General features: G+C 67.0%; 45 protein-coding genes and 2 pseudogenes. 7 read left to right on the top strand and 40 right to left on the bottom strand.

Annotated features, from left to right (window positions below):
• Nucleotides 1–76 precede the first annotated feature (76 nt).
• The 6 genes from KDJ86_RS00335 to KDJ86_RS00310 all read right to left on the bottom strand — a co-directional run bounded on the left by KDJ86_RS00335 (nucleotide 77) and on the right by KDJ86_RS00310 (nucleotide 6677).
• Nucleotides 77–1081: an ABC transporter ATP-binding protein gene (locus KDJ86_RS00335; protein WP_291741352.1), complete on the bottom strand. Its 1005-nt coding sequence runs from the start codon at nucleotides 1079–1081 to the stop codon at nucleotides 77–79.
• Nucleotides 1082–1123: 42 nt separating this feature from the next.
• Nucleotides 1124–2446, bottom strand: a complete 1323-nt coding sequence (locus tag KDJ86_RS00330) for a glycoside hydrolase family 32 protein (RefSeq protein ID WP_291741349.1) — start codon at nucleotides 2444–2446, stop codon at nucleotides 1124–1126.
• Between the two features lie 4 nt (nucleotides 2447–2450).
• Nucleotides 2451–3299 carry a carbohydrate ABC transporter permease gene (locus KDJ86_RS00325; protein WP_291741347.1) on the bottom strand — a complete coding sequence of 283 codons (849 nt, stop codon included), beginning with the start codon at nucleotides 3297–3299 and terminating at the stop codon, nucleotides 2451–2453.
• Nucleotides 3300–3301: 2 nt separating this feature from the next.
• A complete protein-coding gene (locus KDJ86_RS00320) occupies nucleotides 3302–4189 on the bottom strand; it encodes a carbohydrate ABC transporter permease (RefSeq protein WP_291741344.1) in 888 nt (295 codons plus the stop codon).
• A 78-nt stretch (nucleotides 4190–4267) separates the two neighbouring features.
• A complete protein-coding gene (locus KDJ86_RS00315; protein ID WP_291741342.1) occupies nucleotides 4268–5539 on the bottom strand; it encodes an ABC transporter substrate-binding protein in 1272 nt (423 codons plus the stop codon).
• A gap of 148 nt (nucleotides 5540–5687) precedes the next feature.
• Nucleotides 5688–6677 carry a LacI family DNA-binding transcriptional regulator gene (locus KDJ86_RS00310; RefSeq protein ID WP_291741340.1) on the bottom strand — a complete coding sequence of 330 codons (990 nt, stop codon included), beginning with the start codon at nucleotides 6675–6677 and terminating at the stop codon, nucleotides 5688–5690.
• A 174-nt stretch (nucleotides 6678–6851) separates the two neighbouring features.
• On the opposite strand from KDJ86_RS00310, the gene KDJ86_RS00305 reads away from it, so the two are divergent.
• On the top strand, nucleotides 6852–7700 hold the full coding sequence (locus KDJ86_RS00305) for a hydroxypyruvate isomerase family protein (protein WP_367116728.1): 849 nt from the start codon (nucleotides 6852–6854) through the stop codon (nucleotides 7698–7700).
• Nucleotides 7701–7704: 4 nt separating this feature from the next.
• Here KDJ86_RS00305 and KDJ86_RS00300 read toward each other — a convergent pair whose 3' ends face one another.
• Entirely contained in the window at nucleotides 7705–9873 is a 2169-nt protein-coding gene (locus KDJ86_RS00300; RefSeq protein ID WP_291741338.1) for a putative bifunctional diguanylate cyclase/phosphodiesterase, read from the bottom strand.
• Between the two features lie 83 nt (nucleotides 9874–9956).
• Entirely contained in the window at nucleotides 9957–12149 is a 2193-nt protein-coding gene (locus KDJ86_RS00295) for a putative bifunctional diguanylate cyclase/phosphodiesterase (protein WP_291741335.1), read from the bottom strand.
• A gap of 592 nt (nucleotides 12150–12741) precedes the next feature.
• On the opposite strand from KDJ86_RS00295, the gene KDJ86_RS00290 reads away from it, so the two are divergent.
• Nucleotides 12742–13155, top strand: coding sequence for an SET domain-containing protein (locus KDJ86_RS00290; RefSeq protein WP_291741332.1), 414 nt, complete (start codon nucleotides 12742–12744; stop codon nucleotides 13153–13155).
• A gap of 112 nt (nucleotides 13156–13267) precedes the next feature.
• Here KDJ86_RS00290 and KDJ86_RS00285 read toward each other — a convergent pair whose 3' ends face one another.
• Nucleotides 13268–13672: an SET domain-containing protein gene (locus tag KDJ86_RS00285; RefSeq protein WP_291741329.1), complete on the bottom strand. Its 405-nt coding sequence runs from the start codon at nucleotides 13670–13672 to the stop codon at nucleotides 13268–13270.
• A gap of 110 nt (nucleotides 13673–13782) precedes the next feature.
• On the opposite strand from KDJ86_RS00285, the pseudogene KDJ86_RS00280 reads away from it, so the two are divergent.
• Nucleotides 13783–14925, top strand: a pseudogene (locus KDJ86_RS00280) (MFS transporter); the annotation flags it as partial.
• A gap of 174 nt (nucleotides 14926–15099) precedes the next feature.
• Here the strand turns inward: KDJ86_RS00280 and ade are convergent.
• Nucleotides 15100–16815, bottom strand: a complete 1716-nt coding sequence (ade, locus tag KDJ86_RS00275; RefSeq protein WP_521085240.1) for an adenine deaminase — start codon at nucleotides 16813–16815, stop codon at nucleotides 15100–15102.
• A gap of 105 nt (nucleotides 16816–16920) precedes the next feature.
• On the bottom strand, nucleotides 16921–19614 hold the full coding sequence (locus KDJ86_RS00270) for a hypothetical protein (RefSeq protein ID WP_291741326.1): 2694 nt from the start codon (nucleotides 19612–19614) through the stop codon (nucleotides 16921–16923).
• A 156-nt stretch (nucleotides 19615–19770) separates the two neighbouring features.
• Here KDJ86_RS00270 and KDJ86_RS00265 point away from each other — a divergent pair, with 156 nt between their 5' ends.
• Both KDJ86_RS00265 and KDJ86_RS00260 read left to right on the top strand, forming a co-directional pair.
• Nucleotides 19771–20244 carry a hypothetical protein gene (locus KDJ86_RS00265; RefSeq protein WP_291741324.1) on the top strand — a complete coding sequence of 158 codons (474 nt, stop codon included), beginning with the start codon at nucleotides 19771–19773 and terminating at the stop codon, nucleotides 20242–20244.
• Nucleotides 20245–20295: 51 nt separating this feature from the next.
• Complete coding sequence (locus tag KDJ86_RS00260) at nucleotides 20296–20772, top strand: GFA family protein (protein ID WP_291741322.1); 477 nt, start codon at nucleotides 20296–20298, stop codon at nucleotides 20770–20772.
• Here KDJ86_RS00260 and KDJ86_RS00255 read toward each other — a convergent pair.
• From KDJ86_RS00255 to KDJ86_RS00235, 5 genes are all read right to left on the bottom strand, one after another.
• Entirely contained in the window at nucleotides 20769–21938 is a 1170-nt protein-coding gene (locus KDJ86_RS00255; protein ID WP_291741320.1) for a Gfo/Idh/MocA family protein, read from the bottom strand. The two genes, KDJ86_RS00260 and KDJ86_RS00255, sit on opposite strands and share 4 nt — an antisense overlap.
• A gap of 202 nt (nucleotides 21939–22140) precedes the next feature.
• Entirely contained in the window at nucleotides 22141–23193 is a 1053-nt protein-coding gene (locus tag KDJ86_RS00250; RefSeq protein WP_291741317.1) for a sugar phosphate isomerase/epimerase family protein, read from the bottom strand.
• Nucleotides 23194–23224: 31 nt separating this feature from the next.
• Nucleotides 23225–24535 carry a xylose isomerase gene (xylA, locus tag KDJ86_RS00245; protein WP_291741315.1) on the bottom strand — a complete coding sequence of 437 codons (1311 nt, stop codon included), beginning with the start codon at nucleotides 24533–24535 and terminating at the stop codon, nucleotides 23225–23227.
• Nucleotides 24532–25983 (bottom strand): xylulokinase, encoded by a 1452-nt coding sequence (gene xylB, locus KDJ86_RS00240; RefSeq protein ID WP_291741313.1) that lies wholly within the window; start codon nucleotides 25981–25983, stop codon nucleotides 24532–24534. The genes xylA and xylB overlap by 4 nt, the downstream gene beginning before the upstream one ends.
• Nucleotides 25984–26013: 30 nt before the next feature.
• The gene (locus tag KDJ86_RS00235; protein WP_291741311.1) at nucleotides 26014–27039 is read right to left on the bottom strand and encodes a LacI family DNA-binding transcriptional regulator; all 1026 of its coding nucleotides are present in this window, start codon (nucleotides 27037–27039) and stop codon (nucleotides 26014–26016) included.
• 217 nt (nucleotides 27040–27256) lie between these two features.
• Between KDJ86_RS00235 and pepN the strand changes: the two genes are divergently transcribed.
• Together pepN and KDJ86_RS00225 are read left to right on the top strand one after the other, a co-directional pair.
• A complete protein-coding gene (gene pepN, locus KDJ86_RS00230; RefSeq protein WP_291741309.1) occupies nucleotides 27257–29887 on the top strand; it encodes an aminopeptidase N in 2631 nt (876 codons plus the stop codon).
• Between the two features lie 185 nt (nucleotides 29888–30072).
• Nucleotides 30073–32418: a PAS domain-containing sensor histidine kinase gene (locus KDJ86_RS00225; protein WP_291741307.1), complete on the top strand. Its 2346-nt coding sequence runs from the start codon at nucleotides 30073–30075 to the stop codon at nucleotides 32416–32418.
• Between the two features lie 3 nt (nucleotides 32419–32421).
• Here the strand turns inward: KDJ86_RS00225 and KDJ86_RS00220 are convergent, their stop codons facing one another.
• The 24 genes and pseudogenes from KDJ86_RS00220 to KDJ86_RS00105 form a co-directional block, all read right to left on the bottom strand.
• Complete coding sequence (locus tag KDJ86_RS00220; protein WP_291741305.1) at nucleotides 32422–32967, bottom strand: hypothetical protein; 546 nt, start codon at nucleotides 32965–32967, stop codon at nucleotides 32422–32424.
• Between the two features lie 38 nt (nucleotides 32968–33005).
• Nucleotides 33006–36002 carry a bifunctional [glutamine synthetase] adenylyltransferase/[glutamine synthetase]-adenylyl-L-tyrosine phosphorylase gene (locus tag KDJ86_RS00215; protein WP_291741303.1) on the bottom strand — a complete coding sequence of 999 codons (2997 nt, stop codon included), beginning with the start codon at nucleotides 36000–36002 and terminating at the stop codon, nucleotides 33006–33008.
• A gap of 1 nt (nucleotide 36003) precedes the next feature.
• Nucleotides 36004–37395, bottom strand: coding sequence for a sensor histidine kinase (locus tag KDJ86_RS00210; RefSeq protein WP_291741300.1), 1392 nt, complete (start codon nucleotides 37393–37395; stop codon nucleotides 36004–36006).
• On the bottom strand, nucleotides 37379–38059 hold the full coding sequence (locus KDJ86_RS00205; protein WP_291741297.1) for a response regulator transcription factor: 681 nt from the start codon (nucleotides 38057–38059) through the stop codon (nucleotides 37379–37381). The genes KDJ86_RS00210 and KDJ86_RS00205 overlap by 17 nt, the downstream gene beginning before the upstream one ends.
• Before the next feature lie 142 nt (nucleotides 38060–38201).
• Nucleotides 38202–39656 (bottom strand): Do family serine endopeptidase, encoded by a 1455-nt coding sequence (locus tag KDJ86_RS00200; RefSeq protein WP_521085241.1) that lies wholly within the window; start codon nucleotides 39654–39656, stop codon nucleotides 38202–38204.
• Nucleotides 39657–39933: 277 nt separating this feature from the next.
• The gene (locus tag KDJ86_RS00195) at nucleotides 39934–40419 is read right to left on the bottom strand and encodes a cytochrome c-type biogenesis protein (RefSeq protein ID WP_291741291.1); all 486 of its coding nucleotides are present in this window, start codon (nucleotides 40417–40419) and stop codon (nucleotides 39934–39936) included.
• Nucleotides 40420–40423: 4 nt separating this feature from the next.
• Complete coding sequence (locus KDJ86_RS00190; RefSeq protein ID WP_291741289.1) at nucleotides 40424–42403, bottom strand: heme lyase CcmF/NrfE family subunit; 1980 nt, start codon at nucleotides 42401–42403, stop codon at nucleotides 40424–40426.
• A 154-nt stretch (nucleotides 42404–42557) separates the two neighbouring features.
• Entirely contained in the window at nucleotides 42558–43025 is a 468-nt protein-coding gene (ccmE, locus tag KDJ86_RS00185) for a cytochrome c maturation protein CcmE (protein ID WP_291741286.1), read from the bottom strand.
• Nucleotides 43026–43046: 21 nt separating this feature from the next.
• On the bottom strand, nucleotides 43047–44177 hold the full coding sequence (ccmI, locus tag KDJ86_RS00180; protein ID WP_291741284.1) for a c-type cytochrome biogenesis protein CcmI: 1131 nt from the start codon (nucleotides 44175–44177) through the stop codon (nucleotides 43047–43049).
• A 127-nt stretch (nucleotides 44178–44304) separates the two neighbouring features.
• Complete coding sequence (locus KDJ86_RS00175) at nucleotides 44305–44721, bottom strand: RT0821/Lpp0805 family surface protein (RefSeq protein ID WP_291741282.1); 417 nt, start codon at nucleotides 44719–44721, stop codon at nucleotides 44305–44307.
• A gap of 89 nt (nucleotides 44722–44810) precedes the next feature.
• Nucleotides 44811–46172 (bottom strand): ATP-binding protein, encoded by a 1362-nt coding sequence (locus tag KDJ86_RS00170; RefSeq protein ID WP_291741281.1) that lies wholly within the window; start codon nucleotides 46170–46172, stop codon nucleotides 44811–44813.
• Nucleotides 46162–46833, bottom strand: a complete 672-nt coding sequence (locus KDJ86_RS00165; protein WP_291741279.1) for a response regulator transcription factor — start codon at nucleotides 46831–46833, stop codon at nucleotides 46162–46164. Before KDJ86_RS00165 ends, KDJ86_RS00170 begins: the two co-directional genes overlap by 11 nt.
• 26 nt (nucleotides 46834–46859) lie before the next feature.
• The gene (locus tag KDJ86_RS00160; RefSeq protein WP_291741276.1) at nucleotides 46860–47180 is read right to left on the bottom strand and encodes a PepSY domain-containing protein; all 321 of its coding nucleotides are present in this window, start codon (nucleotides 47178–47180) and stop codon (nucleotides 46860–46862) included.
• Between the two features lie 76 nt (nucleotides 47181–47256).
• Nucleotides 47257–47466 (bottom strand): hypothetical protein, encoded by a 210-nt coding sequence (locus tag KDJ86_RS00155; protein ID WP_291741273.1) that lies wholly within the window; start codon nucleotides 47464–47466, stop codon nucleotides 47257–47259.
• 2 nt (nucleotides 47467–47468) lie between these two features.
• Nucleotides 47469–48332 carry a glycoside hydrolase family protein gene (locus tag KDJ86_RS00150; protein ID WP_291741271.1) on the bottom strand — a complete coding sequence of 288 codons (864 nt, stop codon included), beginning with the start codon at nucleotides 48330–48332 and terminating at the stop codon, nucleotides 47469–47471.
• Nucleotides 48333–48545: 213 nt separating this feature from the next.
• Nucleotides 48546–48965, bottom strand: coding sequence for a hypothetical protein (locus tag KDJ86_RS00145; protein WP_291741269.1), 420 nt, complete (start codon nucleotides 48963–48965; stop codon nucleotides 48546–48548).
• Between the two features lie 17 nt (nucleotides 48966–48982).
• Nucleotides 48983–50374: a DUF2793 domain-containing protein gene (locus tag KDJ86_RS00140; protein ID WP_291741268.1), complete on the bottom strand. Its 1392-nt coding sequence runs from the start codon at nucleotides 50372–50374 to the stop codon at nucleotides 48983–48985.
• Complete coding sequence (locus KDJ86_RS00135) at nucleotides 50367–54266, bottom strand: baseplate multidomain protein megatron (protein WP_291741266.1); 3900 nt, start codon at nucleotides 54264–54266, stop codon at nucleotides 50367–50369. The genes KDJ86_RS00140 and KDJ86_RS00135 overlap by 8 nt, the downstream gene beginning before the upstream one ends.
• Nucleotides 54267–54433: 167 nt before the next feature.
• Nucleotides 54434–54865, bottom strand: a pseudogene (locus tag KDJ86_RS00130) (DUF6950 family protein); the annotation flags it as partial.
• Nucleotides 54865–55755: a phage/gene transfer agent baseplate hub protein gene (locus KDJ86_RS00125; RefSeq protein ID WP_291741263.1), complete on the bottom strand. Its 891-nt coding sequence runs from the start codon at nucleotides 55753–55755 to the stop codon at nucleotides 54865–54867. The pseudogene KDJ86_RS00130 and the gene KDJ86_RS00125, both read right to left, overlap by 1 nt.
• 1 nt (nucleotide 55756) lies before the next feature.
• A complete protein-coding gene (locus KDJ86_RS00120; RefSeq protein ID WP_291741261.1) occupies nucleotides 55757–56407 on the bottom strand; it encodes a DUF2460 domain-containing protein in 651 nt (216 codons plus the stop codon).
• A gap of 1 nt (nucleotide 56408) precedes the next feature.
• Nucleotides 56409–56987, bottom strand: coding sequence for a phage tail tape measure protein (locus KDJ86_RS00115; protein WP_291741259.1), 579 nt, complete (start codon nucleotides 56985–56987; stop codon nucleotides 56409–56411).
• The gene (locus KDJ86_RS00110) at nucleotides 56971–57195 is read right to left on the bottom strand and encodes a rcc01693 family protein (RefSeq protein WP_291741258.1); all 225 of its coding nucleotides are present in this window, start codon (nucleotides 57193–57195) and stop codon (nucleotides 56971–56973) included. The genes KDJ86_RS00115 and KDJ86_RS00110 overlap by 17 nt, the downstream gene beginning before the upstream one ends.
• An 89-nt stretch (nucleotides 57196–57284) precedes the next feature.
• Nucleotides 57285–57653: a gene transfer agent family protein gene (locus tag KDJ86_RS00105; protein WP_291741450.1), complete on the bottom strand. Its 369-nt coding sequence runs from the start codon at nucleotides 57651–57653 to the stop codon at nucleotides 57285–57287.
• Nucleotides 57654–57671 lie beyond the last annotated feature (18 nt).

Below are 57671 nucleotides of genomic sequence, written 5' to 3'. Positions count from 1 at the left end.
CACGAATATGCCGAACAACCGCCGGAGGATCGCTTCCGGCGCCTGCGCGACACCGTCCGCAAGTGCCAAGACCGGGCTAGGTTGCCAAACGTTCACCAGCCGAGAAGCGATGCTCGGCACCATCGCGTATCGCGAGTGAGACTTCGGTCCCCGGCGTGTGGCGCACGGCGCCTTCGCTCCTGACGACAACGGTGCCCAGCCCGGCGACCTCGACGTGGGAAATCGTTTCTGCCCCGAGCAGTTCCGAGTGCCGGATCTTGCCGCGCCACCTGCCGTCATCGCCCGTCGTTATGTCGATATGTTCCGGCCTGACGCCGAACGTGTCGATTCCGGGTTCGCCGACTGCCTCGCCGCTGAAGAGGTTCATCTTGGGCGAGCCGATGAAGCCAGCCACGAACGGCGTTCGAGGCGTCTCGTAGAGGCTCATCGGAGAGCCGACCTGCTCGATGATCCCCTTCGACAGGGTAACGATCTGATCGGCCATGGTCATTGCTTCGACCTGGTCGTGCGTGACGTAGACCATCGTGGCGCCAAGCCGATCATGCAATTCCGAGAGCTCGACACGCATCTGGCCCCGGAGCGCGGCGTCGAGGTTGGACAGAGGCTCGTCGAACAGGAACACCTTGGGCTTCCGGACGATCGCGCGGCCGATGGCGACGCGCTGCCGCTGGCCGCCTGAAAGCTGCTTGGGCTTCCGGTCGAGAAGCTGCGTCAGTTGCAGGATGTCCGCCGCTTCGCGAACCCGCTGTTCGCGCTCATCCTGCGGCATCTTGGCGAGCTTCAGCCCGAAGCCGATGTTGTCGGCGACCGTCATATGCGGATAGAGCGCGTAGGACTGGAACACCATCGCGATACCGCGCTCCGACGGTTCGGCGCCGGTCACGTCCTGGCCGCCGATCAGGATCTGGCCGTCGGAGACCTCTTCGAGGCCCGCGATCATCCGCAGGAGCGTTGACTTGCCGCAACCGGATGGTCCGACGAGCACGGTGAACGACCCGTCGGGGATCGTGAGATTGATATTGGGAATGACCTCGACCGCGCTGTAGGCTTTGCGGACGTTTTTCAGGATGACTTCGGACATCTTATCCTCCCAGACAGGGTTTCTTGCCGGCCGTGCAAGGCATCAGGCTGCCTCCTGCGGGGACCAGCGGCAGACTTCCGGCGCCACGGTCAGGGCGTCAGGGTAATGCACTTCAGTGATCCAGGTCGCTCCGTCGTCGAGTGCAATCTCGACGATGCCGTGATCGACGTAGACCTCACCCCTGAGCGGTCCGTCGGAGATGGGCAGCTGATAGCTGCCGGCGAAGGCGGGTGCCGCGGTCTCGGCCCAGGCACCGTAGCGGGTGACCATCAGGGAGCGACCATCTTCCGAGCGGCGAAGCTGCGGAGTGTCTTCGCCGAAGAGCCGGAGGACTTCGCCGGGGGCGAGCGTGAACTCTTCGCGGTAGGCGGCAACGCCGCCGGGCCCTGCTTCGGAGGCCAGAGGCAGCGACCTCCGGACGGTCTCGGGAAGGCGCTGGATCAGCCTCAGGCCGCCTGGCGTTTGCCTCAGGGAAAGCTCCCGCGGGTGCGTCAGTGCTCCGCGAAACGCCACGGTTGGCGTTTGGCGCGCGTAGCGCCAGTTCGACGCCCAGGCGAGCCAGACGGGCGTGCCGCCGTCCGAGCGGAAGAAACTCTGGGCGGCGTAGAAGTCGCGACCCCAATCGGCCCAGAGGACCTGGTCGGGCGCGTTTCGATTGATGAACCTCCGGCCATCGAAATCGCCGACGAAATACTGTGTCCCGGTCCCCCCTCCCGGCACGCCGCCGGCAACACCGACGGAAAGGACCCAGGCGGTTTCACCCTCCGGGGTCGCGAGTTCGAAAAGATCGGGGCACTCCCAGGGCGCGTCGGTGTGAAACCCGTCATTCGCACCGAATACGCTTTCGAACTCCCAGGCGACGAGATCCTGGGACGAATAGAACGCGATCTCCTGCCCGGTGGTTATCAGCATGATCCAGCGCCCCGAGCTTTCGTGCCGAATGACCTTCGGATCCCGGAACACGCCCGCCCCGTGGCTGGTCAAGACAGGGTTGGCCGGGTCGCGGCGGAACGTTCCGGCGTCGAGGTCGGCGTGCACCAGGGACTGGCGCTGGCACTCCCCTCCGGACGGAAGCGGCTTGTGCTCGGTAAAGAGGAGCTTCACGCCGTCATCCGTGGCGACGGCCGAGCCGGAATAACACATCCACTCGCCCTCGGGAGCAAGCGCGTCGGGATGGTGGACCCAGCTCACAAAGTCGCGCGTCGAGGCGCGGCCCCAGTGCATCCGGTCGTGGAGCGTGCTGCCCGGGTCGTGCTGGTAGAAGACATGCCAGATGTCACCGATCTTGATCAGCCCGTTGGGGTCGTTCATCCAACCCTTTGGCGGGGTCAGATGAAGACTGGGTCGGAACGGCTCGTCGGTCATCATCTCACCCCTTGACGCCGGAGCTGACGACGCTGGCAATGAACTGTTTCTGCAGGAGCAGGAAGAACAGGATCACCGGTATCGCCATCGACACGGCGAAGGCCATGATGTTGCCCCAGGCGGCCTGGTTGGTGCCGAAGTAAGCGGACATGGCAACCGAGAGCGGCCGGACCTCGGGGCCACGGGTAACCATGACCGGCCAGAGATAGCTGTTCCAGATTTCCAGGAATTGCAGGACCGCGATGGCCGAGACGACGGGCTTCGACAGCGGCATCGCGATGTGGCGATAGATCTGGAAGAAGCTGAACCCGTCCACCCGCGCCGCCTCGATCAGGTCGCGCGGCAGGCGCGAGAAGAACTGGTAGAACAGGAAGATCGCCATGGCATTCGCGACGCCGGGCAGGATCTGCACTTCGTAGCTGTCGATGATTCCGGCCCGTGATGCCATTATGAGCTGCGGCAGGACGAGACTTTCCGCCGGGACGACGAGCGTGGCCAGGATGATCGCGATCAGGAGCTTGCGTCCTCCGACCGTGCCCTGCGCCAGCACGAAGGCCGCCATCGAGTTGATCAGGATCGACAGGATCAGCGTGGTCAGCGTTATGAAGGTCGTGTTGAACAGGTACCGCAGGAACGGATGGACCGGGTCGGTCCAGACCTCGACGTAGTTCTGGCCGGAGATCACGGTTGGGATGAACGCGCGCCAGGTGCCCATGTCGACGAGGATGCGCTGTTCGTCGGGGTTCAGGCTGATGGTGATCGCCATCATCAGCGGCGCCACGACGCCGACGAAGAGGATACCGGCCGAAAGCATCGTGAAGCGCGACGGACGGGTCGATGACAGGGTCGCCATACTCAGGTCTCCTCTTCGTTCTTGAAGATCTTCCGCTGCAGCAGCGCGATGGCGGTGACGGCAAGGAAGAACATCACTGCGACCGCCGAGGCGAACCCGACCTTCTGCGTCTGATACCCCTCCTTGAAGAGGTAGTAGATGATCGTCGTGGTCGATCCATTGGGACCGCCGCGCGTCAGGATCGCGATCTGGGTGAAGAGCTTGAGCGCACCGATGGTGGTGATGATCAGAAGGAAGATGTTGACGTTGCGAAGGCCCGGCCAGGTGACGTTCCAGAACTGCTGCCAGCGCGTGGCGCCGTCGATCCGAGCTGCCTCGTAGAGCTCCTCGGCGATGTCCTGAAGGCCGGCGAGGTAGATCAGCATCTGGTACGGGAAGGTCGCCCAGGCGGACAGGACCACGATGGCGACCATCGCCGTCGAGGACGAGCCGAGCCAATCGACGTAGTTCCCGCTGCCCGCGAAAAGCTGGAAGACCGCGTTGAAGGGACCGTTGGGGATACGGTACAGCACCGCCCAGATCGCGACGATCACCGTCATTGGAAGCAGCAACGGCAAGATGGCGACGGTTCGGAGCGCGGCCCGGAGGCGCAGCTTCGAGTTGAGGATCATCGCCGCGCCCAGCGAAATCGCCAGCTGGAACGGCACGACGAGGACGGCGAAGAGCACGGTGTTCCCGACCGCCTGCCAGAATTCATCATCCGTGAGGATGCGTTCGTAGTTCCGGAAGCCAACGACCTGAGTCGGGATCGGACGGGGGACAAGCCGCTGGTCGGTGAAGGAAAACCAGATTGACAGGAAGAAGGGCAGGATGACGATCAGGGACAGGCCGAGGATTGCGGGGCTCAGCATGAGCCATTGCTGACGGCGCGATTTGGATTTGAGGCTCATGTGCGCTCTCCTGCGTGACGGTTCGTGATCTGAAAGGATCCCCGGCAGCGGACGGGCCGCTACCGGGGACAGGGAGGATCACTGGTCGAAGGGCGGATAGCCTGCGTTGTCCTCGATATCCTCGTCGATGGTCTCGGCGGCCTTGTCGAGCTCCGCCTTCACGTCAGCCGTACCGGTCATGATGTTGTCGATCGCCCCGGCGAAAGCGGCCGTGATCACCGGATAGGCCGGGTGAACTGGACGCACGATGGCGCAGCAGGCGGCCTGCTTGGCGAACAGCTCACCCTCGCCGCCCTCGCCATACCGCGCCGAAAGCGGTACGGCGGAAGCCCGGGCCGGGATATAGCCCGTCATGTCGGCGTATTTTGCGACCTGGTCGGTCGACATTGCGAAGTTGAGGAACTTGCCCACTGCGTCGAGGTTCTCCGTCGAAGCGGGCACAGCCCAGCCCCAACCGCCGTTTGGCGAGACAGGACCGGCCTCGCCGAACGAGGGTGCCGGGATCAGCACGAGGTCGTCGCCGAGCCCTTCCTTGTGCGCGCCCCACATCCAGTTGCCGACCCAGGAAAGCGCGGCTGTCTTCTCGCCGTAGAATTTGTTGTCGCCCGCCGAGGCCGGAACGACATAGCCGGCGTTGACCCAGTCCTGCAGGGTCTGCAGCACCGCGACATTGGACTCGGAGTTTATCGTGCCATCAGCGTGCCAGGTCTTTCGGTCGATGATGTCGCCTCCGGCGGACTGGATGAACGGAGAAAAACCGTAGGTCAGCCACTCGCCCGCGCCGTAGTTCAGCTTGACATCGAGCGGCCATTCGATGCCGTCCTGCTCCTTCAGCTTGGCCAGCACGTCGCCGAGTTCCTCGGCGGTCCATGCGTCTTCGATCGAGGTCGGGATCTCGATGCCGGCGCTTTCGAGGATGGCCCGGTTGCCCCAGAGAAGGACGGAACTGTCATAGGGGCTGACGAAATAGAAGTCCTCGTCGGGACCATAGGTGCCCTGGGCCCGGACGGCCGGCAGAAGGTCGTCGAGGACGGCGCCGTCGAGCAGGTCGCCGATGGGCTGGATCGTCCCCGCCCAGGCCATCGCAGCCATGTTGGGGCCGTCGATCATGATCACGTCGGGAAGATCGCCGGCAAGCGTCGCCGCGTTGATGGCGTCGTTGTAGCCGGGGATCGGCACGAGCTTGACGGTCACGCCTGCGTCGCTGGCGTTGAAGGCTTCTTCGAGTTGGACGAAGTATGCCTTCTCGGCATCTCCGTCGATGACCCAGGCAGTGATGTCCTGCGCGCAGACGGCGCTGGCGGACATGAGTCCATAAACCGCTGCTGCGGCGGTGAACAGAGCTTTCATGGTGACCTCCCAGATTGGTTTACCGAGGCCCTCCCAAGCCACGGACTTCTATCTCTCGCCATAATGACAACGTGAGACATTTTTGAGCATGGCCAAAATGGCGCACGTTGTCAATACTCCTGTCACTGGTGTTCCGGCGGCCGTCTTCCTAGAAGGATGCCCGGTCTTGCAAGGTCCCGGGAATTCTCACGATTTCGGGCGCGCCGTCGCTTGCGGCGCAGGCCGCAACCATCGCCTGTCGACCCATTTCGTAGTACGGCAATGCCATCGTCGAAAGGCCCGGCGTCAGGTTCGCGGCAATCGGCTCCTGGTTGTCGAAACTCGCGACGCCCACGTCACGCCCGACCTCGAGACCAGCGCGCCAGAGCTGTGCATAGACCTGCATCGCCATCTGATCCTGGCCGCACAAAACCAGATCCGGCCGCTCCTTGTCCGACAGGAGCGGCGGCAGGACATCGTCGACGCATTGGCGATGCCCCCCATCCACCGCAACCGTTCCTTCGAGCACACGGTCGGCGACCTCCAGACCGCAGGCGCGCGCCTCGTCGATGAAGCCGTCTCGTCTGAGTTTCGCCGCAACGTGGTCTTCCGAAAGGTTCAGGAAGAAGGGCCTGCGGTAGCCACGCTCGAAGATCGTCCGCGTCAGGTCACGCGCCATCTGGTAATCGTCCGGCACGAACGCCAGCGACGGCGTCTCGGGATCGAAGCAATTCAGCAAGATTCGCCGCCGCGGAGCCGGATCGAGGCGGACGGCCTGGTGCGAGATCGTTGCGTATATGGCGGCGCCCGCCCGGAATTGCGCCAGCTCGGCCTCGGCAAGATATTCGTCCCGTGCCGTGCCTTGGGTGCTCAGGAGCATCATGCGGCGACCAAGTTCCCACGCCATGTCCTGGGCGCCCCGGATCAGGTCGATCGAGGAAAACGACGTCGCCACGCGATCGGCTATGAAGCCGACGATATCGCTCTGCTTCGTGCGCATGAGTTGGGCCGCGACGCTCGGCTGATACCCCATCTCCCGCATCAGCCTGCGCACTTTTTCGCGGGTCGCTGGCTTCACGCCCTCTTCGCCGTTCATGACGCGGGAGACGGTCTTCAGTGAAACCCCGGCGGCGCGGGCGATATCCTTTTGGGTGTTCATAACGGATTTGTCTCACGTAGGACACGGGCGTTTCAACTGGAAACACCGTATCTGGCCATGCGCATGGGTTTCAGGGACGCGTGATCGTCCTGGCGGAGATCATATGCAAGGACGGGTCGAAACGAAGGTCATCGGGCTCCGGGCGAGGGCTTGTCAAGACCATGACAGCGGGGCATGAACAGGTCGATACCGCCCGACACGCCCGACCATCCATTCGCCCGGCAACCACGGTTTGATCCCATGCCCCGCTTCTCGGCCAATCTCGGCTTCCTTTGGCCCGACCGTCCGCTGATCGAGCGCATCGACGCCGCGGCCAGGGCCGGTTTCAAGGCAGTCGAGTTCCACTATCCCTACGCTACGCCAGCCGAGGCATTGCGCGAGGCCTGCGCGCGCAACGGGGTCCGGATCCTCGGCATCAACACCGATATCGGCGCGGGCGCCACCGGCCATCGCGGACTGGCCGCCGTTCCCGGCCGGGAAGCAGACTTCGAGGCGCTTGCCAACCAGGCGATCACCTATTGCCACGCGGTCGGCGGGACGGCGGTCCATGTCATGGCGGGCCTCGTCGCCGACGAAGACCGCGCCGCGGCCGCTGACGTGTTGGTCGCCAATCTGCGGAAGGCAACGGCCAGGGCCGCGGAGCATGGCCTGACGATCCTGCTCGAGCCTCTCAACCCGCGCGACATGCCCGGCTACTTCTATTCGCGCGTCGAGCAGGCGGCCGAAATCATCGACCGGGTCGAGGCGCGGAACCTGAAGCTGATGTTCGACATGTATCATGTCGGCGCATGCCAGGGAGACGTCCTGACGCGCATGCGCGAGCAGTTCGGCCGCATCGGACATGTCCAGATCGCCGCCGTGCCGAGCCGGGCCGAGCCGGACGAAGGCGAAATCGCCTATGGACGGGTGCTGAGGACCCTCGACGGCCTCGGCTATGACGGCTGGGTCGGCGCGGAATATCTCCCGCGCAGCGGGACGGACGAGGGACTCGTCTGGCTCCAGAGCCTCGGCATGTCGCTCTGATGCCTCAAGCGGTGTGAGCAAGGCTCCCGGCGTCCCGCCGGGCGGCGAGAAAGTCATCGATCCTGGCGGCCGACATCACATCGGCCAGGTAGAATCCCTGCAGCTCGCGACATCCCACCTGGCAGAGCAAGCGCGCTTCCTCGGCGCTTTCGACACCCTCGGCGGTCACCTTGAGGTTGAGCGCATGGGCGAGGTCCACCGTCGCGCGGAGAAGCTTGAGCTTGTCCTCGTCCACGGTAATGCCATCGACCATCGACCGGTCGAGCTTGATCTTGTCGAGGGCGAAGCTGCGGAGATAGCCGATGCTGGAATAGCCCGTCCCGAAATCGTCGAGCGCGACGGCGACCCCGAGGCCACGAACCGCATCGATGGTTCGGCGGATCTGGTCGGGACGGCCGAGCAGCTCGCTCTCGATAACCTCGATCTCCATGCGGCTCGCCGGCAACCCGGTCTCGGCCAATATCCTGGCGACGTGACCGTCGAAATTGGGATTGCGGAACTCCAGCGTCGAGATGTTCACCGCGAGCCAGACATCCTGCCAGTCGCGCGCGTCGCGGCACGCCCGGCGGAGCGTCCACTGGCTAAGGGCGTCGATCAATCCCGATTCCTCGGCGATCGGTATGATCACTTCCGGAGAAACCGCGCCAAACAGCGGCCGCTCCCAGCGCAGCAATGCCTCGACCCCGACGACATCCCGCGTCTCCGCGTCGAAAACCGGCTGGTAGACGAGGTCCAGCTCGTCGCCGAGGAGCGCCCGCCGCAGATCGTCCGCCAGCTCGAGCCGTTCATGGCGAACCGTGTCGATGAACGGCTCGTAGACGAAGAAGCGGTTCGAACCCAGCGACTTGGCCTGATCCATCGCCACGTCGGCCCGGCGCAGCAGCTCCTGCGCCGAGGGATCGATTGTGTCGGCCACCGCGATGCCGACATTGGCGGCGATGGAGATCACCCGGCCGTCGATGACGAACGGCACGGCCAGCGAGTCGATGATCTTCCAGCCGATGGTGCAGGCGGCCTCGACGGCCTTGCGGTCGCAGACGACGAAGACGAACTCGTCTCCACCGATCCGGGCGAGAAGATGCTCCCCGGCACACTCCTGGAACAGGCCTGCGATCTTCACCAGCAGCCGGTCACCGGTCTCATGGCCGAAGGTGTCGTCAACGTCCTTGAACCGGTCGAGATCGACATAGATGGCGGCAACCCCCTCGCCCCCTTTCCGCTTCGCAAGCGCCTCGTCGATCGTCGTCACCGCGACCGAGCGATTGGGCAGGCCGGTCAGTTGGTCATGGGTCGCCATATGCCGGGCTTCGGCTTCCTTTTGCTTGATCGCGTCGACGCTTCGTCGCGCGACCACGAGCAGGAAGATCATCACCACGCATATCAATGCCAGCATGACGAAGACCGCGGGGCCGATCCGCGCCCTCGCCTCGTTGCCGAGCGCCCGCGACGTCCAGTCAAGCGCCGCCAGAACGGTACCGGACGGATCGGTAATGGTAACGGATGAAGGCCCGGCCGCCCCGGCATCCACGAGCCTGAGACCTTCTATGAGATAGTCTTCCCCGAGACTTGCGACCGCCGCCCCGTCGAATGCATGACTGATCAGGAGCAGCCGCGAGGCCGCCGGCCGGGGCGAATAGTCCTCGGAAAACGGAACCACGGGGCCGACGGCGACTTTCGCCAGGCCCCATTTTGTTTGCAAAATCCCCGTTTTCACGGCGTATGTCTTGCCGTCACGCGGGAGCGAGGCGATCAACTTCGCAAGCTGGTCGCCGTAGACCGAAGCCGAGCTCTCTTCCAGCCGCTCGCCGAAATGGTAGCCGACGACGTCGCGGCCGGACTCGTCGATCAGATAGAAGCTGTCGAAGAAGACGGCGTCTATCGCCGCCGACACATACCCCTCGTCGAGGAATTCCTCGTCCACCCGGCCATAGAGATTGCGGACCGCGTCATCCCAGGAGGCATAGTCGCGGTGAGAATCGCCGATACGGCGAAGGCTGACCTGGATCGCGGCCTCGGCGGACCGCGCGGTCAGCCGATCTTCGATACGATTGACCTCGTTCGCCATTTCACCGAGCGAGACGATGACGATGGTCAGCGCGCCGACGAGCACCACAACCGCCGGCAATAGGATGCGGATTCCAAACCGGGAAATGATCGACTCGAGCTTCGGCATCTGCCGTTTGTCCGCGGATCGAGGCGCTTCGGGAAGCGCCGGCCGTGCCCCGGGATACCGGGGCCAGGCGACCGGCCCGCCCCTTATCTCGCGACCGCCTCGCGATCGTCCCTGGCGCCGAGAACGAGGCGCCTCTGCTCGCCGGCCTTCTCCAGCAGGTCGGTGATCTGCTCCCCGGGAATCGGCCGGCTGATCAGATAACCCTGGACATATTCGCACTGGACGAGACGCAGGAGCTTCAGCTGATCCTCGTTCTCGATCCCTTCCGCGATCACCGACAGGTTCATCGCGTCGCCGAGCGACACCAGGGACTGGATAAGCGCATTGGCGGTCGCGTTCAGGCCGATGTCGCGCACGAAAGACCGGTCCACCTTGAGGATGTCGAAGGGGAACTGCCGCAGGTAGCCGATCGACGAGAAACCGGTTCCGAAGTCGTCGAGCGAGAGCGTGAAGCCCATTTCCTTGAGCTTGGCGAGCTTTCGCTTGGCGATGGTCGGGTTGTTGACCAGGATGCCTTCGGTGAGTTCGAGCTCGAAGCGGCTCGGCTCCAGGCCATGGCTTCGAACCGCCTCCAGCAGCCCCGTCGCGAAGTCCGGATCACGCAACTGGACCGGCGACAGGTTGATGGCCATCTTCATCCCCGGCCAGTTCGACGCGTCCTTGCAGACGCGGTCGACCACGAAGCGCCCGATATCGTGGATCAGACCGGTCTCTTCGGCGACCGGGATGAAGGTTGCCGGCGAGACGGTGCCGAGTTCCTTCGACGTCCAGCGCAGCAGGGCTTCCATGCCGACGACCGCCAGGTCGCTGGCGCGCACCACCGGCTGGTAGAAGACCTGGAGATCGCCGAGATCGATCGCCCTGCGAAGCGACGTCTCGATCTGCTTCTTCTCGAGCGCCCCGGTCTCCATGGTGGAGTTGTAGAGGACCGCTTCCCGTTCGGCGCCGTTCTTCGCGTGGTACATCGCAATGTCGGCGCGACGGACAATCTCGCTCGACGTCAGCCCCGTGCCGCCGGCGACCGCGTAGCCGACGGCGACCGAGACGTGGAACTCGAAGCCGTGCACGGTAAAGGGCTGATCGAGGCATCCGACGACGTCGGCGGCGGCGCTGGCGGTCGTCTCGCGCACCGAGTCACCGGTTATGGCGACCGCGAATTCGTCGCCGCCGATCCGCGCGAATGTGGCATCGTCCGGGAGGGCACCGGTTACGCGCCTTGCAAGCGCCTTGACCAGCTCGTCGCCGCCATGATGGCCGATCGAGTCGTTGACCGCCTTGAAGCCATTGATATCCATGTAGATGATCGCCAGCTTGCCGTTGGCGCATGCCTGCTCGTAGGCGGAGGATTCGAGCAGTTCCGTGAAGCCGGTACGGTTCATCAACGCGGTCATGCTGTCGGTCCGCGCGGCGATGACGGCTTCCTTCTCGCTGTCGCTCAACGCGATCGCTATCCGGCGCGCCCTGAATGCGGTCGTGAAGGCGACCACGCAGAACAGCGCCAGCGCGATGGTGATCGGCAGGAGGACGTTGCGGAGGACCGCATAGCCCGGCGTCGGCGGCGTCCAGACGAAATGGCCGATCGTGTTGCCGAAGATATCGACGATCGGCGGCGCATCGGGAAACGCGGCCTGGTTCGGATCGCCCGCCAACTCGATATGCAGGTCATCGATAAGGAACGACCGGCCAAGGTCGAGCAGCGCATCTTCGTTCAGCGTGATGCCGACGACGAAGAACGGCAGCTTTGCCGGGTCCTGCTTGTCTTCCTCGTAGACCGGGGTGACGCGGGAGACCGCGATCAGCATGATCGTGCCGTCGACGTCCAGAAACGCGCTTCGCGCCGCGAAATTCTCGATCGGCATACCCTCGGCCAGCTTGTCGATGCCCTGGATCACCGTGGGCGGAAGGATTTTGTCGGCCGTGAGCTCGTCGCCCAGCACATATGCATAGTCGATATCGCCGGCGGGGGAGACGACCGCCATGATATCGGCGATCTCGGTTTCCGCGACGCTGGACTCAATGTTGGTGCGCATCCATTCGTCGTCGCGCGTCACATACGCGTCGTAGAAGTCCTGCCACCAGGCGTAATCATTCGCGAGGCCGTTGACCCGTCGGACCATGGCTTCCACGCCGCCGACCACCATCGTCTCGGTCGACTTGGCGGCCTGGTCGTTCTGGCGCGCCGCCATCCAGAATATGGCGACGACGACGGTAACCACCGTGATCACGATACCCGCAATCAGGTTGAGCGTGATACGGCTGGTGATTCCCTTGTTCATTTCTCGGATGCCCTGCAGCCCTTAGCTAAGGCCCTCACCGTCACACGAAACAATTTCCATATGTTTAAGAGAAAACCGGCGCGAATTTATGCACTCGCGCTACGAATGCTGTCGGCAGGTGGATTGTTCCGAGCAATCGCAAATTGTCGTTTGGTTTAAATCCTGCGTCTCGATCGATTCATCGTAGCCGCCCCGCGGTAATGCACCCATAAGTTTAGTTCGCGTGCGAAAACCGATTTCAAGCTGCCTCGGCGCCTGGGCGGGGCCGACACCGGCCGGGCAATCGTCCATTATGGTTAATCCAATGTTTTAGAAGACAATTTGCTGAGGATTCCAGAGGCTGGCGACGCTTCGCGCGGGCCTCGAATGGTTGACAATTCATTAACCGGCGCGCTTAGATTTCCCAGTAATGCGGTAAGGTATTGTTAACCAGTGCGAGGAGGCGGCGGTGCGGCGCCGTTTGCGTGTCTCACCACGAGATTCCGTCACTTCGTTGCCGGGCGGCCTGGTACCGGATGCGCTTTTGGCCGGACGTCCCTGATTGTCCGGAAGCGGGTTATTCGGCGTCTAGTGGCATGAGGTGAAGTGAGTCATGAGTTATACGAATAACCAGCTCGTCGAGGTTCGTGACTTCAGTGCCGAGCACAAGGGCGTCTTCGCCAAGGCGAGGATCAGGAAAGACGAGTTGATCGGGTTCTTCGACGGCAAGGCCGTGATGGTCGATCTCGACAGCAGGGATGAGCTCGATGTCTTCTGGTGGCGGCAGTCGGTTCACCTGAAGCGCGAGGGCTCGAAACTTCTCTGCCTGTTGCCGCAGTGGGAGCCGGATGGCGTCGACTTCCTCAACCACAGCTGCCGGCCGACTGCCCGCGTAGAGGACAAGCTCTACGTCTATGCCAATCGGGACATCGAGGCGGGCGAAGAGATCACGGTCGACTATCGCTCCTTCAACCTGGTGCCGGAGGGCATCAAGTGCTGGTGCCCCGAAGGGCGCTGCATGATCTGAACAAGGCAGCCCGCCGCCCGAGGCTGCGGGACATGCGCTGCCGGCAACCACCAGACGACGGATTGCAGGGATGGTGGCTGACACTCATCGGGGCCTTGGACGGTCACCGGCGTTACGCGGCGGTACCCTCCGTGTTTCCCAGCTTCCTGCCGGCGTCCGCGTCTTCGGCGGTGGAGTATGTGAGCTCCTCTCCGGCGGCGATATCCCGAAGGGCGAAGGCCGACAGAAACCCCTGGACGGAATGATCGCGGGGCCCGCAATTCGGGTCGTCGGCATAGTTGAAGTGACGGGCATTGTCACAGCACAGGACGAGGCTGTTGAGCCCCTGCTCGACGTAGCAATAGAAGAGGATGGCCTCCCGCTCGAGCGGTTTGAGGGTCGCCAGCTCCACGTCGGAGAAAACCTGATCGAAGCCGGGCGTGAATTCCCACACCCGGGTTCCCTCCGGAATGGAATCCCGGGCGAAGATTCCGATGCCGTGAATCGGACTCCTGTCGAGATAGTTGGGGACAAGCATCATCTCGGCAATTCTCCAGCCCGTCGTCGATTGCGGCCTGTTATAGCCAAGTCGGCCTCCGATCCAACAGTCGGAGTGCGCTTCATCGACCCGGCGGGGGGCTTCGTCGCATGAGTTTCGCGGAGCAGAAAAAGCCCGTCGCGCCGCCGGCTACGGGCGGTGCAATGTCTGCGCCGGGGCGGCTCGTCTCCGTCAGGCAGGACAATATCCCGTTCGAACGGGAGCGGTCCGACTTCCGGCTGACCTGGGCGATCGCGGGCATTCTGGTCCTGATCGTGGTGGAATCGGTCATCTCCGCGTTCAGCTATCCCTATTTTTCGCTGGCCCTCGAAGACCACGGCCTGTCCAACTGGCTGATCGGGCTCAATGCCTCATTTGCCGGGGCGGGCATTCTCATGGTCGGTCCCTTCCTCCCCCGGCTGATCGCCGTCCTCGGGCTGCCGCGCTTCGCGGCGGCCATGTATGCGGTGCCGGTGCTCTGCTTCGCCGTCATCCTTGTCTTCGACGACGTGGCGATCTGGTTCGCCTCGCGTTTCGTCATGGGCGCCTGCTTCGCGGCGCTGTGGGCGACGACCGAAATCTGGCTCAACGGCCTGGCCAGCGATCATCAGCGCGGCCGCGTCATGTCTTTGGCAATGGTGCTCTATACGGGCGCCCAGTTTGTCGGCCCGCTGATGATCAACGCAACCGGCGTTGTCGGTTACCTGCCGCTGGTTGCGGCGATGGCGCCCCTCGCCGCGGCGGCGATCGTCGCCCTTGCCATACGCGAAGGCCCCTCGACCGGCCCCGGAGACCTGTCGGCCGTCGCCGGCCGCCTCGGCTTCCGCGCCGCGTTTTCCCTGGCGAGGTCGCTGATCATCGCGTCTTTCCTCGTCGGAGTCGCCTCGACCGCGATCTACAGCCTCCTCCCCTTGTTCGGCGTCTCACGGGGCCTGGACGACGAGGCGGCCTCGACGCTGGTCGCCGTCTTCGGTCTGGGCGAGGCGATGCTGGTGCTTGTCGTCGGCTTCCTCGCCGACCGCTACGGACGCTGGGAACTCCTGAAGCTTTGCGCGATCCCGACGCTGGCGATCGCCATCGCCCTCCCCTTCGTCGCGACCGTCATACCCGCTCTCGTGGTCCTGCTCTTCGTCGCGGGTGGCACGCTCGGCGCCATCTATACGCTCGGACTGATCCTGATCGGCCAGGACTTCAAGGGCCACAGCCTCGCGGTGGTCTCGACCGGCTTTGCGATGGCCTATTCCGCCGGGGCTGTCGTCGGCGCGACCCCGATCGGCTACCTCATCGACCTTTACGGTCCGAATGCCCTGCCGGTCGCGATTGCGGCCAGCCTGTTGCTGCTCGCCTATTTCGCCTATCGCGGCGAAGAAATCCGGGTGCGGCTCGACCGGCCTGTGACCGGTCTCGCCCAGGACAACCGCCCCGCCTCAGCTGCCGCCGACGATGGCGAAGCGGTCGACATCGAAGAGGCCGAAGTCGGTGATCTTGAGGTGCGGGATGACCGGCAGGGCAAGGAACGCGACCTGGAGGAATGGTTCCTCGAGCGTGCATCCGAGGCGACGCGCCGCGCTGCGGAGCGGCGAGAGCCCGCTGCGGACGGCCTCGAACGACCCGAGGCTCATCAGACCGGCAAGCGGAAGGGCAAGATCGGCAAGCACTTCGCCGCCTGAAGCGACGACAAAGCCGCCCTTCAGGTCGATCAATCGGTTGACCGCGACGGCCATGTCCTCGTCGTCGACGCCGATGACGCAGATATTGTGGGCATCGTGGGCGACCGACGACGCGATCGCGCCCCGTTTCAGGCCGAAGCCGGTGACGAAGCCGCGGCCGATGTTGCGATTGAGGCCGTGGCGCGCCACCACCGCGACCTTGGCGATATCGTTGGCGGCGTCCGCCAGGCGGACATTGCCCTTGGAAGGAACCGCCATGGTCCGGTGCTGGGTGATGATCAGCCCCGCCTCGACGCCGATCACCGGGAGGTCGGCCGGGCCACCCGCGACTTCGAAGTCGGCCGCGGAAACCGGCTCGGCCTTCATGCTGTCGAGACCGACCGGCGCGATCACCGGCCGGTCATCGAAGATGCCGGGCTCGACGAGACGCCCGGCCGAAATCACCGTGTTCACCGAACAGGCGGCGAGGTCCTCGACGAGCACGATATCGGCGCGCCGGCCGGGTGCGATCATGCCACGGTCGCGAAGACCGAAGGCGCGGGCGGCCGACCAGCTTGCCGCGCGATAGACGTGGTGCAACGGACGGCCGAGCGCGATCAGGGTGCGGATCATGTAGTCGAGATGGCCCTGCTCGGCGATGTCGAGCGGGTTGCGATCGTCGGTGCACAGGCACATGAAGCTCGACGTGTTCTCGTCGAGCACCTCGGCAAGCGCATGGAGATCCTTCGACACCGATCCCTCGCGAATGAGGATGGTCATTCCCTTCCTGAGTTTCTCGCGGGCCTCGTCGGCGGTCGTCGTTTCGTGGTCGGTGGCGATCCGGGCCGTGAGATAGCCGTTGAGGTCGGCGCCGCGCAGCAGCGGCGCGTGGCCGTCGATATGCCCGTCCTGGAACGGCGCCAGCTTGTCGAGCACCTCCGGATCGGCGGCCAGCACGCCGGGAAAATTCATGAATTCGGCGAGGCCGATCACCTTGGGATGGTCGCGGAATGGCAGGAGGTCCGCGGCAAGCAGCCGTGCGCCAGAGGTCTCGAAGGCCGAGGAAGGCACGCAGGAGGAAAGCTGGACGCGCAGGTCCATGACCGTCGCCTCGGCCGAGGCGAGGAAGTAGCGGATGCCCTCGACGCCGAGCACGTTGGCGATCTCGTGCGGGTCGCAGATCGCCGTGGTGACGCCATGGGGCAGGACGCAGCGGTCGAACTCGGCCGGGGTGACGAGGGACGACTCGATATGGAGATGCGTGTCGATGAAACCGGGAACCGCGAAGAGCCCCTTGCCGTCGATCTCCCGTTTGCCGCTGTAATCCTCATAAGTCCCGACGATGCGATCGCCGCAGATCGCGATGTCCGTGGTCGTCACGCCACCGGACAGGATGTCGAGCAACCCGACCTCCTTGATCACCAGGTCGGCGGGCTCCGTGCCACGGCCCTGGGCGATGGCCTGTTCGAGGAATGCATGCTGCGTCATCACCATATCCAGTCCTTGAGGCCGGGCGACCGGCGAACCATCACCCGGGAGTGATCAACGAAGCGTTGCACGCTCCGCCGGCCGTCTCAACGGACCCGGCCCTCGCTGGTGTCAGTTTGCCCCGGCATCGAGTTCGGCAAGCGTCTGCGCCGCGGCTTGCCGGGCGGCTGAGTCGACATTCGCCGCGCCTGAGGATTTGGCGAATGCGATGATCGCCGAGCGGGCACCCTCGCCGCAACCGTCGTCGCCGCCATCGGCGATCTTCAATGTTTCAATCGCCTTGAGCACGGAATCGCAGGCGCCGGGTGCGAAGATCATCTGCTGCATGATCGCGCCCAGCGTCAGCGGATCGCGCAACCTTTCGTCGTCGCGGACCGCGTTGACCAGCGCCGCGCCGAACTGGTCGATAGTGCCCTCGTCCATCATCGCGGTGACATCGAAGATGAACTCGAAGTCCGGCTTCTCGACGCCCTCCGGGCGCGTAACGAGGATATCGAGCCCGTAACGGGTCACCTCCGCCGGCGAGACCCCCTGTCGGATGGCGCCCGATTGGTGATAGTTGCGCACCAGCACCCAGCGGGCCGGCAGGTCGCCGTAGGCGGCAAGCGCGTTGATCTGGGCGATCACCGCCGTCCGTTCGGCGTCGGTCATCTTCTTTTTCATCGCCGCCGTGAACACCCGGTCACGGACCCGGTCGACAAGCTCCATCGGAAGCGGGCCAGCGGCGACAGGCGCGGTGGTGCCGCCCGCATCGGACGGGTCGACATCGGGAAGCGGCCCCATGGCGTCCACCCAGTCGGCGAGGGCCTGGCGAACGTCCGGACCGAAATTGCCGTCCGGCGTCCCGGAAAAGAATTCGGCCGCCTTGAGCTGCCGCTCGATCTCGATCCGGATCGCGTCGGGGATCACTCGGATCAGCGGCACCAGCTTCTCCTCGGCGAGCCCGGCCGGCGCGACGCGGAAGGCGTCCATCACCGCGCTCGCCATGGGAGAGGTTCCGGCGTCCATGGCGCGGCCGCCGCTGAACATGCCCATCAACTGCACCGGCCCCGACGACGTCACGAATCCGGCGCCGCTGTTGTTGTAGAGCGCGACCCGCTCGGTCACGCCCTCGCGGAGCGTCATCAGCTTGTCGAAGCTGTCGAAGACGAAGGCGTTGGCGAGCTTCTCGCGCGCCGCTAGCGCGCCGCGCGCCGCGGCCTCCCGCCACCAGCGCAGGCGCTCGCGGTGGTTCTCGGCGATCCCGAGGCCATCGCCGTAGGCATCGCCGACCAGGATCATCGCCGCGACGTCGCCACGCTCCGCAGCATCGAGCAGCGCCTTGGTCGCCGCGGCGTCATCCTGCGGGAACACCACGCCGACGCGCTGAAGCCTTCCCTTGACGCGATAGGCCGATGCCATGCCGTCGGCGATACCGGCCTCGACGACGGCGCGCGCCTCCTCGTCCGGCATCGCGTCGCCGCGGGGCCGCGGGTTGAAGCTCGACGTTCCAAGGTCGCCAAATTGCGTCTCGACCAGCATCAGGGCCGCCTCGCGATCGCCGGCCGCGGCGAGCCGGGCAAGGATCGCCCGCGCACCGGAATCGTCATTGCCGAAATCGGGATGGTTGGAGAATTTCAGCCGGACCAGGGCCATCGCCGCGCCGGGTTCGCCGACCTCCGCCGCCATCGCCAGTCTGGTCTCGTAGCGTGTCGCGCCGTCGATCATAACGTCGTAGTCGGTGAACAGCGCCGCCGCCCGGACCAGCGACTCGATATAGCCCGCCGCGAGCAGGCGCGCCGCCTCGCGGGGTCGGCGGCCGGTATAGCGGTTGTCGAGATAGAGGCCGGCGAGAACCTCCTTGGCTCCGAAATCCTTCTGGCCGATCTCGCTGGTGAGCAGCGCGAGGGCGCGCTTGCCGTCGGCCGGACCGCCCTCGCCCTCGGCGAGCATGCCGGCGAGCACCGAGACTGCCGCGACCCTGCCCTCCGCGACAGCCTGCTCGGCCAGAGCGCGGGCCTGCGCCGCGTCCTGCACCGTGCCGCGCCCATAACGGAGTGCGGTGAGATAGGGAACGAGCATCGACTGGTCGCCGCTGTCGTAAATCTCCTTGACGATGGCGAAGCCCGCGGCACGCCGCTCGTCGTCGAAACCGCCGTCCATCACCAGAACCCAGCCCAGCGTCCATCGGCCACGCTCGCGGGCGGCCTCCTCGCCTTTGCCGGCGAAGTGTGGTCCCTGCCGCGGAAGGTTCATCAGACCCTCCGCGAAGTGCGCCGCGCGTGCCGGGTCGCGGAGGACGTTGGGCCCGAAACGGTATTCGCGGAGCGCCTGTTCGAGCGCATTCTGATGGCCCGCCTCGGCCGCGGCCGTCAGGGCGTGGATCGCTTCCGCGCGGGTGATGTCATTTTCCGCGGACGCCTGGCGTTCCCCATAGAGGATGTAGAGCAGGAACCGCGCCTCGGCGCTGCCGGTCGCGGCAAGGGCGCGAAGGTCCGGCACCATCTGCGGAATATCGATCCGCGCCGGAATCGCCGTCCGCAGGTACTGGAGCCGGAGCCGCTTCTTGTCCGGGGCACCGACCATCGCCTCTCGGCAGGTCGCGGCGCGCTTCTCGAAGACCTCCTGATCAAAAGGCACGAAGAGCTCGCTGAACTGTATCGGCGGCGCGGTGGCCTCGGGGTCGAGCGGCACCGCCGCTTCCTGGTCGCAGAGGTCGACCGCTGCCTGGATCCGCGCTTCCTTCTCGGCATCCGTTTCCGCAAAGGCGGGAGCCGCGATCAGAACCAGACTGACGAAAGCCGAAACCCGAGCGAGCCACGCCATCCTGCGCCTCCTGTGCCCAGACCCAGGCCGCAGGCTACACCGTTTCCGCGCATTGCATCAGTGAGGATGCTCACACCTCGGAACGCCGCTTCCGCCGCCGCCGGACTCGGCCTAATCTCGCGGTTCGCAGCAATTCCAGCACGGGAGGCCAATCAGATGTCCTATTCACGCGCCTGGGTGTCCTGCGTCGGTGCCCTGGCCCTGACCGCGCTGTCGGCCTGCTCCGGCGAATCCGGCGACTATGTGAAGGTCGGCGGCGGTGGCTTCATCTTCAACTACCGGATCGCCGAGGCGACGGCGGGCGTGATTGCCGAGCCCCAGCGCGCCCTGCCCGACGGCGGCAAGCTCGAGGCGACCTTCGACAACCCCGCCGGTGGGCCGCCGATCGTCATCGCCAAGGCGGTGACCCCGGATCGCAAGCGCTATTCCTTCACCACCCCGCCGCTCGCCGGCGTGGTGGCGGACAAGCCGTATCACGTGGTCGTCCGGGTATTCGATTCCGATGGCGAGGCGCTCCAGACCGTCGACTACCAGATCAAGTCGGATATCGATCAGACGGTGCTGCCGAAGAAGCCGCTCACCGTCGGGCCTGCCTACGACATCAACCCCGACAACCTCTCCCAGGAGTGAAGGCGGCGGCGGATGTGCTAGTGTCGCCCATAGTCCTGACCGGAGGGCCCGATGCCTGCGCCCCATGACGGCGGATGCGCCTGCGGCGCGCTGCGCTACCGCCTCTCGTCCGACCCGATGTTCGTCCATTGCTGCCATTGCCGCGACTGCCAGCGCCAGACCGGCACCGCCTTCGTCCTCAATGCGCTGATCGAGACGAACCGGATCGAGATGCTCTCGGGCGAGACGAAGGCCGACGCCATGCCGACCGACAGCGGCCGGCCGCACGACGTCTATCGCTGCGTCGCCTGCGGCACGGCGGTATGGAGCGACTATGGCCGGCGCCCGGGCCTCCGTTTCGTGCGCATCGGGACGCTCGACGACCCGGCGGCCGTGACGCCGGACGTGCATATCTACACGCGCTCGAAACTGCCGTGGGTCGCGCTTCCCGACGACGTCCCCGCCTTCGAGGCCTATTACAGCACGCGGGAGCTGTGGCCCGCCGAAAGCCTCGAACGGCGGGCCGCTGCCATTGGCGCCGGTCGCTAGACCTTCACCCAGACGGCGCCCTTCTTGCTCGACGCAACGGCTGCCTCGATGAACTGCATGCCGGCAAGGCCGTCCTCGACTGTCGGATAGACGACAGCCGGGTCGAGCTTCTTGCCGTCGCGATGGGCGCGGATCGCCCGGGCCGCCTCGGTGTAGATGTTGGCGAAGCCCTCGAGATAGCCCTCGGGATGCCCGGCCGGGACGCGGCTGACGCGGCCCGCCTCCGGCCCGGAACCGGCGCCGGCGCGGGTGATCAGCTGCGGCGGCTTGCCGAAGGCGGAGAACCACAGGTGGTTGGGGTGCTCCTGTTTCCAGACGAGACCACCCTTCGAGCCGTAGACGCGCAGCATGGCGCCATTCTCATGACCGACCGCGACCTGGCTCGCCCACAGCATCCCCTTGGCGCCGCCCTTCCAGCGCAGGAGGATGTTGTCGTTGTCGTCGAGCTTGCGTCCCTTGACGAAGGCGGTGAGGTCCGCGCACAGCGAGTCGAGCTTCAGCCCGGTGACGAAGCTGGCGAGGTTATAGGCGTGGGTGCCGATGTCGCCGATCGAGCCGCCGGCCCCGGACTGCCTGGGGTCGGTCCGCCACTTGGCCTGCTTGTTGGCGGTGGCCTCGGCCTTCTCGGTCAGCCAGTCCTGCGCATACTCGGCCTGGACGACGCGGATGTCGCCGAGCTTGCCCGCGGCGACCATGGCGCGGGCCTGCCGGACCATGGGATAGCCGGTGTAGTTGTGGGTCAGAACGAAGACGAGGCCCGACTTCTTGACGAGCTGGACGAGCTCCTTCGCCTCCTTGACCGTCGTCGTCATCGGCTTGTCGCAGATGACGTTGATGCCGGCCTTGAGGAAGGCCTTGGCGACAGGCCCGTGCATGTGGTTCGGCGTCACGATCGCGACCGCCTCGATGCCGTCCGGGCGCTTGGCTTCCGCCTTCGCCATCTCCTCGTAGGAGCCGTAGGAACGGTCGGGATCGAGCCCGAGCTCCTTCGCCGAGGCGAGCGCCCTGGCCTTGTTCGAGGAGAGTGCCCCGGCGACCAGGTCGTAGTGATCGTCCATCCGCGCGGCGAGACGGTGCACGGCGCCGATGAAGGCCCCCTGCCCGCCGCCGACCATTCCGAGCCTTATGCGGCCGCCCTCGACCTTGTCGCTGCGTCCCTCAACCATTTCTCTCGTCTCCCTGTCTGTGCGTCCTTCGAGGCTCGCTGCGCTCGCACCTCGGGGTGGCGACGGGATTGTTCCCGCCGAACCCGGGCGGCCGTTGAGCCTTACTCCATTCCCGCCATCCTGAGGTGCACGGCCGCAAGGCGGCCGGGCCTCGAAGGACGCAGATCGACGCCACTCGAGCGACGACCCGCGCCCAGGATGGTCAGATCCCCAGCATCTTCCTGTTGGCCTTGCGGTCGGTGCCCGCGTCGGCGAAATCGTCGAAGGCCCGCTCCGTCACCTTGATGATATGCGCCTTGATGAACTCGGCGCCCTCCCGCGCACCCTCTTCCGGGTGCTTCAGCGCGCATTCCCATTCCAGCACCGCCCAGCTGTCATAGTCGTACTGGGCGAGCTTGGAAAAGATGCCGGCGAAATCCACCTGCCCGTCGCCGAGCGAGCGGAAGCGGCCGGCGCGGTTCACCCATGACTGGAAGCCGCCATAGACGCCCTGTTTGCCGGTCGGGTTGAACTCGGCATCCTTGACGTGGAAGGCCACGATCCGCTCGTGGTAGATGTCGATGAATTCGAGATAGTCGAGGCACTGCAGCGCGAAATGCGACGGGTCGTAGTTGATCCCGCAGCGGGGATGGTTGTCGACCCGGTCGAGCAGCATCTCGAAGGTCTCGCCGTCGAAGACGTCCTCTCCCGGATGCAGCTCGAAGCCGATGTCGACGCCCTGCGCGTCGCAGGCATCGAAGATCGGCCGCCACCGCTTGGCCAATTCGTCGAAGCCCTCCTCGATCAGTCCCGGCGGACGCTGCGGCCAGGGATAGATGAAAGGCCAGCAAAAGGCGCCGGTGAAGGAGACCTGGGTGTCGAGGCCGAGGTTGCGGCAGGCCTTCGCCCCAAGCTTCATCTGGTTGATCGCCCACTTGGTCCGCTCCTTGGGATTGCCCCGGACTTCCGGCGCGGCGAAGGCGTCGAAGGCGTCGTCATAGAGCGGATTGACCGCGACCAGCTGCCCCTGCAGGTGGGTGGAGAGTTCGGTGATCTCCAGCCCGTGCTCCTCGACGATACCCTTGACATCGGCGCAATAAGCCTTGCTCGACGCGGCCTTCTTGAGGTCGAAGAGGCGTCCGTCCCAGCTCGGAATCTGGATGCCCTTGTAGCCGTGTCCGGCCGCCCAGGCGGCCATCCCGTCCAGCGAGTTGAACGGCGCGTCGTCGCCCGCGAACTGGGCGAGGAAGATCGCCGGTCCCTTCATCGTCTTCATCGTTTCTTCCCTTTCTGGTCCCGCGTCGCGCCTAGAGGTAATCGTTGAGCAGGCGCTCGAGATATTCCTGCTTGCCGCTCTTGGGCTGCGGCTCGACGCCCTTCTTCAGCACAGACGCGGACAGGTCGTCCAGTGACCGCTTGCCGGCGAGGATCGCCTTGCCCTCGCGCGTATCCCAGCCGGAATAGCGCTCGGCGACGAAGTCGGCGAGCGCGCCGTCGTCGATCATCTTCTCGGCGATCAGCAATCCGCGGGCGCAGGCATCCATCGAGGCGGCATGGGCGATGAGCAAGTCGTCCGGTTCGATCGACTGGCGGCGCACCTTGGCGTCGAAGTTGAAGCCGCCGGTGCCCAGCCCGCCGGCCTTGAAGATGGTGTAGCAGGCGAGCGCCATCTCCGGGATGTTCATCGCGAACTGGTCGGTGTCCCAGCCGAGCAGGTAGTCGCCGCGGTTGATGTCGATCGACCCGAGGATGCCGAGGCCCGCGGCAAGCGCCAGCTCGTGCTCGAAGGTGTGGCCGGCGAGGATCGCGTGGTTCTGCTCGATGTTGATCTTGACCTGGTCCTCGAGGTTGAAGGCCTTCAGCATGCCGAAGATGCTCGCCACGTCGTAGTCGTATTGGTGCTTGGTCGGCTCCTTCGGCTTCGGCTCGATCAGGATCGTGCCCTTGAAGCCGATCTTGTTCTTGTGCTCGACGACCATCGTCAGGAAGCGGCCGAGCTGGTCGAGCTCCCGCTTGATGTCGGTGTTGAGCAGCGTCTCATAGCCCTCGCGGCCGCCCCACAATACGTAGTTCTCGCCTCCGAGCTCGTGGGTGAGTTCCAGCACATTCTTCACCTGCGCGGCGGCATAGGCGAAGACCTCCGGATCGGGATTGGTCGCCGCGCCCGCCATGAAGCGCCGGTTGGAGAAGAGGTTGGCGGTGCCCCACAGGAGCCGCACCTTGGCTTTCTCCATCTTCCTGGCGAAGACCTCGCCTATCGCGCGGACATTCTTGTTGGATTCGGCGAGCGTCGCTCCCTCCGGCGCGATGTCGCGATCGTGGAAGCTGAAGAAGGGTACGCCGAGAAGCTCGAACATCTCGAAGGCGGCATCCGCCTTCATCCGCGCATTCTCCATCGTATCGGCGGCCTGCCACGGACGCATGAAGGTGTCGCCGCCGAACGGATCGGTTCCCGTCCAGCAGAAGGAATGCCAATAGCAGACCGCGAAGCGGAGCTGGTCCTCCATCCGCTTGCCCAGCACCATGCGGTCGGGATCGTAATAGCGGTAGGTCAGTCCCTTGGACTTGCCCTTCTTGTATTTGATCGGCTGTTTCTGCGTGAAATAGGGAGCATTCATCGGGACATCGCCTCCTTGATGGCGGGGTAAAGGTCACAGTAGGTGGCATGCGCGGCGCCGTAGGCCTCGGCCAGCCCGGCGATCGGCTCGATCGTCTCGCGGATCGCCGGCGGCGCGCAGATTTCGAACGGGTCGGCATCCTCGGCGGCAAGCAGGCCAAGCCGGGCCGCCCCGAAGGCAGCGCCGAAGTCGCCGTCCTCGGGAACCGCGATCGGCAGGCCGAGGATCGTCGCGATGGTCGCCAGCCAATAGCGCGAGCGGCTGCCGCCGCCGACGGCCAGCAGCCGCTTCGGCGGTGCCAGCGGCATGGTCAGGACGTCGAGACAATCCTTGAAGGCAAAGCCGACGCCCTCCAGGACCGCCTGGGTCATCGCCTTGCGGTCGTCCGCCTGGTCGAGGCCGACGAAGGCGCCGCGGATGGCAACGTCGTTATGCGGAGTCCGCTCGCCGGAGAGATACGGCAGGAAGCGGATCGACGACGGCCCGCTCGGCCGGTCTCCCAGCGCATCGACGAGGTCTCCCGGCGACGCCTGGAGGATGCCGGCCAGCCAGTCGAGGCAGGCGGCCGAGGACAGCGACACGCCCATCTGGTGCCAGGTGCGGGGAACCGCGTGGCAGAAGGCATGCACGGCGCCGGCGGGGTTGCTGCGATAGCGGTCGGCGGTGACGAAGATGACGCCCGAGGTGCCGATCGAGACGAAGCCGGTGCCGGGCGCCACGGCCCCGACGCCGCAGCCCGAGGCGGCATTGTCGCCGCCGCCACCGGCAACGACCACGTCGGCGGACATCCCCCAGCGGCTGGCGAGGTCGGCCTTGAGCTTGCCCGTGGCCTCGCTGCCTTCGAACAGCTCCGGCATCTGCGACCGGTCCATGCCGGTCACTGAAAGCATCTCGTCCGACCACGCCCGCTCGGCCGTGTCGAGCCAGAGCGTGCCGGCGGAATCCGACATGTCGCTCGCCTTGTCGCCGGTCAGCTTGAGGCGGACATAATCCTTCGGCAGAAGCACGGTGCGGACCCTGGCGAAGATGTCGGGCTCGTGCCGCTTCACCCACATCAGCTTCGGCGCGGTGAAGCCCGGCATCGCGATGTTGCCGGTGATCCGCTCGCTGACCTCGCTGATCTCGGCGGCTTCCTCGGCCGAGCGGCCGTCATTCCACAGGATGCAGGGGCGCAGCACCTGGTCGGCCTCGTCGAGAAGCGTCGCGCCGTGCATCTGGCCGGAAAGGCCGATCCCCTTGACCGCCGTCATCTCGGCGCGGTGGTCGCTCGCCAGCCCGTCGAGCACGGCCTCGCAGGCCTGCCACCAGCTGTCGGGATCCTGCTCGGACCAGCCGGAATGTGGACGCGAAACCTCGAGCGACACCGAGCGGCTGCCGATGATGCGCTGTCCCTCGTCCATCAGCACCGCCTTCAGAGAAGACGTTCCGATGTCGATACCCAGATACATGCCTTGGTCTCCTCCCCTTCGCCAGCGCCCTCAAGGAACGTTGTCGCGCATGAAAATGTCGATCCGTATCCGCTCCTGGCCCGCGTCGATCGGCATACCCTCCCGCTCCGCGACCAGCAGGCGGGTGGCGCTGCGTCCTTCGTGTCCGGGGTCCTGGTTGATGATCGCGTCGATCGTGCCGCGGATCAGGTGACGCCGCGAAAAGGCGGTCAGCTCATGCGCGACGAAGATCACGTCGCGGGCGCGCCCGCTCGCCTCGAGCGCCGCGACGATCCCCCCGTTGCCGGCCCCGACATTGTAGATGCCGACCAGGTCGTCATGTTCCCTCAGCAGGCCGGTGGCGAGTTCCTCGACGCGATCATCCTTGTCGCGCCCCTCCCGGATCGGCAGCAGGGTAAGCGCCGGGAAGTCGCGGGTGATCACCTGCTCGAAGCCGAATTGCCGCTCGACATGGTCGCGCAGCGCCATCGATCCGGCGATCAGCCCGACCTTGCCCTGCCGGCCGCCGAGGAAGCGGCCGAGCAAGGTGCCCGCCGTCCGTCCCGCCGCCGAATTGTCGATGCCGACGTAGTGCGCGCGCCTCGAGCGTGGCGCGTCGGAGACCAGTGTCACCACCGTCACGCCGGATTCCGTCAAATCGTCGATCGCCTCGCAGACCGCCGGGTGGTCGAGCGCCACCACCGCGACACCGTCGGCGTGGCCCTTCAGCTTCTCCAGCGAGGCGGCCAGCGCGTCACCGTCGAAGACGTCGGCATGGGAGACGCTGATCCGCACCCGCTCGCCGGCGACATATTCGGCGGTCGCGCGCAGGCGTTCCTCCAACAACTGCATGAAGGCGTTGGTGCCGGTCGGCAGGATGAATTCGAAACGATGGTCGCGTCCCCGGGCAAGGCGCGCCGCAAGGCGGTCCGGCCGATAGTTCAGCCGCTCGATCGCCCGCTGCACCCGCTCGGCCGTGTCGGCATGCACGCCAGGTCGACGATTGAGCACGCGGTCGACCGTGGCCAGGCTGACGCCGGCGGTCTTCGCCACGTCCTGAAGTGTCGTGCGCGACAATGACTTGCCTCCCTCATATTCTGATATCGCGCGCCAGAAAGGAAAGCAATTCCATGCGGTCGGCTCGCGAGGGGCGTACGTCATATCTGCCCCCGGCTCGCCTCGATCCGGACATTTCGCAGCAAGGCGTGGCATCCTGCGGCCAAAACTTCTAGAAGAGCCCGATCCCCGGCCGGCCGATCGCCCGCCTTCCCCCCGAAACGGTAGATTTCTCCCGATGAAGACCGAGACAACGCCTGTCCGCCTCAGCGAGTATCAGCCCCCCGCCTTCGCGATCGACACCGTCACCCTCGACCTTGCGCTCGACCCAACCCAGACCCGGGTTTCGGCGCGGCTGGAGATGCGTCCTCTCGAACCGGGTGCGCCACTGGTCCTTGATGGCGACGAGTTGTCGCTGGTCTCCGTTGCGATCAATGGCAGCCCGCTTGCCGACGGCGCCTATGAAGCATCGCCGGACCGGTTGACCATCAAGGCGCCGCCCTCCGATCCCTTCGTGCTGGAAACCGTCACCGAGATCAGCCCCTCAACCAACACGGCGCTGATGGGGCTCTATCTCTCGAACGGCAACTACTGCACCCAGTGCGAGGCGGAAGGCTTCCGCCGCATCACCTATTTCCTCGACCGGCCGGACGTGCTCGCCGTCTACACGACCCGTCTCGAAGCGCCGAAGAGCGTACCGGTCCTGCTCTCCAACGGCAACCGCGTCGATACCGGCGATATCCCCGACAGCGACCACCATTTCGCCGTCTGGCACGACCCTTTCCCCAAGCCGTCATACCTTTTCGCCGCGGTTGCCGGCGACCTCGCGCTGGTCGCCGATAGCTTCACCACCATGTCCGGCCGGGAGGTGACCCTCCACATCTATTGCGAGCACGGCAAGGAAGAGCGCTGCGCCTATGCGATGGATGCGCTCAAGCGGTCGATGCGCTGGGACGAGACCGCCTATGGCCGCGAATATGATCTCGACATCTTCATGATCGTCGCCGTCTCGGACTTCAACATGGGGGCGATGGAGAACAAGGGCCTCAACGTCTTCAACGACAAATACGTGCTGGCCGATGCCGACACCGCCACCGATACCGACTATGCCGGCATCGAGACGGTCATCGCCCACGAGTATTTCCACAACTGGACCGGCGACCGCATCACCTGCCGCGACTGGTTCCAGCTCTGCCTGAAGGAAGGCCTCACCGTCTTCCGCGACCAGGAATTTTCCTCCGACGAGCGCTCGCGCGGGGTCAAGCGGATCGCCGACGTCCGCACCCTGCTGGCGCGCCAGTTCCCCGAGGATGCCGGCCCCCTCGCCCATCCGGTCCGGCCCGAAGTCTACAGCGAGATCAATAACTTCTACACGGCGACGGTATACGACAAGGGCGCCGAGGTGATCCGCATGCTGAAGGCCCTGCTCGGCGACGAGGGCTTCCGCGCCGGCATGGACCTCTATTTCGACCGCCATGACGGACAGGCTGTCACCATTGAGGATTTCCTCGCCTGCTTCGCCGACGCCACGGGCACGGACCTGGCGCAATTCAAGCTCTGGTACGCGCAGGCCGGGACGCCGGAGGTCACGGCCGAAGGCCGCTACGATGCCGGCGATCGCACCTACACGCTCTCGCTGAAGCAGTCCTGTCCGCCGACGCCTGGACAGCCCGTCAAGCAGCCGATGCATATCCCGGTCCGCTTCGGGCTGGTCGGGCCGAATGGCGGCGACCTCGCCTTCGCCTCGGTCTCGGGCGGCGCCGTCGAGGCCGACGTGATCCATCTGACCGCGGCCGAGCAGACGCTCGTCTTCGCGGGCGTGTCGTCGCCGCCGGTGCCGTCCCTGCTGCGCGGCTTCTCGGCACCGGTCAAGCTGGCGACCGGCCTCTCCCCGGACGACCTCCTGTTCCTGATGCGGACCGACGCGGACGACTTCAATCGCTGGCGCGCATCGCAGCAGATCGCCATCGCGATGCTTTCCGCCGAGACCGCGGCCGTGCGGAGCGGCCAGGCCAGCGAGCTCGACGGGGCCTTTGCCGAAGCGCTTGCCGAGGTCGCCGAGAATGACGACCTGGAGCCGGCCTTCCGCGCCCAGATCCTCCAGCTGCCCGGCGAGGCCGACATCGCCCGCGAGATCGGCGCCGATATCGACCCGGACGCGATCGCCACCGCCCGCAAGCGCCTTGTCGCGATGATCGCCGAGCGGATCGGCGATCGCCTCGCTGGCGTCGCCGACGGCATGTCCGGCGCCGGCGACTACAGCCCGGATGCGGCGTCCGCCGGCCGCCGCGCGCTGGCCAATGCCGCCCTCGGGCTGTCGGTCGGCGACGGCTCGCGGGATGCCATCGACCGGGTGGTCACCCGCTATGAGGCCGCCGACAACATGACCGATCGGCTCGCCGCCCTTTCGATCCTCGCCGCCAACGCCTTCGACGAGCGGCTCGCGGCGCTCGACGCCTTCTACGCGCGCTATCGCAACGATCCGCTGGTGCTCGACAAATGGCTGACCATGGAGGCGATCGTGCCGGCCGAGGCGACCCTCGGCCGGGTCAGGGAGCTGACCGGCCATGCCGCCTTCTCGATGACCAATCCGAACCGCATCCGCGCCCTGGTCGGAGGCTTCGCCGGCGGCAACCAGACCCAGTTCAACCGGGCCGATGGCGCCGGCTTCGATTTCGTCGCCGACTTCATTCTCGCCCTCGACGGGCGCAACCCGCAGACAGCCGCGCGCCTGCTGGTCACCTTCCGCTCGTGGAAGGCACTCGAGGCGGGTCGGCGCGCGCGCGCGGAAAAGGCCCTGCAGCGCATTGCCGCGAGCGACGATCTCTCCTCGGATACCCGCGACATCGTCACCCGCACACTCGCCTGAGCCGCTCCCACCGCCGCGTCGCCGCGACGAACCGGCCCTTCGACCCGACCAAAATGCCGACGGTCTCCAACTCGTAAATTTTTAATTAAATGCTCTGGACATGGCGATTCGCCTCGATTCAAATGAAGTGATTCGGGGCGTGGCGTACTCCGAAGCCAAGTAGACACAAATCGAGGGGGCCTCGCATGGCGCGGGCAGAGGCAGTCGAGCCGTCTGTCGCGAAGCGATCGACTTTGGCCGGGATCAGGCTCCCCAAGCGGGCTGCCATTTCCGGGCATGCAAGGCTCCTCGCCCATCCGGCATACGAGAAACTGCTCTCCGCCGAGCCGCTGCTGCGCCGGCTCATCCCGATCCTCATCGTCATCTTCCTGATGATCGTCGGGGCCGCGCGTTTCGTTGAGCTCTATCAGCACAAGGCGCAGCGCGAATTCGACGCGCGCGAGACGATGGGGCTTATCGCCTCGGTGCTTTCCAGCGCGCTCGACAAGGCCCATCCGGCAGGCGAGCCGGTTGGCACCGACGCGATCCGGGCGACGCTCTCCGCCACCCTGCCGCCGAGCGCCACCCATAGCGGCCGCCGCATCTACGTCACCGACCAGGACGGGATGATCGTCGCGACCGCGCCCCGCGATACCGAAACCGAAGGCATGCCGCTCGTCCGGATCCTCGGTGAAGCCCAGCCGTTGACCATCTTCGGCATTCGCGCCGGGGTGCTCGAGATCACGCTGGCCGACGGCACCTCGGCGCTGGCCACGGTCCACCATCTCGAAGGCGGAGTCGGCGATGTCGCGGTCGTCGCGCCGCTGGTCAGCGTCTATGACAGCTGGCGCGCCGATGTCTCGCTCAACGTCGCCATCTTCATGGGGACGAGCGCCATCCTGCTGGTCATCCTCTACGGCTATTTCGCCCAGGCGAGCCGCGCCGCCGAGGCCGATCAGATCTACTCCGAAACCCAGGCGCGGTCGGAGATGGCGCTGGCCCGAGGTCGCTGCGGGCTGTGGGACTGGGACCTTGCCAGCGGCCGGATGTTCTGGTCGCGGTCGATGTTCGAGATCATCGGCCTCGAGCCGCGCGACACGCTGATCGGCTTCGGCGAGGTAGCCAGCCTGATCCACCCCGACGACGGCGACCTGATGGCGCTCGCCGAGTCCCTCTACGAAGCCGGCGAGGCGACCGTCGACCAGATGTTCCGGATGCGCCATGCCGAGGGCCGCTGGATCTGGCTCCGCGCCCGCGCCGAGCTGGTCGATCGCGACAGCGGCGGGCCGCACCTGATCGGCATTGCCGTCGACGTCACCGAGCAGATGCGGCTGGTCGAGCGGTCGAAGACGGCCGACATCCGCCTCCGTGACGCCATCGAGACGATCTCGGAAGCCTTCGTCCTGTGGGACGCCGACAACCGCCTCGTCATGTGTAATTCGAAATACCAGCAGCTCCATGGCATGCCGGATTCGGCGCTGGCGCCCGGCACGCCCTATGCCGACGTCATCGCCGCCGGCCGCAAGCCGCTGGTCCGGGCCCAGGTCGTCGCCGATGGCCGGCCGGAGGAAGGCGCGCGAAGCTTCGAGCTCCAGCTCGAGGACGGCCGTTGGCTGCAGATCAACGAGCGCCGCACCAAGGACGGCGGCTTCGTCTCGGTCGGCACCGACATCACCCAGCTCAAGCGCCATGAGGCCAAGCTGATCGACGGCGAACGCCGGCTGATGGCGACCATCGCCGACCTCCGCCAGTCGCGCCAGAAGCTCGAGATGCAGGCGCAGCAGATGGTCGAGCTCGCCGAGAAATATGCGGAAGAGAAGAATCGCGCCGAGGACGCCAACCGCGCCAAGTCGGAATTCCTCGCCAATATCAGCCACGAGCTGCGCACGCCGCTCAACGCCATCATCGGCTTCTCGGAGGTCATGCAATCCGGCATGTTCGGCGACCTCGGCTCCCCGAAATACGGCGAATACTGCCGGGACATCAACCAGAGTGGCGCCTACCTGCTCGGCGTCATCGACGACATCCTCGACATGTCGCGGATCGAGGCCGGTCGGATGACCCTTTCCCTGGAGGACCTCGTCCTTGACGACCTCGTCGAGGAATCGATCCGTATCGTCCAGGCCCAGGCGGACGCGCGCAATATCAAGGTGGTGACCGACGTCGGCGAGAATCTCAGGATGCGCGGCGATCGAAAAGCCCTCAAGCAGATCATGCTGAACCTCCTGTCCAATGCGGTTAAATTCACGCTGGAGGGCGAAATCGCCATTCGCGCCCGCACCACCGCGACCGCCGTCACCTTCTCGGTCGAGGATACCGGCATCGGCATCCCCGCCGACGCGCTGGCAAAGCTCGGCCGCCCCTTCGAGCAGGTCAGCAACCAGTTCACCAAGAGCCACCAGGGCTCGGGGCTCGGCCTGGCCATCACCACGTCGCTCGCCGAGCTTCACGGCGGCGCGATCCGCATCCGCTCGCGCGAAGGCAGGGGCACCATCGTTTCGGTCAGGCTTCCCATCAATCCACCGGCCGAGCCGCGTCCGGCGGCGGCCTGATAGCTACTCGCTCGTCGCCTCGATTGTCTCGCAGGCGACCTTGAAGGCGCCGATCGCCTCGGCGCCACCACCTGGCAGCACCGCGTCGACGCCCGGCCCCTTCACGCGGGTTTCTTTCGCGGCAAGCATCAGGTCGAGGACGCCGGGAGACCAGCGGGCGACATATTCCCACTCGCCCCACATCTCGCCGAAATCGAGATCGGGAAAGTACTGGCTGAAGAACCGGTCCTCCGTCCCGTCGAAGACAAGCGTGAAGACCGGCGGCTCGTTGCCGGCGATCGCCTCGCCAAGGGCAACGTGGTCGAGGCCGCCGACCCGCATCGTCCAGTCGCGGTCGGTCGAGCAGTCCATGGAGAAGGGATAATAGGCTTCGGCCTCGTCGACTTCCGCCTCGTCGACGACCGCGAGGAAGGCGAAAGACGCGTCAGCGGAGAAGACGTGCCAGATGTCGGCGGCATTCGCCGGCAGCGGCACGAAGGTCGCCAGGGTCGCCAATCCCGCCAGTCCGCATAACCCGCGCATCACGAATTCCTCCCACCCGTCATCCATTCGCCCGCCGTCCGGGCGGCGGGCAATCATATTCGGGTTCAGGCTTCCCCGTCTCGCCTTTCGGCTGCCGGCGGCATCTCGCCGATCAGGCGCTCGAAGCAGGACCGCACCGCGACCTGGGTCTCCCGAACATCCTGGTCGAGCCGCCCGAAATCGGGCATCGCCGTCGCATTGGCCAACAGGTCGAGCATCCCGCGCGGCACCTTTTCGGGGTCGAAGGGCTCCTCGACGCAAAGCCGCAGGATCTGCATCAGCGCCTGGTAGAGGCGCAGCGCGCCGAGCAGAAGCTCGGCATCCCCGCGCGTCAGCAGCCTGGCCTTCGCCGACGCCACGAGCGACGCCTCGGTCTCGGTCGACAGGATGTCGGGATGCCGGGCGCCATGGATCAGTTGCAGATACTGGGCGATGAACTCGATGTCGACGAGGCCACCCGGCGCCTGCTTGAGGTCCCACGCGCCCTCGCCGCCCTTCTCCTCCTCGATCATGCCCCGCATCTCGAGGATGTCGGCCCGGGTCTTCTTCTGCTGGCGCTTCCGGGCCAGCACTTTTGCGATCTCCTCCTCCGCCCGCTTCATCAGGGGCTTGTCGCCGGCGATGACCCGTGCACGGGTCACGGCCATGTGCTCCCAGGTCCAGGCGTCCTTGGCCTGATAGGCGATGAAGGCGTCGATGTGGGTTGCGAGCGGTCCCGACTTTCCCGACGGACGCAGCCGGAAATCGACCTCGTAGAGCGTGCCCTCCGCCGTCGGCGCGGAAAGCGCGGCGAGCAGCCGCTGCGTCAGGCGCATGAAATACTGCGCCCCGGCGAGCGGCCTCTCGCCGGTCGATTCGAGCTTCTTGTCGTCGAAGTCGTAGAGAAGGATGAGATCGAGATCGGACGCGGCGGTCATCTCGCGACCGCCGAGCTTTCCCATCGCGATCACCGCGACCTGCCCCTTCGCCATCCTGCCATGGAGGGTTTCGAATTCACGGCGCGATGCGGCAAGCAATGCCGCCACCAGTACGTCGGCGAGATCGGCGAAGGCATGGCCGGCCCGGCCGGCATCGAGGGTTCCGGCGAGTACCCGCACGCTGATCAGGAAAGCCTGCTCCTGTCCGAAGATGCGGGCGCGATCGAGCGTGTCCTCATAGTCGGAGGCCTCACCCAGCGTCGCGGCGAGCCGTCCCTCGAGCTCCTTGCGCTCCGGCACACGGCCAAAGAAGGCCGGCTCGATCAGCGAGTCGAGCACATGCGCGCGCTGCACGACCGTCTCGGCCATGCGCGGCGCCGACGCCATCATCGTCGCAAGCAGGCCGAGGAGACCGGGATTGGAGGTGAGCAGCGCGAAGAGCTGCACGCCAGCCGGCAGTCGCGACAGGAAGCGATCGAAGGCGGCGAGCGCGGCATCGGCATTGTCGGTGGTCGCCAGCGTCTCGAGCAGCGCCGGCACGAACTCGGTCAGCCGCTCGCGCGCCGTCGCCGAGCGGGTCGCGGGATAGCGGCCATAATGCCAGGCGCGGATCGTGCGGCTCGCCTGCTCGGGATTGCCGTATCCAAGCCCTTCCAGCGTGGTCAGCGTATCGGGGTCGTCCTCGTCGCCGGTGAAGACCAGGCTGCCGAGCTTCGAGGTCAGCGAAGGCGCGGTCTCGAACAGCCCGGCATAGCGGTCGCGGACCCGGCGAAGCGTCACCGGCAGCCCCTTCTTGAAGGCCGCCAGGCTCTTCGCGCCCGCCATCCGCGCGACGATGTCGAGCTCCTCGTCGTCGAGCGGCAGGGTATGGGTCTGCTCGTCGTCGATCATCTGCAGGCAATGCTCGATCGCCCGCAATTCGCAATAGCTTCGCGACAGGTCGTCCCGCGTCGGCCCGTCGATCCAGCCACCCCCGGCGAGAATCGACAGCATCTCGAGGGTCGCCCGGCCGCGCAGCTCCGGATGGCGCCCGCCGGCGATCAGTTGCTGGGTCTGGACGAAGAACTCGATCTCGCGAATGCCGCCGCGGCCGAGCTTGATGTTGTGGCCGGCGACAGCGATATCCTCGTGGCCGCGGAAGTCGTGGATCTGGCGCTTGATCGAATGGATGTCGGCGATTGCCGCATAGTCGAGATACTTTCGCCAGATATAGGGCGTGAGCTCGCGGAGGAATTCCTCGCCCGCCGCCAGGTCGCCGCCGACCGGCCGCGCCTTGATCAGCGCTGCCCGCTCCCAGTTCTGGCCGAAGCTCTCGTAATACTGGAGCGCCGCCTCGGTCGACATCGCGATATTCGTGGCGCCCGGGTCGGGCCGGAGCCTCAGGTCGGTGCGGAAGACATAGCCGTCGGCCGTGTGCTCGCTGAGGATCTGGACGAGCTGTTTGGTCAGGCGGATATAGACCGAGGCCACCTCGTCGGGATCGTCCACCCTTGCGACGGCCATGTCGAACAGGACGATGAGGTCGATGTCGCTCGAATAGTTGAGCTCGCACGCCCCGAACTTGCCCATCCCGAGGATGATCCAGCCCGAGCCCACGTCCGGCCTATCCGGATCGGGCAGCGTGATCCTTCCGTCACGATGCAGGTCGGCAAGCAGGAAGCGCGCGGCCGCCGCGACCGCCGCGTCGGCGAAATCCGACAGCGCATGGAGAACCTCCGGGACGGTCCACACCCCGCCGAGATCGGCCAGCGCGATCGCCAGCGCGGCTTCCTGCCGGGACTGGCGAAGCCGCGCCATCAGCTCCGCCTTGTCGTCGAGCCGCCAGGCCTCCCTTGTCGCGGCGAGGCATCTGCCGAGCGCGGCGGAAGGCTCCTGCTGGAGGAGCGCGATCAGCCGCCCCGGTTCCGCGAGTATCAGTCCACGCAGGAACGGCGAATAGTCGAGCACGCTCGCGACGAAGTCGGCCAGGCCCCCATGCTTGTCGAACAGGTTCTTCAACCTGCCCCCGATGCCAGCTTCCTCCGCGGCTTCGGCGAGTTCGACAAGCTGCGCCCGTCGCGCCGCCGCCCTGGCCGGCCTCAGGCGCGGTGCGATCGTCTTGGCGAGGCTTCCGGTGCCCCGCTTCTTGCTCTTGGCTGGTGCCATGTCACCCGGTTTCGGTCGGCAGGCGGATCGTAACGATCAGACCCGGCTGGTTGTCGCTGAGTTCGATCGTACCATGGTGCAGCCTGGCGACCGCTGCGACAAGGCTGAGGCCCAGTCCGCTGCCGGATTGCGACCGGCTCTCCTCGAGCCTGACGAAACGCTGGAGGATACGTTCCCGGTCGCCTTCCGGCACCCCGACACCATTGTCGGCGACCCTGAGCGCCAGCATGCCGCCCTCGCGGCTGCTCGACACCTCGATCTTCAGCGGCCGGCCGGTATCGCTCGGCGCGTATTTGATCGCGTTGTCGACGAGATTGGCGAGCGCCTGGCCGAGCAGTTCGCGACTTGCCTTGATCGTCACCGCCTCCGCCGAGGTGACGGTCAGCTCGGCGCCCTGCTCTTCCGCAACGGGCTCGTAGAGCTCGGCGACGTCGCGGACGATGGCGCCGGCGTCGACCTCGGTGATCGCGCCGTCCGGCGACCCGGCCTCGATCCGGGCGATCATCAACAGCGCGTTGAAGGTCTTGATCAGCTGGTCGGACTCCTCGATCGTCGATTCCAGCGCGTCGCGATAGGCCTCGACGCTGGCGGGACCGGCAAGCGCCCCTTCGACCCTGTTGCGCAGCCGGGTCAGCGGCGTCTTCAGGTCATGGGCGATGTTGTCCGAAACGTCCTTGAGTCCGTAGAGGAGATGCTCGATGCGCTCGAGCATGTCGTTCAGGCTCTCGGCCAGGCGGTCGAATTCGTCCCCGGTTCCGGTCACCTCAAGTCGTCCCGAGAGGTCGCCGGCGACGATCTGGCGGCTGGTGGCGCTGACCGAGTCGATCCGCTTCAGCACGCGGCGGCTGACGAAGAACCAGCTCACCATGGCCAGCACGATCATCAGCGCCACCGCCCAGCCCAGCGCCTGGCCGATGATGTCCCGGAACTGCTCGCGCTCGGCGATATCGCGGCCGACCAGCATCCAGAACCCGCCCGGCAGCCGCAGCACCTGCACCATGGCGACGTGGCGGGAGCCCTCGCCGACGTTGCGCTCGTAGGAAACCGTGATCGGCCCGATGCCGGAGCGCTCGAAGATGTCGGCGGGGACCTGGCTGATATTGCCGGTCAGGATGCGGCCGTTGACGTCGGTGATCAGGTAGAGGCTGGCGCCCGGCTGGTGGCTGCGTTCCTCGATGGTCTGGAAGATCGCCGCGATGCCGCCGACGCGCGCCTGCTCGGCGAGGCCGCGGATCTCGGCAGCGATCGTCGCGCGCAGCTGGTCGTTGAGCAGCACGTTGACGCTGTAGGAAATGTAGAGGATCAGCGACACCGCGAAGATCGAGAACACCGCGATGTAGATGGCGGAAAGCTTGAAGGCGGTGGTGCGGACGACCTTACCGAGCGCTGTCACGGATCATGTATCCCGCGCCACGCACCGTGTGCAGGAGCGGCGCGTCGAAGCCCTTGTCGATCTTGCCGCGCAGCCGCGAGATATGCACGTCGATGACGTTGGTCTGGGGATCGAAGTGATAGTCCCAGACATTCTCCAGCAGCATGGTGCGGGTCACCACCTGTCCGGCATTCTTCATCAGATATTCCAGCAGCCTGAATTCGCGGGGCTGCAGCGGCACATTCTGCCCGGCCCGCGAGACCGTGTGGCCGAGGCGGTCGAGCTCGAGATCGCCGACCCGGTAGACGGTCTCCGCCTCACCCGGCCGGCGGCGGCGCGCCAGCGCCTCGACCCTGGCGAGCAGCTCCGAAAAGGCATAGGGCTTGGCGAGGTAGTCATCGCCGCCCGAGCGCAGCCCGGTCACCCGGTCGTCGACCTGGCCGAGCGCGGAGAGGATCAGCGCCGGCGTCTCGTCGCCGCGTTCCCGCATCTCCTCGATGATCGCCAGGCCGTCGCGCTTGGGCAGCATCCGGTCGACGACCAGGACGTCATATCCGCCTTCGAGCGCCATGGTCGTACCGGTTTCACCATCGGCGGCGTGGTCGGCGACATGGCCCGCCTCCCGCAGCGCCTTGCAGAGATACGCGGCCGCCTCCCGGTCGTCCTCGATGATCAGAATCCGCATCGGATCAACTCGCCTTGTCCGATGCTGCTTTGCCAGATCGGCATGGCCAAATAAAGAGCGGCAGGCCGGCGAACCGGCCTGCCGTCCACTGAAGCGGAAGCGTCGGGGCGACGATCGAGCGCCTCCGTCCAGCTGCCTGGGGTCAGGTGCGGACGAAGCTCAGCGCGACGAAGCGCGTCTGATCGCCCGACTTGACCCGCAACAGAACGGCCTTCATGCCGTCTTTCTCGGCGTCCTTGACCAGCTTCTCGACGTCTGCCGGGTTGGTCACCTCGGCCTTTCCGACCGACAGGATGACGTCGCCGGGCTGCAGGCCGCGCTCGGCCGCCTGGCCGTTGGGATCGACATCCTCGATGGTCACGCCTTCGTCGCCCTGGCCGACGACCAGACCGAAGTCGGTCAGCGGCGAGGCTTCGGCGCCGCCCTTGCCGGGCTCCAGCGAAGCCACCTGATCGTTGCCCGGAAGGGTGCCGAGCTTGACGTTGACGTCCTCGGCCTTGCCCGAACGCCAGACCGAAACCGTCACCGTGGTGCCGGGCGCGATGCTGGCGATCTTGGTGGCGAGCGCGCGCGGATCGTCGACCGGCTGGCCGTTGACCGCGAGGATCGCGTCGCCGGACCTGAGGCCGGCCGCGGCGGCGGGGCTGCCTTCCTGCGCCTGGGTCACGAGCGAACCCTTGGCGTCGGCGAGCTGCAGGCCGTCGGCAATGTCGCGGTCGATATTCTGGATCTCGACGCCGAGCCAGCCGCGGACCACCTGTCCGTCGTCCATCAGGTCGTTGATGATATTCTCCGCCGTGCTCGCCGGGATCGCGAAGGCGATGCCGACATTGCCGCCCGACGGCGAGAAGATCGCGGTGTTGATGCCGATCACCTCACCCTTGAGGTTGAAGGCCGGACCGCCGGAATTGCCGCGGTTGACGGCCGCGTCGATCTGGATGAAGTCGTCATACGGACCGGAGCCGATGTTGCGGCCCTCGGCCGAGACGATGCCGGCGGTGACGGTGCCGCCAAGGCCGAACGGGTTGCCGACCGCGACCACCCAGTCGCCGATGCGGGCCTTTTCTCCGGAGAACTTCACATAGGTGAACTTGCGGTCCGGATTCTTGATCTTGAGCAGCGCGAGGTCGGTCTTCTGGTCGACGCCGACCAGGTCGGCGACGAACTCGGTGCCGTCGTCGAGGATCACCGTCTCGGACTCGCCATCGTCGACCACGTGGTCGTTGGTCACGATGTAGCCGTCCTCGGAGATGATGAAGCCGGAGCCAAGGCTGGTCGAGGGCTGCCGCTGGCGGAACTGCTTCTGCGGATTGTCGCGGAACTGCTTGAAGAATTTCTCCATCGGCGAGCCGTCGGGAAACTCGAACTGATCGAGGCCGGCCATCTCGCGAGCCGGGCCCTTGACGCGGACGCTGACCACCGCCGGGCGAACCTTCTCCACCACATCGGCGAAGCTGACGGGTTGCACGCCTTCGACATGGACGGCGTCGGCATAGGCCGGCGTCTTCGGCAGCAGGACCGCCTCGCCGGCGATCGCGCCACCGAGGAGGACGGCGGCCGCTGTGCCGAGCAGGGCGCGGTTACGGATTCTCTTGATATTCGACTGGTCGTTCATTCACTCTCTCCAGGCTGGTACTTGGCGCCGGTGGCCATCCAAGCGGCGCCGCGCCTATCGCTGTCGAATATGGGCGAGCGAACCTTACGGGCCACTGTCAGCCCGATTAAACTTCGGTAATGTTCGGCGGATTTCAGGGCGTTTTCGGCAATAAACGCTCCGTGCCACGGCCGCGGTCGGCTCGAATCCGACATTTCGCCCGCGAATCCTTGGCGATTCGTGCGCGCTGTGATTCGCCCTCCGGGCCGGGCTTCGGGCGCTACGCGCCGTCCCGTCGCGACAGGATCGTCTTGAGAGCCGCCTCTTCCTCGTCGCTGAGGTCGGCGGCTATGCCGGCACTCGTCAGCCGGCGCTTGCGGAACACCGTGAGGGCGATCGTCCCGCCGATGACGAGCAGCAGCGCCGGCGTCAGCCACAGCAGCGCGGTGCGGGGATTGAAGCGCGGCTTGAGGAGGATGAACTCCCCGTAGCGGGCGACGAGGAAGTCGATCACCGCCTCGTCGCTGTCGCCGGCGACCAGCCGCTCGCGCAGCAGGACACGGAGATCGTGGGCGAGCGGCGCGTCGGAATCGTCGATCGACTGGTTCTGGCAGACCATGCAGCGCAGCTCGGCCGACAGCGCCCTTGCCCGCGCCTCGAGCGCCGGATCGTCGAGCATTTCGTCGGGCGTCACCGCCCAGGCGGTTGTCGCCGGCGCGACCGCCATCAGGATCAGCATAATCAATGCTGCGAGACGCGCGAACATCCCGTTACTCCGCCGGTGCCGCCGCCGCCCGCCGCGCCGGCCGCGGGGCGCCGACCCGCAGGCGCCGGTCGCTCAGCGAGAGGACGCCGCCGAGCGCCATCACCACCGCGCCGAGCCAGATCAGCGTCACCAGCGGCTTCCAGTAGATGCGCACGGTCACCGTCGAATCGGCGGTGATGTCGCCGAGCGAGACATAGAGCTGCGAGAAGCCGAATGTGGCGATCGCGGCTTCGGTTGTCGTCGTCTGGCGGGCGGCGAAGCTGCGCTTCGACGGCTCCATCACCGCGACCACGTCGCTGGTCCGGTAGACGGTGAACCGGACCACGGTCTCCTTGTAGTTGGCGCCATCCCGTTGCAGGAATCCGTCGAGCTGCACGTAGCGCGAGCCGATCTCGACACCGTCGCCCGCCTTCATCGAACGGATGTCCTCCGTCGCCCAGGTCGTCGCCACGACGAGGCCGAGGACGGTCACGCCGACGCCGGCATGGGCGATCGTCGTGCCGATCGCCGAACGGGGCATACCCGCGAGCCGGCGCAGGCTGTCGCCGGGCGGGGTCCGGAAGAGCTTGATGCGGAAGGCCAGTTCCGAGAGCGCGCCGACGATCAGCCAGAAGGCGAGCGCCACGCCGAAGAGCGACAGGATATGCTCCGTGCCGGCGAGCCATGCCGAGGCCATCGCCGCCAGGATCGCCGCGCCGAAGGCCGCGAAGAGGCGCTCCGAAGCGGCCCGGAGGTCGCCGCGCTTCCAGGCGAGCATCGGCCCGAAGGGCACCATCAGGAGGAGCGGCACGGCGAGCGGGATGAAGATCAGGTTGAAGAAGGGCGCGCCGACCGAGATCCGCGCGCCGGTCAGTGCCTCGAGGACCAGCGGATAGAGCGTTCCGGTCAGCACCACCGCCGCCATGACGGTCAGGAAGAGGTTGTTGAGGATCAGCGCCCCTTCCCGGCTGATCGGCGCGAAGACCCCGCCCGGCGCGAGCCGGCTGGCGCGCAGGGCGAACAGCGTCAGCGCGCCGCCGATGAAGATGCAGAGGATGGCCAGGATGAAGATGCCGCGCGTCGGGTCCGAGGCGAAGGTATGGACCGAGGTCAGCACGCCGGAGCGGACCAGGAAGGTGCCGAGCAGGCTGAGGCTGAAGGCGAGGATGGCGAGGAGGATCGTCCAGATCTTCAGCGCGTCGCGCTTCTCCATCACGATCGCGGAGTGCAGCAGCGCGGTCGCCGCCAGCCACGGCATCAGCGAGGCATTCTCGACCGGGTCCCAGAACCAGAAGCCGCCCCAGCCGAGCTCGTAATAGGCCCAGTAGGAGCCCATCGCGATGCCGAGCGTCAGGAACCCCCAGGCGGCGAGCGTCCAGGGCCGGACCCAGCGCGCCCAGGCGGCGTCGATCCGCCCGTCGATCAGGGCGGCGATGGCGAAGGCGAAAGAGATCGAGCAGCCGACATAGCCGAGATAGAGCAGCGGCGGATGGATCGCCAGACCGATATCCTGGAGGACCGGATTGAGGTCGTTGCCCTCGATCGGCGCCGGATCGAGCCTCAGGAAGGGATTGGAGGTGAGGAGGATGAAGAGCAGGAAGGTCGAGGCGACCCAGGCCTGGACCGACAGCACCAGCGCCTTCAGCCTGTCGGGCAGGTTCCTGCCGAAGGCGGCCACCAACGCGCCGAAGAGCGCGAGGATCAGCACCCAGAGCAGCATCGAGCCTTCGTGGTTGCCCCAGGTCCCGGTGATCTTGAAGAGCAGCGGCTTCTGCGAATGCGAATTCTCGACGACGTTGAGCAGCGAGAAGTCGGAGACGATATAGGCGTGGACCAGCGCCGCGAAGGCAAGGCCGACGAGCAGGAACTGGGTCACCGCCGCCGGGCCGGCGACGGCGATCATCCGGGGGTCGTTTCGCATCGCCCCCCAGAAGGGCAGCGTCGCCTGCGCCACCGCGAGCACGAAGGCGAGGATCAGGGCGAAATGGCCGAGCTCGGCGATCATGCTTTCCCGTCCCGGCTTAGCGTCCTTCGAGGCCCGGCTCCGCCGGGCACCTCAGGATGGCGAGGATAGACGCCCAGGCATTCCCCCCCGCCATGCTGAGGTGCGAGCGGAGCGAGACTCGAAGCACGCGCCGACCAAAATGCCGATGCGGCCGTCATTTCGCCGCCGCCGCTTCGGTCGGCATGGTGCCGTCATGCTGCCACACGCCTTGTGCCTTCAGAGCGTCGACCACCTCGCGCGGCATGTATTTCTCGTCGTGCTTGGCAAGCACGGTATCGGCGGCAAACACCCCGTCGTCGCCGACCAGGCCCTCGGCCACCACGCCCTGCCCTTCGTCGAAGAGGTCGGGAAGGATGCCCTTGTAGGCGACCGGTACCGTCGCCGCGCCGTCGGTCACCTCGAATTTCACGCCGCCGTCGTCGCTCTTGACGACGCTGCCGGTAACCACCAGCCCGCCGAGCCGGATCCGGGTGCCGGGCGGCATGGTCTTCTCGGCAAGGTCGCTCGGCGAATTGAAAAAGACGATCCGGTCGGACATGGCGTAGAGCACCAGCCCGGCCGCGCATGCCAGGACCACACCGGCAACCCCGATCAACGTCAGCCGGCGCTGCTTGCGGGTCATGCGACCTCCTTCATCGACCGCTCACTCGCTCAGGCCGGAAGCGGCCGCTTCCGATTCGACCCGGGCGAGTTTCTCCTCGTCACCCGCCAGCGCCGCCCGCGCCTTGTCGAGCGCGGCGCGGGCATCGTCCGGCCGTCCAAGAACCATATAGGAGCGCACCAGCCGCGCCCAACCGGATGCGTCATCGGGTTCCGCCTCCAGCCGGTCGGCGAGCTGCGCCACCATCCCCTCGATCATCGCCGCCCGGTCCTCGCCGTCCATCCCGCCGGCCGCCTCGATGTCGGCGGCGGAGGGGCCGCGCGGCGCCTCGCCGATCGATTCGAGGTGGGCGATGACCTGCCGGACCGAGCCGAGCCACGGCGCGTCGGCCGGCGAATCCTCGACCAGCTTCTGCAGGCCCGCGATCGCGTCTTCCGTCTCGCCCGCCTGCCCCTTTGCCAGCGCCAGATAGAAGCGCGGCCCGATCATCTGCGGATCGAGCGCCCGGGCGCGTTCGAAGGCCGCTTTCGCCTCGTCCGTCACCGTGCCGCCGTCGGCCCTGACCAGGGCCTCGCCGAGTGCGGTCTCGTTTTCCGCCGTGCCGCCGAGCAGGCGGACGATGTTGCGGTAGGCGGTCGCGGCCTCGTCGTAGCGGCCCATGCGGGCATAGACCGGCGCCAGCACCCGCCAGCCCTGCGCGTCGTCGGGGTTGTCGGCGAGGTGCTTCTCGACCCGCGCCAGCAGCGCGGCGGTGTCCTGCTCCGCCGGCGGCGCGGACAGGCGCGCCTCGAGGGGCGCATCGGGAAGGTTCGGCGAGCCGACCCACAGGTAGAGGCCGATCGCGGCCAGCGGCATCACCACCACGACGAGGATGCCGGCGACCTGGCGGGGCCTTTCGGCGCGCGGCGTCGCGGCCGCCCCCTGCTCCGACCCCGGCTTGCTGCCGTCTGCCTTGATCAGCCGCCGGGCGATCTCGTTGCGGGCCGCCTCGGCTTCGGACGGGGCGATCAGTCCCCGCTCCACGTCGCGGTCGATCTCGCCGAGCTGGTCGCGATAGACCGACATTTCCTGCTCTTCCAGCCGCCGCCCAAGCTGGCGGGTCCGGTAGAGGGGCATCAGCACCGACAGCGATACGGAGGCCGCCAGAACCGCCATGATCACCCAGAAAATCATCGTGTCCGTCTAACGCAATTCGCCAATGCCCGGCTCGCATTTCCATTCTCGGGCGACGGGGCTCTGCCATGCGCCCTGATCTAGCAGCGATTTGCCGCGGCCGTGCCCGGCAGATCGCCGCACCGCCTTAGCTGACCGCCTTCCAGCTTCCATCCGGCTGGCGGCAGGCGCTCTGGCGGGTGGCCTGGGGTGGCTGGCCACTGACATAGACCGTCTGTGTGTAATCGCGGCAGGTATAGGCGTTGACCTGATACATCGCGCCGGGAACCACCTCGCCGCGGAACTTGCCGCTCCGCCAGGCGACCGGCACGCCCGTGCGGCCATGCTCGAGGGCGCGGATTTCCGCCTCATGCGCCTTGCGTGCCGCCGATTTGTCGAGAGGAATGCCGATGGCGGCGGTCGCCGCCGCCTCGGCCGGGCTGGTCCCGGCGATCGAATCGCCGGTCACCGCCAGCGCCTCCGGGGCACCGGTCGTCGTCTGGCTACACCCGGCAAGGGCCAGAACACCTGAAACCGCCACTGCCAGCGCCGGAACGCGCGCCATACCCCTCGCCTCTCGAAACACGAACAGCCGCAATCATTAGGACGATGCTCGTCCCATGTCACGATGGCGGAATTGAGATTGTTGCCGCCTCACGCCGCCGGCAGGTCGACCTTGACGCGCAGGCCGCCGAGCGGCGAGCCGTCGAGGGTGAACGACCCCTGGTAGAGCTGGACCAGCTCGGTGACGATCGACAGGCCGAGGCCGGAGCCCGGCTTCGATTCGTCGAGGCGGCGGCCGCGCCGCGTCACCTCTTCGCGCTGCGCCGGGGTGAGCCCGGGCCCGTCGTCGTCGATCAGGATTACGAGCTTGCCCGGCGAGCCGGCGCCCGGCGACTGATAGTCGATCGCCACCGTCACCGTCGACTTCGCCCACTTGCAGGCATTGTCGACCAGGTTGCCGACGATCTCCTCGAAATCCTGTTTCTCGCCGGCAAACCGCGCATTGCCCGGCGAATCGACCGTCAGGTCCAGGTCACGGTCCTCGTGGATGCGGCGCATGGCGCGCGCCAGGCTCGCCACGGCCGGCGTCACCTCGGTCACCGCGCCGATCACCTTGGAGCGCGCCGCGATCTGGGCGCGGTCGAGATAGTGGTTGACCTGCATGCGCATGATCTCGGCCTGCTCGGCGACCTTCCCGGCAAGGGGGCCGGAGCCCGCCCGCGCCTCGTTGGTGATGACGCTGAGCGGCGTCTTCAGCGCGTGGGCGAGGTTGCCTACCTGCGTTCTGGCCCGTTCGACGATTTGCCGGTTTGATTCAAGAAGTGCGTTCAACTCCTTGGCAAGCGGTTCGATTTCGGCCGGGAATGGTCCCTCGAACCGCGCCTCCTTGCCGCTCCGCAACGCCGCCAGGCCGCGGCGGACATTGTCGAGTGGTCTCAGCCCCCAGCGGGTCTGGGCCATGGTCGCCAGCACCAGCCCGACGCCGAAGACGCTCAGGGTCAGGATCACGCTGCGGCGGAAGGAGCGGATCTCATCCGCCGTCTCGCCGGCGTCACCGGCGACCAGGACATCGTAGCGGTGGTCGCCGAACGTCACGGTCAACGTCAGCGCGCGGAGCGACTGGTTGTCGGGTCCGACCAGCGCGCCACTCACCATGCCGTTGAAGTCGGTCTGGCCGCTCGCCTCGGCGAAATCCAGCGTGTCGGTGAAGAGGGATTTCGAGGCGAGGACCACCGGCCCCTCCGCCGCCTCCCGCACCTGCCAGTACCAGCCGGAATAGGTCAGCTCGAAGCGCGGCTCGCCGAGATTTCCGGGGTCGGAGAGATTGGCCGGGTCCTGCTCGGCGAGGTTGCCGACCAGCGTCCGGAGATAGACGCTGAGCCGCTCGTCGAAGGCGCGTTCGACCGTCTCGCGATAGAGGTTGGTGAGGATCAGCCCGGCGGCGACGAGCGCGACGACGCTCCACAGCGCCGCCGCGGCGATCAGGCGGAAGGAAAGCGAATTACGCCGCATCACCCGGCGCGACGAGCCGGTAGCCGAGGCCGCGCACGGTCTCGATCAGGTCGGCGGAGACCTTCTTGCGCAGGCGGCCGACGAACACCTCGATGGTGTTGGAGTCGCGGTCGAAATCCTGGTCGTAGAGATGCTCGATCAGCTCGGTGCGCGAGACCACCCGCTCGCGGTGGAGCATCAGGTATTCGAGCACCTTGTATTCGTGGGAGGTGAGCTTGACCGGATTGCCGTCGACCGTCACCCGGCCGGCCTTGGCATCGAGCCGCACCGGCCCGCATTCGATCTCGTTCGAGGCATGGCCCGCCGCCCGCCGTACCAGGGCGCGAATCCGGGCGAGCACCTCCTCGATATGGAAGGGCTTGGCGACATAGTCGTCGGCGCCGGCATCGATTCCCTGCACCTTGTCGCTCCAGCGGTCGCGGGCGGTGAGCAGCAGCACCGGCATGGTCCGGCCGGCACGCCGCCATTGCTCGAGGACGCTGATGCCGTCGAGCTGCGGCAGGCCGATATCGAGCACCACCGCGTCATACGGCTCGGTATCGCCGAGGAAATGGCCTTCCTCGCCGTCCGTCGCGGTATCGACCGCGTAGCCTGCTTCCTTCATCGCCGTTGCGAGCTGCCGGTTGAGATCGGCATCATCCTCAACGATCAGGACCCGCATCGCCGCCCTCCTTCGAACGAATCTTGCTACTTGCCCAGGATATTACCGCTTGCCGCATCGACCGTCAGTTTCGTCACCTTGCCGTCGGGCGCGAGGACGTTGACGACATAGACCAGCCGCTTGCCCTGCTTGCAGAGCTTCGGCGGCGGCACGATCTCGCCGCCGGTGGCTGAACGGATGCGCTTGATCATTTTCGACAGCGACACCGCGTCGCCCGATTGCACGGCGGAGCGGGCGTCGCGGTCCGACATGCAATTCGCCGCCTCGGCGAGATCGACCGGAACCGCCGCCCCCGCCAGCAGCAGGGCCAGACCGAAGAGCAAGGCTGGCAGGGTTTTTCCGAACATGCCGTTCCTGATAGCGCCCCGTTTATGAATACCGGCTGAATACGGGTGACGCCCGCGGTTCATTCCCGCAGCAGGCTCACTTCCTGCCGACCGGTCCGTCGGTCACCGCCCGGAGCACGGCGACGACCACGCCGATCGCCAGCAGCGTCGGTCCGACCTGCGACGGCGCGACGATGGTCGTCCAATCTGTGGCTTGCAAGGCGCCCGCGACCGCGATCGCAACGGAGAAGCCCATGGTCTTCCAGCCCTTGACCGGACGAAGCGCGCGGGAAAGTCGGGACAGCATCTCTATGCTCCTTTGATGGTGCGGAAGAAGCGGCGCAATTCGCCGCGATAGCGCCAGGCGAAAATGCCGCCGGCGAGGACCAGCACGGCCATGGCGGCAAGCATCGCCCAGGCGAGCGGATCGCCCTCGGCAGCGGCCCCCGCGGTCCCGCCGAGGATCACCGAGGCAATGGCGCCGCCGCCGACCTGCCGCATCCTTTCTCGCGCGGCGATGTCGCGGGCGAGGCTCGCCCGTGTCGCGGGTCCGACGATGCCGTCGACGACAAGGTCGTCGTGGGCGCGTTGATAGGCGAGCACCGCCGCCCTTGTTCGTGGTCCCGCGATCCCGTCGAGCGGGCCGGGATCGAATCCGATCGTGGCAAGCTGGCTCTGCCAGGCTCTGACGTCGGCGGCCGCGTCCGGCAAGCCTGTCGCTCCGCCGTGATCGCCATAGTCTCCGGCAAAGATCAGCCGGCCCTCGGCCTCGCGGCGCCTGACCAGTCCCTTCACGGTGCGGCCGCCGGCCTTGACCCACTTCATCAGTCCGAGCCGCGCCGCCGCCATGTCACCGGCCCGGAAAGCCGCGACCCAGGAGGCGCGATGGACGGCCCCGGTGTTGAAGTCGAAGGAGGTCGCGCCGTCGAAGACATGCTGACGGACGTTGCCGAGAGCCGCCGCGACCCGGCGCTCGTAGCGCGGCAGGTCGCGCGAAAGGATCGCCAAGGCCTCGCCCCGGCTGATCGTCATTCCGGCCCGGGGCGTCGGCGCGCCGGCGGCCGCGGTATGGCCGACGCCGATCGTCCAGACGCCGGCGACGTCCCGATAGGCCCGGGTCACGACGCCTTCGTGGCCGGCGATGAATGCCAGCCCCCTGTCGCTCACGCGCATGGGATTTCTCTTTCATGTCAGGTCGATACAGGGAGGGTGACGGCCGGACCTCATCGGCGGCGGCGGCGCGACCGGTTCTTCGCCGCGGCCGGATCGCCGCCCTCGATCGCAGCCTCGTCGAGCCGATCGCAACGGCTCCCGCGGGCCGAGCTTGCTCGCATGGACGAGCAGGACCGGGACGCCGGCGACAGCCGACCGTTGGTCGCTTCGCGGTTAGCGGACGGCGGCCGCCAGCCGCGTCAGCTCGCGTGTCGCCGCCGCCTTGAGGTCGGCGTCGGCGGTGTCGTCGGCCGCGATCTCGGCCGCCGCCCTGGCGATCGTGGCGTCGAGCAGCATCCGGCGGTCGACGGCAGACGTGTCCGCGACCGCCGCCGGCTCGCCCCGTGCCCGGACGGCGGGATCGAATTCGGCGAAGACCTCCGCCACCGTCTGGCCGGGACGCGCATACAACCTGAGGCCGGGCATTCCGTCATGCGTGAAGATCCCCGGCTCGATCTCCCTGAAGTCCTCCGCGTCGAGCCTGGCGGCGAGGTCCTCGAAGGGGATGGATATCCGCACCCTGCCCAGCAGCGGATGCCGGTAGATGCCGCGGATCTGCGTCGGCTGGAAGTCGTCGATGGTCAAGATGGCCATTGCCGTTTCATCTCCCTCTAGAACGGGGTCCCCAGCTCGATGAAGGTCGCCACGATATTGATCGTGGCGCCAAGTCGATTGCTGACCTTGATCGTCCCGCCGTCGTTGTAGAAATTGATCTTGCCGTCGGTGCCGCTTCCCGGCGACGGCGAGGCAGAGCCGTTGTTGACCCCGTTGCCGGAGACATGGACCGTAACGATTTCGGTGGTGCCGGGCTGGTCGATATAGAACAACGACATCGACGGCGCATTCATCGCCGTGCCGATCATCAGCAGCCCGCCGCGACCACTGTCGAGGGTGAAGATCGAGCCGACCGCGTCGTCGGCAATGGGGACGGAATCGACCGTCCGGACGATCGATGCCAGCTGGTCGATGGCGCCCTGCACCGTCGTCGCGTCGATCTGGTATTTCGCCGAAGAGGCGAGATCGCCGGCATCGGCCGGGATGGCTGCCGCGATGGCGTCGAGGGCGTCGGAGACGTTCGTCCCGGAGACGCCGCTGGCATTGACGATGTCGTCGGAGTCGGCCGGGATGGCCGCCGCCAATGCGTCGAGGGCATCCGCCACCGTCGATCCGGAGACGCCGCTGTCGTTGTCGACCTGGCTGGCGTCATAATCGCTCGCCGCCGCCACCACCGCCCCGGTCCGGCCGAAGACGCTGTCGACCGCGCCGCCGCCACCGGCCGCCGCCACCTCGTCGATCGCCGCCTGCACCGTGGCGGCGGTGAGGCCCGACCCGGTGTTGTCGTAGAGGATCGCCGGCAGGCCGGTATCCTTGTCGATGCGGATCGCCTCGACCCAGTCCGTGCCATTCGCCGAGACCTTGAAGACGAAGTCGGTGTCACCGGCAAGGCCGACCTCCGCCCGGCCCGAATAGCCGCTCTGGAAGAGCAGCGACGCCGTGTCCCCGTCGGTCTCCTTGTTGACGACGAAGCGGACGTCGCCGCTGCCGCCGTCGCCCGCCTCGATCGCGGCGAAGAGCACGGCATTCGAGCCGACCGCCAGCCGGTTTGTCGCGTCGGCGGTCGCGTTGATCCCGAATTGCGTCACCGCCCCGAGATAGTCGCCGACCGGCAGCCAATCGCCGCCGTCGAAGAGCAGGAGCGCGCCGCTTGCGGCATCGAAGGCGAGCCACCCGGCCAGCGGCGTGAAGAAGACCCAGACGCCGTCGGCATAGGCGGCGATATCGTTCTCGTGACCGGCCCAGTCGCCGGTCGCGGTGGCCGCCACGATGTAGCGGTCGCCTTCGGCCGGCGACCCCGGCGGGTCGGTCACCGTCGTGTCGGCGACGCCGACCTGCACCAGCGCATCGAGCATGCGCAGGGCTTCGTTATGGGTGACGTGCTTCTGCGCCTGGGCGGCCGCCAGATAGGGCAGACCGAGCAGGTTCGTGGCGAGCGGATCAGACATGGAGCAACCTTTCGGCGGCGAGGCCCGGTCCCTCGGTCGGGCTCACCTGACGGACGCGAATGGCGAGGCTGGATGGTGGCGTGCCGAAGTCGGCGATCTGTTCGGCCGTCGTGTAGGTCAGCGATGCCGTGGTAACGTCGATCGTGCGGACCGGCTCTCCGTCGTCGAGGATTTCGACCTGGTAGGCCTCGCTCGCCTCGCCGAGCGGCACCGCGAAGGGCTCCCAGGCGTCGCCGCCGATCCGGGTCTGGCGGATCCACGAGATGGCGACGTCGCCGCTCACCGTATCGCGGCGTGCCGCGACATGGACCGGCGGCAGGCAGGCGAGCCCGCGCCGCGCCGACGGCACGACGATGTCGACGAAGATATCCGGATCGTAGACGGTCCCGGCCGGTCCGCAGCGCGCGGTGAGGCCGAGGCCCGATTCCGCCTCGCTGAGATCAAGCGGCTCGATCGCCCCGTCGAGCAGCACGAAACGGGCGCCGATGGCGTGACCTGCGTCCGCCATGTCGCCTGTCCCGCCCTGTCCGCGCAGCAATCCTTCGAGCCGCCAGGTCGTGGCGTCGAGCATCGTCGCGGTCTGGAACTGCACCACCTCGTAGCCCGATGCCGCGTCTCCGATCGCCACGACGTTGCCGCCGTTCAGCACCCCCGTCTCGGGTAGCGACGCGAGCGTCCCGCCATAGAGGCCGACCTCGATGGCATTCGCACGGTCCCAGCGGCCGAGCGGTCCGGCGGCGAGCGATGCCGTCAACGCGCCCATTACCGCGCTCCGTTCAATCGCCTGGCGCGCGACATAGCCGGTGTCGGGTGTTCCGATGGCGATCGCCATCGGCCCGGTCCACGGTTCCGCGAAGGCGGCGACGCGCGGCGCGTATCCCGGCTCGTCACCGGTCAGCAGCGGCAGGTCGAGAAGGAGCACTTCGGGGGGAGAGGCGAGCGATGTCGTCTCGGGCGGGAGAATCCTCGGCTCCGCCGGCGCCGGCGAAAGCAGCGCGGGCTCGATGCTCCGTGCCTCGATCCGCCGCGAAACCCCGTCCTCTATGCGGGTGACGAGCAGCGTCCGGCTCACCCCGTCGGCGGTCAGGTCGCAGATGTCGGCCGGTTCGAGCGACAGCGCCCTGGCCGTCAGCGACAGTGAATAGACCTCGCGTCCGGCCCACAGATCCTGCAGCGCCGCCTCGGCGAGCCCGGTCGCCACCGCATGGCCCATTGCCGCGCCGGTCGCCCTCGTCTGTGTCCGGCCGCTGCCGGTCACGAGCCGCCGGGCACTGACCGCCGTCGCCCTGAAATCGGCGAGCGGGTCGTCGAATCCGATGGCGATCTCGGCCGGCAATTCGGTTTCCTGCGCCCGCCGCGCGGTGACCAGGGGCCGGCCGCCCTCCTCCGCCAGGTCGTCCTCGCCGAGCGAGGCGGATGCCTTTCGGCCGCGACGGACGAAGCGGATCACGTCGCCCGATTCCAGCGCCTCGAACATCAGGAGCGACGCCAGCGGCTCCAGCGCGTCGCGGGCCGAGACGATGCTGTCGATCAGGTAGCCGTCGACCGTGCCGTCGAGCTCTCCCACGGAGACGTCGTCGATCGCATAATCCTCGAGGATCCTGGCGACGAGGTCCGAGGCCGACGCCGCGCCCAATCGCCCGGTCAGCCAGTGCCCGGTCGTCCAGTTCGCCCCGTCTGACCAGACGTCGGTGAGGTAGGGGAAGGCCGGATAGGGCCGCGCGTCCCAGGTCCAGAGGTGGGTCATGTCGGGATCGACCATCCGGTCGCCATAGACCGCCGAGACCGGGTTGCTGCCGGCCGCGTAATCGTCATGCGTCGGGTCGAAGAAGGAGAGTGCCGCCTCGAGGAAGCGGCGCTGGACCAGGTCGTCCCGCGCGCCCGTCGAATACCAGGGTATGGCGCTCGCCGAGGATTTCTTGTCGGGAAAGACGTTCGGCTGGTTGGCGCCCTTGTCGACCGCCGGGCAGCCGAGCTCGGTGAACCAGAAGGGCTTCGCCTCCGGCACCCAGTCGGTCGCGCCCGCCGCTTCGACCCCGCCCGGCCGGTCATGATGCTGGTTCGACCACCAGCTCTTCAGGTCCTTGTAGCGGAACACCCAGGGCTTGCCATAGGCGCCGTCGGTGATCGCCGTCCGGGTCTGGGCGTCGCGATCCGCGTCGCTGGCATAATACCAGTCGAAGCCCTCGCCGGCCGCGACATTGGCGCGGAAATAGCCGGCGCTCCGGCCATCGTCCCAGCTCCCAGCGTCGAGGTGGTCGCTGCCGTCGCGCCAGTCGGCGAGCGGCATGTAGTTGTCGATCGCCACCGCGTCGATGTCGTCGCTCGCCCACAGCGGATCGAGGTGGAAATGGACGTCGCCCGAGCCGTCGTCGGGCTGGTGGCCGAAATATTCGGTCCAGTCGGCGCCGTAGGAGAGCTTCACCGACGGTCCCAGCACCGAACGGACATCGGCCGCGAGATCGACCAGCGCATCGACGAAGGGATAGGTCGAGGTGGCGGAGCGCAGCGTCGTCAGGCCGCGCAGCTCCGAGCCGAGCAGGAAGGCGTCGACGCCGCCCGCCGCCTTGCAGAGCCATGCGTAATGCAGGATCAGCCGGCGGAAGGACCATTCGTCCGGGCCGGAATAGACCACCGTGTCGCCGGAGAGGGAGAAGTCGCCCGGTGCCGCCGTCCCGACCAAGGCGTCGACCTGGTCGGCCGCTGTGCTCGTCTTGTCGGGCGATCCGGATATCCCCGGCGCCCGCGAGCCGGTGATCATCCCCCGCCACGGATAGGCGCCCTGCTCCGCCCCGCCATAGGGGTCGGTCAGGCCGTTATCCTCGGCGATATCCATCATGATAAAGGGGATGAAGGTCACCTTGAGGCCGCGATCGTCGAGATCGCGGAGAGCGGCGACCACCGTCGCGTCGCTCGGCGTCCCGCCATAGGCGGGCTTGCCCTTGTACTGGCTGACCAGCCTTGCCGTCGCCCGGCCGAGGCCGGCTGTCCCCCAGGCAACCGTCGTCTCGATGTCGCGGTCGGTCACGCCCGGCTTGATCGTGCAGTGGTTGGCGCGCAGGTCGTCGCCGAACCAGGCCGCGACCAGCCCCACCCGTTCGAGGTTCGGGCAGAGCGCGGTCAGGTCGGCGACCGAGGCATCCCAGTCGGTGGACCGCCGGTCGGTGTGGCGGGTCAGGGGCACCTTGTGCCCCGGCGACTTGATCTCCTTCACCGAGGTCGGCGAATAGCCGAATTCGGTCGCGCCGGGGATCATCGTCACGGCGCGGATGTCGCGCTCCAGCGCGCCGACCGAGCGGATCACCTCGAAGGAGAAGAGCGGGATGCGGTTGCCGAATTCCTCCAGCGGCAGCCGCTCGAAGACGATATAGGCGGTGCCGCGATAGGCCGGCGCCTCGCCGCTCCCCTGCTTCGCCTCGATCAGGCTGTCGGGGTCCTGATGCTCGTTGCCGAAGTGGATACGGAAGTCGGCGGCGACCATGTTGAAGGGCCGGCCGTCGGCCCAGACCCGGCCGATCCGGTCGATCCTGCCCTCACAGAGCCCGACGGCGAAATTGGCGAAATAGCTGTAGGTCTTGACCGTCGAGCCGCTCGATCCGCCCTTGCCGCCGCTCGTCTCCTTCGACACCTCCTCCTCGAAGCGGGTCGCCCAGATGACCTGGCCGGCGATCCGCACCCGTCCGTAGACGCGCGGCATCGGCGCGCCCTCGCGGGAAGTCTGGATGTCGAGATCGCCGAGCCGGCCTTGCTCGACCGTCCGCTTCTCGCCGAACAGCGACTGGTCGATGGCATAACCGGCAAGCGCGCCGGCCGCGCGCCCGAGTGCCGCGCCGACCGGGCCGAACAGGCCGCCGATCGCCGCCCCGGCGGACGAAAGGACAAGTGTCGCCATCAGGTCTTCTCTTGCATTCCCTGTCGCGGCTCCGCCACTTTCCGCCTCTTCACTATTCCCGGTCGCGGCTCCGCCGCTCCTCGCCTCTTCACTATTCCCGGTCGCGGCTCCGCCGCTCCTCGCCTCTTCACTATTCCCGGTCGCGGCTCCGCCGCTCCTCGCCTCTTGTCGGCGACTCCCGGAAAGGAAAACGCAAAGGCAGCCCGGCGCCGCCACCACGGCGTAAAGGAAGCGGGCGTCACGGCCGCGCCCTGGTGGGCATGGACCATGCGCTCCGCCGAGATCAGGATTGCCGCGTGCTTGGCCGGCAGGTTGGCGCGCCAGCGGAGCAGCACGACGTCGCCCTCCCGTGCCTCCGCCAGCGCGACCGGCACGAGATGCCGTTCGGCCGCCGTTGCGAGCGTCTCCGCGCCCCGCGCCTCGGCCCAGTCGGGCGTATAGGCGACGAGCGGCTCCGGCTCGTCACCGTAGAGCGCCCGCCACACGCCGCGCACCAGCCCGAGGCAATCGCAGCCGACGCCCTTCAGCGACGCCTGGTGGCGGTATGGCGTGCCAATCCAGCTCATCGCCTCAGCAACGATCGCCGCACGGGTGATCATCACTCGACCACCGCCTTGCCGTTGTTCTTGTCGCCCTGCTTGGCGTAGGCGAGCGTGAAGTCGTTGCCCGGCATGTGCGGGAAGCCGCGGAAGTTGACCGTGTTGTCGAATTTCTTCCGGCAGGTCTCGAAGCGCTTGTCGCAGCCGGCGGAGATGGTGAAGCCGTCGCCCGGCGCGATGTCGTGGAAGGCCGGCTGCCACAGCTCGACCTCGACCGTGCCGCCGACCAGCCGGTGGCTCCGTACCTCGAACGCGGCGCCGGCATTGTCGCCGTCGGTCCAGACGAAATAGCCGCGGTCGAACCAGCCCGCCGCGTAGCTCGCCAGGCCGCTCGCCACGAAGCGGCGCCGGTCATGGACCGCAGTCACGGCACCGGTCGCGGTGAAATCCGGGTCGTCGAGGTCGACCCCGCAGCGCGCGTCGCCGAGGTCTGCGTCGCAGCTCGGCCGGAAGGCGCGCCCCTTCGCCTCGTCGAGCCGTGCCGCCAGTCCGCGCACCTCGGCGCGGAAGGCGCCGTCCTCGCGCACCACCTCGCCGAGATGGCCGACCCTCAGCAGATGGCGCTCGGTCGGCGTCGTCCAGTTGACCAGGTAGGCACGCACCTCGGCATTGTCGTAGCGGCCCGCGGCGAGATCGGCCGCATCGAGCCGGTCCGACGACAGCGCCCCGGAGACCTCCTGCCCGCCGACCGCGAAGCCGGTCGCCGACACGTCCTCGCCGGCGTCGAAGCCGGTCGCCGGCTCGTAGTCGGTTCCCTCGAAGCTCAGCGTCCGGTCGTGGTCGGTGAAGCCGAGCACGACGCCATCACCCCGCGCGATCCGCCAGCAGCGGGCGAGCGTCGTCACCCCTCCGGCGATATGCGCCGCGAGGCCAGCGTCGATCTCTCTCATGTCAGAGCCGGATCTCGACCAGCGGAATCGCCGGGATGTCGCCGGCCGCGAAGCTGGTCAGGTTGATGTCGAGCCGGTCGGTATCGAAGCGCACCGGCACGTCGAAGACGAAGCCGGCGGTGACCACCGCGGCGGCCGCCGGCACCGAGCCCGGCTGGAAGCTGACGACGCCGGTCGTCGTGTCCACCGTCCAGTCGTCGACCTCGGTCAGCTCCAGCCCGTCGACGGCGACCCGTACCGTGCCGGAGACCGGCTTGGCGATCGTCCGCTGGTAGGGCGCATGCAGCGCGCCGTAGGTCTTGGCGAGCTGGAAATCGGCCGTCGCGCCGTCGCCGGTGCCGATCGTCTGGTCGGTCGGCGCCACCGTCCCCGACGGCGTCGCGGAGTTGAAGTCGAGCCGGTCGCGCCAGCGGAAACCATAGAGCCGGCCGCGCCGCTCCTCGAAGAAGGCAATCACCGCGTCGAGATCGTCGATCGAGCGGATACCGTAGCCGGCGTTGTAGCGCCGCCGCGAATCCGCCCAGCGGCTGTTGCGCTCCTCGTGGCCGGAGCCGAGGGTCACCACCTCGGTCAGCCGTTCCGGCCCGCCGGCCGAGCCGAAGGCGATCTCGGTCGGAAAGCGCACCTCGTGAAAGCCCGTCAGTGCCGGCATGTCAGAGCCCTCTCCTGCCGCGTCCGACGGCGCGGGCGAGCATCGCCGTCACCTGCGCCTCGGACCGCCGGAATCCTTCTGCGTCCGGCGTCGCGATATGGACGTTGATCACCGTCTGCCGCCCGCCCCCGTCGCTGGCGACGCCGAGCCGGCCGTCCCGCCCGCGCGTCAGCGGAAGCACCGCCTCGGGTCCCGCCTCGCCGGCAAGTCCCAGGCCCTGCCCGAGCGGAAACACCGTCGGCGCGTCGAGCACCCCGCCGCGGGCGAAGGGCTTCAGCCGGCCGCCGGCGATGATCCCGCCATCGGCCAGGCCCGCGCCGCTGAAGGCCGCGCCGATCGCATTGCCGATGATGTTGGAGACCGGTTGCAGGGCGCGGTCGAAGGCGATGCTCGCGAGCTTCAGGGCCAGCGTGTCGAGCACCGTCTCGAAGCTCCGCCCGCCCGTCACCGCCGCTTTGAACGCGGCGGTGATCGAGCTCGAAAAAGCGGAGCTTTGCCGGCTCAGCTCGGCGAGCCTGTCGCTGAACGGCCTGGTGTCGGCCTTGACCGCGACGGTCAGCTCTTCAACCGGTGCCGGCATCCTGGTCGCCTCTCCTGTCGGGAAAACGGGTCATCAGGCGGTCGAGCATCGCCCGGTCGGGCGGCGCCGCGGCGCGGCCGAAAGTTCCCTCCACGGCCGCCGCCAGCTCGCATGGTGTCATCGCCCAGAAATCGCGGCTGGCGAGGCGCAGCCGCCCGAAACCGATCGCCATCATCGCCCGCCAGGGGAATGTCTCGGGGTCATTCACGCCGGTGCGTCCTTCGAGGCTCGCTTCGCTCGCACCTCAGGATGGCGAGGTTGGTGTTCGACAGTGTCCCGCCTTCCAGCATTCCTCGCCTAGCCATGCTGAGGTGCCCGGCAGAGCCGGGCCTCGAAGCCCGCACGGCGCGACCCCGCCCCACCCCCGAAGGGCGCGGCCAGCAGCTCCGCGACGATCGCGACGAAGCCGGCCGCCCCACCCTCCGCCGTCATCCGCGCCACCGTCGCGTCGTCGACGTCGTTGCCGGCGCCGCGCAGCCCTGCGCCGATCACCCGGATCGCGTCGCGCGCCGAGAGCTCGCCCGCCTCGAAGCGCCTGGCCAGCGCCATCAGGTCGGGCGCGTCGAGCGCCGCCTCCAGCTCGGCCAATGCGCCGAGCGTCAGGCAGAGCGTCCAGCTCCGGCCGTCGAGCGTCGCGGCGATTTCGCCGCGCTGGCGGTTGACCATGGTCAGGCCGCGGTGAAG

The organism is Bauldia sp., from assembly GCF_020442045.1.
GTDB lineage: Bacteria > Pseudomonadota > Alphaproteobacteria > Rhizobiales > Kaistiaceae > Bauldia.
Note: the sequence above shows the minus strand (reverse complement) of the source record. Positions and strands in the feature narration are given on the sequence as shown.

Coding starts and splice junctions, on each gene's coding strand:
- KDJ86_RS00290 (WP_291741332.1), top strand. CDS start 12,742: ATGAGTTATACGAATAACCAGCTCGTCGAGGTTCGTGACTTCAGTGCC.
- KDJ86_RS00325 (WP_291741347.1), bottom strand. CDS start 3,299: ATGGCGACCCTGTCATCGACCCGTCCGTCGCGCTTCACGATGCTTTCG.
- ccmE (WP_291741286.1), bottom strand. CDS start 43,025: ATGACCCGCAAGCAGCGCCGGCTGACGTTGATCGGGGTTGCCGGTGTG.
- KDJ86_RS00265 (WP_291741324.1), top strand. CDS start 19,771: ATGTCCTATTCACGCGCCTGGGTGTCCTGCGTCGGTGCCCTGGCCCTG.
- KDJ86_RS00190 (WP_291741289.1), bottom strand. CDS start 42,403: ATGATCGCCGAGCTCGGCCATTTCGCCCTGATCCTCGCCTTCGTGCTC.
- KDJ86_RS00145 (WP_291741269.1), bottom strand. CDS start 48,965: ATGGCCATCTTGACCATCGACGACTTCCAGCCGACGCAGATCCGCGGC.
- KDJ86_RS00150 (WP_291741271.1), bottom strand. CDS start 48,332: ATGCGCGTGAGCGACAGGGGGCTGGCATTCATCGCCGGCCACGAAGGC.
- KDJ86_RS00125 (WP_291741263.1), bottom strand. CDS start 55,755: ATGAGAGAGATCGACGCTGGCCTCGCGGCGCATATCGCCGGAGGGGTG.
- xylB (WP_291741313.1), bottom strand. CDS start 25,983: ATGTATCTGGGTATCGACATCGGAACGTCTTCTCTGAAGGCGGTGCTG.
- KDJ86_RS00315 (WP_291741342.1), bottom strand. CDS start 5,539: ATGAAAGCTCTGTTCACCGCCGCAGCAGCGGTTTATGGACTCATGTCC.
- KDJ86_RS00165 (WP_291741279.1), bottom strand. CDS start 46,833: ATGCGGGTCCTGATCGTTGAGGATGATGCCGATCTCAACCGGCAGCTC.
- KDJ86_RS00255 (WP_291741320.1), bottom strand. CDS start 21,938: ATGGTTGAGGGACGCAGCGACAAGGTCGAGGGCGGCCGCATAAGGCTC.
- KDJ86_RS00260 (WP_291741322.1), top strand. CDS start 20,296: ATGCCTGCGCCCCATGACGGCGGATGCGCCTGCGGCGCGCTGCGCTAC.
- ccmI (WP_291741284.1), bottom strand. CDS start 44,177: ATGATTTTCTGGGTGATCATGGCGGTTCTGGCGGCCTCCGTATCGCTG.
- KDJ86_RS00320 (WP_291741344.1), bottom strand. CDS start 4,189: ATGAGCCTCAAATCCAAATCGCGCCGTCAGCAATGGCTCATGCTGAGC.
- KDJ86_RS00155 (WP_291741273.1), bottom strand. CDS start 47,466: ATGCTGTCCCGACTTTCCCGCGCGCTTCGTCCGGTCAAGGGCTGGAAG.
- KDJ86_RS00140 (WP_291741268.1), bottom strand. CDS start 50,374: ATGTCTGATCCGCTCGCCACGAACCTGCTCGGTCTGCCCTATCTGGCG.
- KDJ86_RS00295 (WP_291741335.1), bottom strand. CDS start 12,149: ATGAACAAGGGAATCACCAGCCGTATCACGCTCAACCTGATTGCGGGT.
- KDJ86_RS00215 (WP_291741303.1), bottom strand. CDS start 36,002: ATGGCACCAGCCAAGAGCAAGAAGCGGGGCACCGGAAGCCTCGCCAAG.
- KDJ86_RS00300 (WP_291741338.1), bottom strand. CDS start 9,873: ATGCCGAAGCTCGAGTCGATCATTTCCCGGTTTGGAATCCGCATCCTA.
- KDJ86_RS00170 (WP_291741281.1), bottom strand. CDS start 46,172: ATGCGGCGTAATTCGCTTTCCTTCCGCCTGATCGCCGCGGCGGCGCTG.
- KDJ86_RS00305 (WP_367116728.1), top strand. CDS start 6,852: ATGAACAGGTCGATACCGCCCGACACGCCCGACCATCCATTCGCCCGG.
- KDJ86_RS00335 (WP_291741352.1), bottom strand. CDS start 1,081: ATGTCCGAAGTCATCCTGAAAAACGTCCGCAAAGCCTACAGCGCGGTC.
- KDJ86_RS00115 (WP_291741259.1), bottom strand. CDS start 56,987: ATGCCGGCACCGGTTGAAGAGCTGACCGTCGCGGTCAAGGCCGACACC.
- pepN (WP_291741309.1), top strand. CDS start 27,257: ATGAAGACCGAGACAACGCCTGTCCGCCTCAGCGAGTATCAGCCCCCC.
- KDJ86_RS00105 (WP_291741450.1), bottom strand. CDS start 57,653: ATGGTCAACCGCCAGCGCGGCGAAATCGCCGCGACGCTCGACGGCCGG.
- ade (WP_521085240.1), bottom strand. CDS start 16,815: ATGGTGATGACGCAGCATGCATTCCTCGAACAGGCCATCGCCCAGGGC.
- KDJ86_RS00250 (WP_291741317.1), bottom strand. CDS start 23,193: ATGAAGACGATGAAGGGACCGGCGATCTTCCTCGCCCAGTTCGCGGGC.
- KDJ86_RS00270 (WP_291741326.1), bottom strand. CDS start 19,614: ATGGCGTGGCTCGCTCGGGTTTCGGCTTTCGTCAGTCTGGTTCTGATC.
- KDJ86_RS00160 (WP_291741276.1), bottom strand. CDS start 47,180: ATGTTCGGAAAAACCCTGCCAGCCTTGCTCTTCGGTCTGGCCCTGCTG.
- KDJ86_RS00285 (WP_291741329.1), bottom strand. CDS start 13,672: ATGCTTGTCCCCAACTATCTCGACAGGAGTCCGATTCACGGCATCGGA.
- KDJ86_RS00175 (WP_291741282.1), bottom strand. CDS start 44,721: ATGGCGCGCGTTCCGGCGCTGGCAGTGGCGGTTTCAGGTGTTCTGGCC.
- KDJ86_RS00330 (WP_291741349.1), bottom strand. CDS start 2,446: ATGACCGACGAGCCGTTCCGACCCAGTCTTCATCTGACCCCGCCAAAG.
- KDJ86_RS00135 (WP_291741266.1), bottom strand. CDS start 54,266: ATGGCGACACTTGTCCTTTCGTCCGCCGGGGCGGCGATCGGCGGCCTG.
- KDJ86_RS00120 (WP_291741261.1), bottom strand. CDS start 56,407: ATGCCGGCACTGACGGGCTTTCACGAGGTGCGCTTTCCGACCGAGATC.
- KDJ86_RS00195 (WP_291741291.1), bottom strand. CDS start 40,419: ATGTTCGCGCGTCTCGCAGCATTGATTATGCTGATCCTGATGGCGGTC.
- xylA (WP_291741315.1), bottom strand. CDS start 24,535: ATGAATGCTCCCTATTTCACGCAGAAACAGCCGATCAAATACAAGAAG.
- KDJ86_RS00225 (WP_291741307.1), top strand. CDS start 30,073: ATGGCGCGGGCAGAGGCAGTCGAGCCGTCTGTCGCGAAGCGATCGACT.
- KDJ86_RS00310 (WP_291741340.1), bottom strand. CDS start 6,677: ATGAACACCCAAAAGGATATCGCCCGCGCCGCCGGGGTTTCACTGAAG.
- KDJ86_RS00220 (WP_291741305.1), bottom strand. CDS start 32,967: ATGGATGACGGGTGGGAGGAATTCGTGATGCGCGGGTTATGCGGACTG.
- KDJ86_RS00205 (WP_291741297.1), bottom strand. CDS start 38,059: ATGCGGATTCTGATCATCGAGGACGACCGGGAGGCGGCCGCGTATCTC.